Below are 57,671 nucleotides of genomic sequence, written 5' to 3' on the forward strand. Positions count from 1 at the left end.
GTCAGAAATGGATCTATCTAAGGGACATCAATATCTCTATTGATGATATTCTAGTACGTCTAGGATTGCGAGGTTATTTAGCTACACGTATCTTTGGAAATCGTAAAGCAAGGGAAGAATACGTTAGGAAAATAAAAGGGGGAACACACTTGAATGAAAAGTTCAAAAAGGAAGTAGAGAAGCATGTGAACGAACGAAAAGCCAACGTCCAAGACAAAGGACTTTATAATATAATTGAAAAAATAATAAAGCAAGATCCAGCGATGAAAAAGTGGATAGAGGAAGAGTGAAGAACGGGACATAAGAAGTATACACGTCTCATTCTTCTTTTATTTGTTGACTCTGTTAATCTTCATTGTTGATTTGGTACAATTGGATAGAGGTTATTTAGATATGAAAGAAGCACAGAAACATACATATAGTGAAGATGAAATACTGGCTAAAGCAATTGAACAAGTTAAGAAAGGCGGCACGTACGAAGAGGTTCGAAACCAATTTAATTTATCAGCTGATGATATAAATTTAATTGATTTTGTTATCAATGAGTTCTAATTTCCGTATTAAAATCAAACTAAACGATAACAAAGCCAATTTATAAAGTAATAGAAATGGTTATCTTTAAAATGTATTTTGTGAAAATTATGGAGGTTTCAGTAGAATTAATTCTGAGTGAACAGAACTATTATGTTTCTTATGTGGAGGTTGACTATGGAAAAGCATACACGTAGTAAAGTGAAAGCCTCGTTACTTACTGCGGGAGATACTGGTAACCCGAAATTTAAAGAAGATAAACTTTACTACAAACCAAGTGAAGTTTCTGAAAAACTAGGTGTAAGTGAGGAAATTATTCGAAGAATGTTTGAAAAGGATAAATTTAAAGGAGCACGTAAAACGGATGGAGAGCATTTGAGAATCTCTAAGGATGCCTTCATCACTACAACTGAATTAGATACTAAAGCAAAAGAAATATTAGTTCGTATTGATCTGAAAAGCCAGAAAGCGGGTGATGTCGATGAATTTAATTTATAGTCTCCAAGTAGTAACGCAGTGGATCTATTACTGACACTTCATGCTAACCATTGTGAGGCGGTTTGTTAGGATTGAATTTGGGATGGAATAATCGTTGATTTTCAACGAACATTTAATGGAAATTAATGGACTGTCTCCTTGTGTATGGTCCAATATATATGCTAGATTGCGAAATAGACGGATACTACGCAGCAAAGACTGCTATAATTATGGGAAATAATAACAAATGTTTGCTATCTTCTGGTATTATTTTAATAAGAGATTCGTGAATATAATACGGAGGATTTTATTATGACTAACATTAGACGTAATGACCCTTGCATTTGTGGGAGTGGACTTAAATATAAAAAATGCTGTTTTTTCCACGAAGGTCATTATACTGTATTTGTTGACGAGGCGGGAAACAGTGGATCCAACTACTTGGATTTAGATCAGCCGTTCTACGTTGTAGGAGGATGGATAGTTCCGAATGCGCGATTGAGGGACACAACGCTAATAGCAAATGTAGCTCAGACCTTGAAAGTTGAAGGGGAATTGAAAGGTACTAATCTAACTGGAAATAAACGCAATCAAGCTTATTTCAGTAACTTCTTTAATCAATTGTGGGAGATTGGTTGCAGACAAACTGTAGTTGTTGCAGAAAAGAAATATTGCATCGCGGCAAAAATTATTGAGACTTTTCTTGACCCACTATATAACAAAAAAGTGAATAACCGCTATACTTACGACAACCTTTTGAAAAAAAGACTTGCTGAAAAGGTGTACAGGCTCCCTTTTGGAGTCTTAGAAGAATTTGCGAAAAGCTTACCGAATATTAGAGCCAGAACAGATGGAGGGCTCCTTGAAATCTATTTGTGAGGCTTTACGGGATGCGAGGGAAACTGACTTGGCGGATAAATTATCAGGAGCATTGAGCACAATTGAGGATAACACTTCTTCCGAAAAAAGCAGTCACACCTTCTTGCCCAACAATGCAGGAGCAAGTTTAAATGTACCAGCATTTATCTCTTTTATTACGATTTTGGAGAAATACGCAAGTGCAAAAAAACATCGCCTTTCGATTATACACGATAAAACTAAGGCTTATGAAAGAGGGTATGCAGAGCTGTATAGATTATATTCACAGCCTGACCGCTTTGAATTTCCACTGACAGATGGTTCAAGCCTTCTTATGGGTTTTAGTCACTTAAAGAATATATGTTTTAAGGAATCGAAGGAAAGTCCTTGGATTCAATCTGCAGATGTCCTTATCAGTGGATTAAACAGATTTTTAAAAGCAGTTTATAAAGATGAATTTGTTAATCCTGAATTATTAGAGCTTGGAAAGTATGTCAGCCCAGCAATATTTGATAATATCTTTAAGAGAGGCGACTCTGTTTGCTCCAATGAAATCCGAAAGAAAATTAGAGATGTAATTCAAGAAACTAATATGTATAGGTAATAAGTAGCGAGACGTTTGGCTTTTGTATGGCTAAAATCTGAATAAATTATTCAAATAACGGAAGCTTACAAGGATGAAACGTACCCATTCACAGCTATGAAGCCCCATTTACTTATGAGGTAGCCATAAGGGCATTTTATATGTAATACCCGACACATATCTATGAGATTTGCAATGAGTTCCCACAGTTGCCCTAATAAGTGGTGAAAAAAAGTATTTATTTAGTATAATGAAAATGTGGTTATTATCCCCAGATACATTACTGACGGAGGAGATCTATATTACTGATCCAACTAACTACCTACAATTAAAACTAAATCAAGTGGCTTCAAGACACCTATCAGATAAAGTGGCTCTTTTCCGAGGATTCTACGATAATATTGCTAATGAAAGGCTTAAAGAGTTGTTTGCAATATTTCATATGCAGTTTAATGATCTGTTTGCATTTATGAACCAGAAACGCTACGCAAGCGGCGGAGGACATTATAATGCAGATGCAAGTCGAGATCTCATTGATTTAATTGAACAGGAAAGAGTAATACAAGCTACACTTAAAGGTGACTTTGCTTTTGAGATTAATGGCTACTATGAAGAAATTATGAGCAAATGTAGATCTTTTTTATCTACTAGTGGAGGAAGTCCTATCCCTGAGGATTTCCCACCAATAGATATCATAGAGGACAAGCCTATTTTCACTTTAGTTGATACCATGACAATTCCAGGCACAATACCAAGTGCCATTGCAAAATTGAAATTTATTGGCAAGGGTTCATACGCAAAGGTATTAAAGTATAAAGATCCACATTATAATTCTTACTTCGCCGTTAAGCGAGCGGAAGATGATTTGCGACCTGATGAGCTGGAGCGATTTAAGAATGAATTTAACGATCTTCGAACCTTGGATAGTCCGTTTGTCATCAAAGCTTATTCCTATGAAGATGAGAATAATGAGTATGTTATGGAATATGCAGATGAGACATTATCTAAATACATAAACCGGAGCAATTCTACACTGATGTTTAGTAAAAGAAGAGTTTATGTAGAACAATTAATTCGAGCTTTCGACTATATTCATTCAACAGGAATACTCCATAGGGATATCAGTTACACGAATATTTTAGTGAAGCATTATGGCGATGGGGCTTCCTTCTTAAAGGTCTCCGATTTTGGCTTGGTAAAACGACCTAATAGCACTTTGACTAGACAGGGAACAGAAATCAAAGGAGCTATTAATGATTACACTGACTTGACTGCAGTTGGTTTCGAGAATTATGAAATGAGACACGAGACTTATGCACTTGGAAAAGTAATTTATTTTATACTTACTGGTCGAACGACCGGGTATCATCGTGAAACCAATGAAGCATTGAAGGAATTTATTTCAAGAGCAATTTCTCCAGATAAAAGCAAGAGGTTTACTAGTATTGAAGAAATGAAGATTGAATTGTATTCGAAGGTGTTCCCTTCACTCCGCAAAGAGTCTGCCGAGTAGGTAATTACCGTTCTTCAATCAATCATAAACAAAACCATCCTATTCCAAGGGTGGTTTTTCTGTTTCATAGTTTGGGGTAATGGTTATTAGGCTTCCGAAACTTGAAATGGGGAAGCATGATGAATTCATATATTCAAGATAGCTCCTTGCTTGAGAAATTCAATAAGGGGTAAGCGATCATGATGATTTCCTGATTAACACATACAGTAACTACATTTGGAAGTACCTTTAAAGCATAATTTGCCCAAAACAACGCGTTATGGCAGCTAGTTAGTGAAATATGCTTTAGTGGAACAAGGGTTATCACTTATATATGATCTTTGCTGTGCAGTACAACCATACTATTCAATAGTATTTAATATATCAAAAGTGGCTCAATTGCAGACCAGAAGCCTACTCCCTCGTTAAAGATATAGAGGATTAGGCTTTTAGTTAGAATCGTTGATGTTCTTCTAGTGTGGTAAATTTGTTGGCATCAAGTGGTAAATTCCGTGGCGATTTGTGGTAAAAAACATGTTGGAGATGGTACATTTTTGCGACTGTTACTGTGTTGGAACAAGGGGACAGGAATATTGTGCACACATTCGTTAACAGAAATGTCAAAAAATGTGTGGGCGACTTTCCTGTCCCCCTGTTCCACCTGATGAGCAGCTTGTAAGGCGGCTGGTTGAAAAATTATTGTTCATCCTGAAAAGTTGGAGATGGAATTCAAGTCTGAAATGACTGTTGAAATTGAGTTATAAATTAATTAAATGAGCTTGTGAAAGTGTGATATACTTTTGCAGGCTTTTTTTGTGCTTTCGATTAAGAATTGACTGAGAATTATTTGAGCTATAAAATGGATAATAATTAGGTTGTGGTGCAAGGGAAATTCGTTATAAAAAGATGCTTTACTTGTGGATCACTTGAAATAGAAGGATTATACTAGATTCTTATATTACCTTCTAATTATAAATGTGTATAGGAAATAGTAATGATTATATGGATTTTATATGGAAAAGGAAAATATGAAGTTTTACTGTAAGTAGTATTTAGTACAAGTATATATGCAAAGAAGGTATCGGAATGAATTTAATCAATAGATTTCATAAAACAATAACAGAAATGGGAATGCCTATTCTTGAAAATCCTATTTTTTATACAGCTCCTGTAGGGATCCGTTTTGGAATTGGCGGAGAAGAGGATGTATATATTAAAAAAGGTATAAGGAGAAAAGAGCATCCAAATCCGGTCTATGTGAATAGGGCTGTTGAACGAGCATTCACAATATTTCATGCTTTACCGAAAAAAGACTGGCTATTAAGAATTGATTTATACGATGAGAAGGAAATAAAAGAAACAATAAAGCGACTTCAAATTGTAGATCCCCAGGAAAAAGTATTAAACGAGTATGAGTTAGATGGAGAAAAAATAAGTCATTATGAATTATACTGGTCACTAAATGATATTGATTGGCCAGAAGAAACAATCATTCGTGAAATTATCTTAGCCGATATTGGTGGTATAAATTGTCTAGCCTCAGCAGTATATTTATTACATCCAAATGAAAAAATACTTTATCATTTATACGATGATCGCGGATTAGATGTTGTTGCTAAAGATCAAAGAAAGTTATATCCACTATATGAAACATTTAATGCTTGGATTTTAGATTATGATAGAGAACAAATTGATAAAACATTTAAATATAAACAGGAGACACTTTAGCTTGGAAACTTATTAAGCTTCTTAAATAAACTAGAAGATAAAAACATTTATTATAAGTTAAATAAAATCAGAAAAGAAGCAATTATGATTGAAATAGTCGTTCCTGGTCAAAGGTGGGAAGTTGAATTTTTAGGTGATGGTACTATTGATGTAGAGAAATTTATAAGTGACGAAGGCTATTATGATGAAAGTGAGCTGAACGTATTGTTTAGAGAGTTTAGAGATTGAAAAAAAGAATTAAAATAGGAGTAGCTTGATGAAGTAGAACCTAGCATTGATGGAAACATACATATTAAATATTCAATCACCATTTGATTCACTAGAATTTGTATCAATTACAAATCAAAAAACGGTACAATTTGCGAATAATACACTTCTTGAAAATGAAGGTGACTATTTAGAAGGTTCAGTTGAGCTTTCGTATAATGGAGAGTCCATATTTTCAAAAATATGGACACCACAGACTTGCTCTTGACGTGGCAAACATTAATGGAACCGCTATATTTTCCAGAAAACAAACAGTATGAAATTGAATTTCTAGATTCAATATTTGACGTGAAAATACAAGTGTCTGGCGAAGATTATATTATTTTCATTTCAACTTATCATAACGAGAATGAGACCAAACGAAAAAAATTCCGAAACTAATTTATAGAAAAGCAATCTACGAGGGATTTATACAATTTGCGACATTTATCGTAGACAACCAATTTACTTTTACAAATGAAAGTTCATACGATTCTTTTATGAAAGATTATGCACAAATAAAAATACAAACTTAAATATGCGAGGTTTAATTTTTGATTGTTATCAGCTCTCCTACATCAAGAGCAAGTTGCTTTGGATCAGTTAACTCTTTTAAATAAATTGATTTTTTCTTGTCAATCGTACAATCTTCAATGTTTGAATTTAAATAGTTAGCAATTTGAACAGTGCTTGTCGGAAAATGTTCAAAATGGTATTTAATGCACAAAAATAAAGGGAATAATTCTTTTTCCTTTTCTAGGCTAAACATTTCAAGTTGAATTGGGACATCGAACCCATCAATATAATCTTCTATATCACGATCTACTTGCCAGGCATCAAGCTGTCCTTCAGAAAATTTAAAAGGTCGATCAGCTGCAATATAATAATAATATGTCATAAGTACTTCTCCTTAATTTTTATAAAAAATTATATAATTAAAAAGGGGAAAAGCCAAGTTTTTTAAAAAAACATATATTAGAATCAATTTCATAATCCATTATTTTAAAGAAACACAGACCCACAGAATGTTAGCTACTTAAATTTTTTTAGTTGATGCCTGTTGAATAGGTGTTGATTTCCACTACAGGCGGACGCTTTCCGCGGGCGGTCCGTGAGCCTCCTCATCGCTTCGCTCTTGCGGGGTCTCACCTGGCCACGCTTTTCCCGCAGGAGTCGCCGCCTTCCGCTCCAATCAACTGGTTTGGAAATTAAGAATGGTACTTTAGGCAGCTAGTTGTTGATTTATCATGGCATTTATTCGATCAGCAGCCAATTTTGAAGCATTGTAAACTAAGGTAACTAGGTCAAAGTGAACTTTAGCGCGTTTTCCAGTCCGATAACGTACATTGTTTAGTTGAAAATATAATTTAAGATAAGCATTTACACGTTCCACCGCAGTTCGCTGTTTAAAGATGGTTTTCCAAGCTTTTGACCCTCGTGCTGGTGCGGTATATTTTCTTAAATCCGTTGTGATTTTCACTTTATAGATCTTTTGACAAAGACCTTCATTGGCTAAGGGACAGTCTTTACATTCCTTTGGTCGTGTATATTTGAGTGTTTCGTATTTCGGATCGAAACTATCATAACGGTACGAGTGTTCTCGGAAACATGTGGGTGCGAAATGTTTATCAAAACCTTCTGGCTCAGGCTCATTACGCTTATTATAGGCAATTACTGATTGTAGACCCATTCGGTGAATCTGTGTATAAATCGCTTCGTAATCATATCCAGCATCCAAGGTGTTGTAACGTATAGTGGAAAGTGGGACACGTTCTTGAATTCCTTTTAATAAAGGTATCGCTGCTTTTCCGTCATTCAAATTGCCAGAAGAAATCAGGGATTGAAGAATGTATTGGCTTTTTGTGCCAACAGCTAAATGCGCTTTATAGCCATACCAAAAAACGTTCTTTCCTTCACTATTTTTCTTCACTCCCCATTCTGGATTCTGGGGAATTTCAGCACGAAGTTGTTCTAATGGAACGTCCAATTGTTCTTCAATTTTCTTTTCAAAGAGGCTTCACGCTCAGTTTTTTCAATCAACCATTGTTCCCTTTCTTCCTTTGATTTGCGCCCACGTTTCTTAGGTTCTATTTTTGGTTTTTCTTCTTTTGGAGGTGCTTGATCTTTGGCCTCAAAGTGTGTCGCATCAATCGCTATTGTATCATCAGTAATAAAGCCTTCTGAGATAGCCTGATGAAGGATCATTTCTTTCACTTCTTCTAGCACGTTTGATTCGCTAATGATGGTCACCATTCTTGAGTAAGCTGCTTCTGAAGGTACTGTATCAGATACCAAAAATCCACAGTCTAGACGCCTATTACTACCAACGTAAAAAGCAATTATTTGTTTAAACAACATTATTAGCACCATACATGCAGACATATCCACACCTCTAGATTCAGAAAAGTTATATGTGAATCATTTTAGCTTATTTAAACAGATTGAAACAAATAGGAGCATTGTTTCAACAACCCATATACTAAAACCAGTAGTAAGGTCAAATCCCGCATCGCATATTTATGTCTGCGGATTTGAGAGTACCGTTAAAAATATTGATAGCATTATTTTTTGTATATAAGGGATTTTGAATTAACTAAGATGATTTCTGCTTTTAAGAAGATAGAGCCTTAAATAATTTAAATAAGACCATGTGTGTTTTTTAATCCCTTTTATAGTATCTAATAAAAAATCCTATATTAAGAATTTTAATATAAGTTTAAACATCTAAATTTCGGTTTTTTGTTAACCTAAATAAACAAGAATACAAAATGATAAAAATACACTTCTAGTTCAATGTAATATCTTCTACTATCATCTCACCATTAGAAATTTTGTAAAAAAAATTATTGTCCTTACTATAAGTAATAGCCTCCCCGTTTAAAAAAACATTACTTACTTCTTTTTCGTCATTTACCTTTCCGTATAAAACATTTATTGAACTTTTTGTTGCAATATCAAAAGAATAATCAGATGTAATTTCATACTCCCTAAAATCACTTATAACATCCCATTCAAATGTGTTGTTTTTATTTTTCTCTAATAATAAAAAGCTAATGGCCTCTTCTTGTATTATTGGATAAATAGTGTATTCTTCTATTTTCTCCTCTGCTAAGAAAATCACATTCTCATAATCCTTTGTTGACTTTACAAAATCAACAAATTCCTCTTCAGAAGCAAATTGTTGGTTTGAACATCCAATGAGTAAAATAAAAAACCCGAAAAACATTATTCTTTTCATAAAAATGGAACACTCTCCTTTTTTTTTAGATTTTTTTGGAAAAGTGTAACTATTCAGAATAATTTTATAGTACAATCAGAACAATGCCAATAAAAATTTGGAAGTGGAGGAAAGAAAATGAAAAAATTATCTCTTATTATTGTCTTACTACTTTGTTTAATCCCAACTAACACTTTTGCAAACACCCAAAATGTTGAACAGTTATCCGGTGATTTATATCAAACAGCAGACGGTAAATAATTATATGCAGATGCTGAACTCACTAAACAAATCACTGAAACATTTGTATTGGACGAAGAAGATAATCTAGTTTCTTTACCTCTAGAAGAATATATTCGTATGGTAGAAGAAATTGAAAATTCAACAGAGACAATAACTCCAACACAAATTCAAAAACCTATAATTTATGACCCGAGTAACATCGAAGGAGACATAGGAATCAACACGATCATAGGTGGTGGAGAAACTTATCGTTATATAGAGTCTTCAAACACTCTCAGTAAATGGAACGAGGGGACAGAAAATCCTTCATACAGATATTGGAAAACAATTGAGGGTCAAGGTTAAAAAATCTACTTGAAAATCAATTGTTCTTTGTGGTTCACAATATTTTTACTCTTGGGAGTGTAATCCTAATAGTTTGCTCTTAGTATATAGTGATGATAGTTTTTAAGCTATATCCTAGTAAATTGAACTTGTAAAATGAACGATGCTATCCAAATAAATAATGTTTCCTTAAAAAAATGTCTGATTTTATTTACTCTTGAAAATTTTATAATAAATGTTTTGGTTAGGATATTTCCAATAAATGTGTGAACGACTTTCCTAGTATAGTAAATAGGTAAACTACGATAAAAAACCACCGTTTTCATTGTAAAATAGAAGTACCTATCACAGAACTTCCAAACTACATTCCCGACCAAAGGAGATGAAAACGATGGTATATTCAACATTAAATCATATTCAAGGTAAGATTGGAAGTCGATGGGCGCAATTTGTGAGAGAGACTGGAGTAGAGAATGTTTTAATTGTTGCGATTGATGCAGCTAAATATACTCCCAAAGCTATGATTGCTTCGTTTTATGGAGAAATATTAGAAAAACCATTTGATATAGATGCATCTATGTCTGGTTTTACTAAGTTAAAAACTCTTATTGGAAGACATAAAGTAAGAGCTAATACGCGAGTGGTGGTCGGCATTGAAACTACTGGACATTACTATGAACATTTAGTCTTTAAATGTCACCTTGAGGGGTATCATGTACGAGTGGAACAAGGGGACAGGAATATTGTGCACGCATTTGTTAACATAAATGTCAAAAAATGTGTGGACGGCTTTCCTGTCCCCCTGTTTCAAGGAGTTTCTCCAGTCGTTAAGCACAATTGCATTACTACTATTGGGTAGTCAAAGGTCTTCTCGTTAGGGTTATTTTTTTAAGATAAAGCCAATAAGTAATATATATACAAAAATAGAAATAGGTGCAGTAACCAAAAATATTGCCCTTAAAATTAAAGGTGGTATACCAAAAGACTCAGAAATCCCTCGACACACCCCAAAAATCATCTTATCAGTCGTGGGTTTTTGTAACATTTAAATTCCCCCTTTAAGTAAAATTATATTAACATTAGGTACAGACATTTCTTTCAATAAATCTTTCAATAAATAAATTCATTATAGCATATTTTTAACCTCATTCTATCGATTATTAAAGCAACCGAAAACCTTTTAACGGAACTATTTTTTATTCATCTTTAATTCCTCTTACATAAGCTGCAATCAAAATGAATTTACCAGATAGAGATATTAAACTCGTCAGTATCTTATTTTCTAGCTGTATCATCGACAACAATATTCTTTGCTCTTTGATTAATGTGCTCCTATTTGACTTGTGTAAATGAACTTAATCCCCTGACTGCAAAACTAGATCTTTTTTTTGCAATATATATTATGTTTTCAACTAAACTTGCAACCTAATTAATATACTAATAATATAAAACTATCAGAATTTTTATACTTTTTCTACTCTTTATCTTACATTTTATGGTTGATTGTGGTATTGTAGAAGAGAATAAAATGTCAAAGGAGTAGTGTAAATGAAAAAAATTATTAGTACATCTAATCCATTTGAGTCTTCAACTCTAAAATTTTTTACATCTTCGAAAGCCTCATCTACAAATTCTTTAAATAATTCACTTACTCCATCTACCTTTTCTTCAGCTGCTGCAGGTAATGATAATAAAAGCATAAAACTTAGGAAAACTAATGAACAGTGATATATACATAGAACAAATTAAAGATTTACATAGTAAAGGGGATTATCAAAGTCTACAAAAACTTTTCATGGGAGATAACTCGATTTCATTTGTAATTGAAAAAGATGTAGCAGTTAAAGAAACAGGGCTACTTGAAAAACATGAGATGTCCACATCTAATTTTACTACTATGGACATAAGAGGTAAGAGTGTTTCTAGACTTTTTTCTCGTGAGGCAACAGAGTCCTCCGGTAGATTTACCAAGGAATGGATTACTAGGCTTTCTGGTTATTATTCATATGATGCTAGGACAAATAGAGTAACGAATGTTCAATCCCCTACGTTAAGGTTAGATACAGCTACCTTTGGATCTGCTTTTACACCATACATAGATAGTGTTTCTACAACTGGAACGAATTTAGGAACTTCTGCAAGGTTTAATGCAACCTATACAATGAAGGCGATTTACGGTATCCCACTTGGAGGCGATTTTCCACTATCTCAGACATTGAATTTTGGTTCTTTTACAGATTCTTTCATTAATGCTCCATTACAATAATAGAAGATAAATGTATAAATAATGTTTTCTCTAAAATAACAAATGAGACTATAGATTATCCAAATTCTATAGTCTCTTTGTTATTGCGCCTAATCCAAGCGTACCTAATAAAATTACTAAAATAGGTGTAGCACAACATAACAAAACCAAAAATGTACCTATATGCCCTGCAATAAAGGTCTTATTATGTTTTATGTTTCATTTCAAAATACCTTTCATTCTTCCTGACGGTACCCCATATTTATCACCTCAAGATTTTCTTAATACAAGTTTAAATCAAAAAAGCTGTATGCAAACTCAATTTCCATGAGTTTGTCTACAGTCTGACTTAAGCTTGCTTAAGTTTCTTTTGTTTATTTTTCTTTACAATTTTCTTAGAGATTATTGTTATATTCAATAAACCCTATATACATCTGGACATTCGGATTCAACAGGTGAGTAGAAGCAATGAAGTTTATATCGGCCACTGTTCCACTGATTCCACCACTGGGCAGGGCAAGTGCCATTCGGTCTAAAAAACCATAGTGCTCGTTCTGCTGGATGATGCCTTTCACCATTAATTATTCGTTCTGCTAATCTGATTTCTTTTTCTCTTGCCCTTTGATAAAAGTATGGATGGTGTACGGCTTCAAATCCTCCAGGGGACTGCCAAACCATTCGTTCTACAGAATTAATATCAACAAAATCTAAACACCTTACTCGTACTCTATTTACACAAACATTGGCGACTAATAACATTCCTTGCTCCCCTTCACCTTCTGCTTCCGCACGGATAAGTCTTGCTAGAAGTCTTTTATCATTATAACTTGCCTTTATTACAGCCATGATGCCCTCCTTTGCATAAACTAAGTCGTACTTTAATACTATTCATTAAAGCCATGATAAATACTCAGCAAGTTTTTTTATTTAACCATCCCGGTATCAATTATTTTAACGGTAACACTAGGGGTAACATTCACCCTGTCAATTGTCTTGGGCCAGTCCAAGTTTTTCCATGTTTGATAATCCATTTTTTGTTTTATATACTTTCCTAAACCGAGGTTATCTATTTGATGTTCCTTCATAGTTTCCAATATATCTCGTATTTGATTTTCAATATTTTCTTGAATGTAATTCTCTAATGCTTCTATTTCTTTTTCATTAGTGATGTCTTTATTTCCTTGGTATTCCAGTAAGAAGCCTTTAAAATCAATTGACAACTTCACATCTATTTCTTCTTTATCTCCTAGTGTAACATCTATACTTCTTTTATTCGTTAAAAAACTAAATAATACTTTTTCTTCTTCGTTTTTAATTAATAAATCACCTTCTTTAAACTCTCCAGTTAGTAAAAAAAAGATTCTTGCTTGTATGGCTGGTATGGTTGTTTTTAACTGGTCACCACTAAATAACCCGATTCCGTCCGACATTATTCCGTCTTCCGATTGTAAAATAATAGGAGCAATAGGATCAATAGCATCGTCTAGGTAATCTTTTGCAAATTTATGTATATCCATTTCAGGAATTGTATTTAACCTTGCTTCTTTTTTTAGAAGATTTTCGATTACAGTGTCAACCATTTTATATTCTGGATAGTCCTTTGATAATAATTGTTTTGGATTGCTTTTTACTATTGACAGTTTTACTGTAGGTCTTGAAACAGGGTCTCGATAAAATGTGTCAATTAAATCCCATACTCCCTTTTCTGCTAGTTTCTCTCCAATTAAAATACTTCGAATTTGCCCGGAAACTAAATTTTTATCTGTTTTTTTACTTAAAAATATTCTTGATTCCTTCGAAGTTTCAACCACCGTAGTGATTGTCTGTTGTTTTAAGGTTTCTGCTACTGGTAGAGATATTGTCACTTCAAGTTTCCCTGAATTTTCTCCTTCTTCAATTAACTCATAACCTATTGTATGAATAAACCCTAACTCTTCTACAATTTTTTGGTCCCTACATCCCGGTAGTACCAACAATATTAGAATAATTAGTAAGATTCTAGACATGTTTTCTCCTTCTTTTTAAAAATATAATTGTCAATACTAACAGTGGTAAGAAAATGGATATTAGTATTTGAACTTTTGCTAATAAAGATAACAAAGAAGTAAGTTCATTTTTGGTGACAAATGGTAATGTCACTAAGTATCCAACTACCAATAATGCAAAAGCACTACGTTGAGCACTCCACATAACAACTCTTTTAAACGTAACTAAACTAATCCATATATACATCGTTATAGTAATTATTAACTTCAAATAAAATAATATAAAAAATCCGGAGTCCAATCGTTCAATAAAGTCAAATTCTATATACTGCAATAAATTTATTACGGGATAAACTTGATAATTTAATTGTTGGAAACTATTAAACCCGTAACAAAAAATCGTTACACTCAAATATATTAATGTGGTATACAGGTGCCCCCAAAACACGTATTTAAAAACCTTTTTCTCTTTTTTTATGTAAGGAAACATGAATAGTGTTACTTCAAACCCTAGAAATGCTGTATATAACTCTATCATGCCTCCATAAAAGTCATTATGTTCATTAAAAACAAAGGTAGAAAATTGCAAAAAAGAGAAATCGGGAACAAAATAAATTAAAAGGAATATCATTGGTGCTGATAAGAAGAAAAACAATGTAGAGACGTGAGCAATTGTTACGATTCCACTTGTCACAAGGTAATACGTAAGAATTAATGTTAACAGTACAAACCATTGTATATTTGTTTGTGGAAAGTATAAAAACTTCATAACATGTACATATTGTTTTGCAACTGTAATGGAAAGAACGGACCAAAATATACTCAAACAAAGATACAAAGGTTTGGCAATAATATTCACCTTTGAAAAAGAAGTCTCGATTGTTTGAAAAATTGAACTTCCTTTATTAAAATAATAAATTCCAGCAATTAATCCAATTTGAATCATAGCAAAAACTGAAATGGGTATAATCATTAACCAACCATTATATCCAAAATAATTGGCTACCATGTTAGGTAACATAAAGAGCACTATACCCGTTTGAGTCATATAAGTAATAAAAAAGAGATAGAACGGTTTAAATTTTTCAGTTTGCATATAAGGCTCCCTCCTTAACCTATTTCTTAAAAAACTGATAAGGAGCACGAATGATAGTATCTTTTATATCCTTCAAAGATAGTGGGGATATAGGCTTTAAATAATACTCCCCTAAATTCTTTAACCTGCAGAGGTGAATCAATATAATAACAAATCCAAAAATGATCCCAAAAAAGCCCCATATGGATGCAAGAATAATAAAGAAAAATCGAGTAATTCTTAAAGATGCTGTCATTATGATATGTGGTACTACAAAAGATGATATGGCAGATATAGAAACTACAATAATTAGAACATTGCTTGTAAAACCAGCCTCTACTGCCGCGGTACCAATTACTATTCCCCCAACTATGCCAATTGTTTGTCCAATTTTAGAAGGCAGTCTTGCTCCCGCTTCTCTTAACAATTCAATAATACCTTCAATAATTAATGCCTCAATTACTGGATTAAATGGTACTTTACTTCTTGATTGAATAAACTCATGAAGTAATTTAACAGGGATAATCTCATAATGAAACATTGACACTGCTACATAAAAAGCGGAAGCGAATAATGTTATAAATAGTGCAGCAAATCTTAATAACCTAGATAAAGTACCAAGTAACCACCGTTGATTATAATCATCTGGGGATTGAAAGAATTCAAAGAAATTTGTTGGGGTTGATAATGAGTAGGGGCTGCCATCCATTAAACAAAGAACTCTGCCCTCAAGTAACTTAGATGTCGAGACATCTGGTCTCTCCGTCGTAAAATACTGCGGAAAAACAGATAACGGCTTCTTGTCTAAATACTGTATAATTTTATTTAAGTCATTAACTCCTTTTGTATCAATGTTATTGATCTTTTCTTGCAATCCTTTAACTAATATAGGAGAAGTAATCCCCTCAATATATAACAAATACATTTTCGTTTGTGTGATGGTACCTATGTTATAACTAAGAACTTTTAAATAGTCTGATTTAATCCTTCTCCTAATCATAGACAAGTTAGTTCCAATATCTTCTATAAAGGCTTCTTTGGATCCTACAATTACTGTTTCAATTTCTGCTGGAGAAACACTTCTTGTTTTAGGAACATAAATATCTACTGCATACGCAAGTGAATTTTGGTATATTATTAATGCTTTTCCTTCAAGTACTCCCTTAACCATTAAATTAATATCTTCTTCTTGTTGATATTGTTTTCTTCTTAATATAATTTTTACTTCCTCATCATTTGTATTTGAAAAAGGTTGTAAAATGTTATTTTTCAACTCTTCTTCCCCTACTAGATGACCAAAATATAATACCTCAATTTTCAACTCTGGAAATGTCCTAATTACTAAGTCATCACAATAATCTAATCGATCTTTGACATGTACAGACAAGTTTTTATTTATGTACATAATATCCTCTCAAAATGTTAGTTTACAGTTAGCATTACAAAATTATGGTATGTTATTCATAATTATTTATGTTGGTTATAGTAAACATGTTATTACAAAGATTGACCAAATAATCTTTTGTTAATTGCAAAACAAAAAAGACAAGTTATTTAACCTGTCTTTCTCTTTCGATGAATTAATTACAATTTAGGTACTATAATGATTATTTATTAGCTTATATAAAGCCTATGATCCTTATCAGATTTATAAAAAGCTTTTCTTAATATTATCTGTTAACTCAGAAATGACCTTTTTCTTTTGTTGTTCAGGTGAATGAATAGTTAAAATTATCAAATCCACCAAATCAGGACTTTCTTTAGCTAATTCCTGCATGTAGTCATACCCGAAATCTTTCATGACCAGTAGCAATTTACTCATGTTACTGGAAACTTACATCTATCTTCTTTTTTACGTCCTTCGCCACTTTTGGCATTGTTATTTCAAGTATTCCATTTTTGTACGTAGCTTTAACCCCATCATGTGAAACGGGGCTTGGAAGTGTTATCATACGTTGAAAACGACCTGTATAGCGTTCCTTTTTTAACATATTTTCTTCTTTTATTTCATTGGTACGCTTGATAGAACCACTAATGCTTAATCTGTTATTTTGTATATCAATATCTACATCTTCTTTCTTTTCAAGACCAGGTAAATCACATGTTGCCACAACCTCATTCTCAGTTTCATGAACATCTACTCGAATCCCACCTATACCATGTTCATTGTCAAACGAAATTGGTAATTCCGAAAAGAAACGATCGAATTCTCTTCTTATATTTGATAATTGTCTAAATGGATCATAAGGTACTAATGACATATTCAATCCTCCTTGGTTATTTTCAAAGATATTATTCCAATTTTGTATACGTTTATTCATAAATCCTTTACTTTACGTTCTGTACAAATGGATTCGTATCTGTACTGTGGGACGAAGGGACAGGAAACTCGTGCACACATATATTGGAAGAAGAATATAGGGCGGTAAGTGCAGGTTAAGTAAAACAAATCACCTGAATGGGACATGCCTCTATGTCAGTTGACTATATAGCTGAATTTAAAGTTTTGAATATAAGAGGCTGTCAAATGTCAGTTTAACTCACTTTTGGGACAGCCCCTTTTTTTTATCTATTAAGCAATTAAGCTCTCGGCTCGTAGCTCTCATCAATCACCAGGATTGGTTTAATTGTCTTACCGGAATTCGAGTCTTCGGCGGCTTCATTGATTTCCTCAAGTTTGTAGAATTGAGCAAGTTTGTCGAATGCGAAGTTCCTATTCTTATAGAATTCGACCATTTGGATAGTTGTGGTACGGCTTTACCCATACGTGCGCCAATGATGTTACGATTTTTCATGGCTAAGTCATTGATGGTGCTAATCGTGATTTCTTCCGCTGCTGCAAGTGGTGCAACAGAGCCACCTACTGCTAGAAGAGACGAAGGGACAGGAAACTCATCCACACAAATATTGGAAAATGACATTTTGATAGGAAATATCAATCACTATTTTAAATTTTAGCTTCCCTAGACTATGAGTTTAGGGAATTTCTTTTACTTACTCCTGTATTATTCATGGTTTTATTAGACTATGATAAAGCAGGTTACATCGAATACGATGTTTTAGTCAATAAACTGGATGAGACTCTAGAAGAAAAAATTGTATTCATAAGTTGTAACGAAGAAGTAGTTAAGGAGAAAATGGTGAGCAACCCAAAAACAATTGAGTCGTTAATTGCCAAAGATGATTCTAAAAAATTGAGTAACCCATACGATGGTTCTAGTTCGTCGAAGAAATTAGCCGCAAAAGAATTTCACGATAAAGTAGTAAACAGGAAAATCCAACTTGATAATGAGACAGTATCCAATTTTAAAACATTGTTTGAAACATTAAATATTCAGGGCTATAATCTAGCGACTGTTAGAAATTAATACAGAATTTTGACACTATAAATAAGGTTGTCTATAATAAACTATACTTGAATAAGTATGCCGCAGTTACGGGTTCGAATCCCGTACTCCTCGCCAAATCAATAAACATTGCCCTAAGTAGCAGTTATTGGATTATTGGTGTGTTTATCGCTAATACCCTCTCAATTGCTATGACGACTTCATGGGAGTCACTCTTGAAAGATAATAAGGAGATGATTGGGATGACAATGTTAACAATCTTTACCCTGCTAATAACCTTTGCGGCTTCCGAGGAGTTAGTTTAACAGGTAAAACGGTTGATATAGGAACCGAGGTTATTAGCAAACCATATTAGTAAAAAGCATAACGTTATTATAAAAGAAGTTTTATCATTTGACCCATCTCCATTCAGGAATGGGCTATTTTTTTGCTTTCGGTGGGACGAGGGGCCAGAAAACTCGTACAAACAGATATTGGAAGATAAATGAAGGTCAAAGGTTAAAAAAACTATATAAAAGCAAATTGTTCTTTGTGTTTCACCATATTTTCATTTTATGAAGCGTTATCCTAGCAATTTGCTCCTCGAGACATAGAATGAATGATGATGTTTTTTTAACTACGAAGGCGCTACCCAAATGAATAATGTTTTCTTACAGGGAAGAACAGGGGCAATGATTGTTACACGTACAAATAAGTCAGAAGTAGTAAAGGTATTAATTTAGGAAGATATGAAGAAGTAATTTATGCAATTGAGAATGCAATCAAGCATGATCCGATAAATCTTTTGTACTATTTGCATAAAGATCACTCTCTTGAATTGTTAGAAAAAACACGAAGGAGAACAAACAAATGGAAGATAGAAATATGTTCAAAGAAGAACTACATAAAAAGAATTCCTTTATGCTTTTAAATGTTCGATTAGAAAGTGGATATAAGTATGAAGATGGTCAAGTTGTCTACACTGAAACTCAAATACGTAATATCGAAATTGAGAACGGCAATATTATAAAAATACAAGATACGAATCTACCATATAGAAGAGATATAGATTGTTATGATGCGAAGGGGATGCTTCTTCTCCCTGCTTTTAAGGAAATGCATATCCATTTAGATAAAACCTATTATGGAGGTACTTGGAGGGCTGCGGCAAATCGAAAAAGTATTTTTGACATGATTGAATTGGAAGAAAAGCTACTACCAGAATTGCTTCCAACAACACAAGAACGTGCGGAAAAATTAATTGAACTAATCCTGAGCTACGGTTCAACAAATGTTCGAAGTCATTGTAATATCGACCAGACTGTCGGGCTAAATAATCTTGAAAAATTAAATGCAGCCTTACAGAATTATTCAGAAAAAATATCACATGAAATCGTAGCTTTTCCTCAACATGGATTGCTTCGTTCAAATGTAAAAGGACTATTACGAGAGGCTATGGACCTTGGAGTAACACATGTTGGAGGTCTTGATCCAACCGTAGTGGACGGAAATATGGAGAAGTCTTTGGAAACAATGGTACAAATCGCAGTAGACTATAACGTAGGCATTGATATTCATCTTCATGAGGGTGGGGAATCGGGCATAAAAGCCATTAGTAGGTTGGCAGATTTTACGGAAGAGGCAGGACTAGAGGGAAAAGTAACAATCAGCCATGCGTTCTCACTTGCATCGTTATCGGAAGAATCAGGTATTAAGCTTGCAAACCGGCTTGCTTCATTAGGTATTTCAATTGCCTCATCTGTTCCAATTGGTAAAACTGTCATGCCAATACCTCTCCTTCAAGAGCAAGGAGTAGAAGTCCTTCTTGGAAATGATAGTATAACAGATCATTGGTCACCGTTTGGGGTGGGAGATATTCTTCAGAAAGCACATCTTGCAGCACAATTATATGGTTGGAGCAATGAGTATGATTTATCGCGTGCCTTATCACTTGCTACAAGAGGCATTACACCTTTAGATAAAGAAGGAAATCAAATCTGGCCAAAGGTTGGAGATGAAGCCACTGCTGTCCTTGTACCTGCGAGTTGTTCTGCAGAAGCTGTAGCACGTTTGTCAAAGCGCGTTGCTGTACTACATAAAGGTGTCTTTTCTTCAGGTTCGTTAGAAAAAAAGTAGTTTTTTCACAAAGGTTCCATTTCTGATGGAGACGATCCTTTTAAGCCTAAAAGCCTTACCTAAGGCTCTTGTATTAATAAAGTTTAACTAGCCGAGTTGAGTTTGCGCTTCAAAATGATAAGAACCTTAAGAAATATAGAACGCCCCTCCCAATTCGAAACATGGAGGGGCGTTCTTTTTTTTGCAAGAGTAAGTTTTTCAACGCTTATCGACAAGTAACTGACACTATTTAATTTCCTTTCATGACACCCTTCGATATTTATTGCCAGGGAAATTGTAGAATCTCTGACTGGTCGACATTATAATGTTGTAAATATTCTTCATTTTTCGACTGTAATATACTACTATTGTACTGGTATGATTATACTATAGTTATGGCAGTATATTTCTAGCTAATACTCTATTAATTTTTTCTTTATAATAGATAGCATAAAAGTAATGGTAAATTTTTCATGGGCTAGAATCATGTAAAGTGATTCTTATATGAACGAAAGGTGTCTGAGTAAAATGGAGGAAGGGAAAATCATTAAATTCCCAAACATAAAAATAGTTGACGATGATTTCGAGGTCGAATTTGAGGTTGAGCATGGGACTGTAATAACAGAAGGTAAATCAGATAATATGGATGAAAAAGAAAGACATATTAAAGCTGGTCTTGATGAAGTGAACGGAATCTTGTCATCTAATAAAGAGAAGTTAGATAAGTTAAACGAGGGAATAGATAGACTTACGAATCATTCAGATGGAATGGATTATATGGTTGCTGTTGGCAGTGGTGTGCTTGCGGGAATAATTGATTCATTTTGGGTTGGTGCTTTTAGCTTAGATCGTGGGAAAGAATGGAGCAATGATAAGGTTAATCAATTTGTTGTTAAGGTTGCGCAGTCTCAAGGTTACGAAGGGGATGATCTTCAAGGTGCAATTAGGTATCTTGAAAGTGGGGCAAAGCATAATGATCTTGATATAAAAGGATTTGGCACACCAAGTGATAGTGTCACTGATAAATTTGGAGGTGGTAAACAGCATCACTTAAGGGATTTTGCTCATCATCCCACACCTGTAGGTCTTATTTTTTCGATGCTCACACAGTTTAGTGGGAAAGCATATGGCACTGATAAAAACGGTTTTTTTATAATTGTCGATGTGGAGGATAAGACTTTTATTGGTAAGGATGTTCCGCAAAAGCTCTTGTTTGGTACTGTTTTTTGGTTTTTTCATATGATTAGCGATATGGCAGGATCAAGTTCTAACCATGGTGCTGGAACTGGTTTGCCTGGACCATTGCTTTCTCTTTTAAAAGAAATGTCTTCATTGCCAATCTTTAACTCTATAAAAAATAAAGACGGAGTCAAAGAATTTTCATTATGGATTTCTAAGCTGTTCAATGGCACTTTACTTGCCAAACGAGATTCAAATGGCAAAATTACTGAGCCGGTAAGGTTCGATCTGAGGGCTGAATTAGGAGTGGTATATGAACTCGGGCGTCAGGCAATCCCTGTTATTATAAACGAATGTATAGTACGAGCATTTTACTTCATTCGTAGGCTTGCTATGGTAATAAAAGAAAAAAATATAAGACAGGTAAGGCAATTAGCTCAAGTAGACTGGAATAAAACGTTGCCTTGGAGGAATCGCACCATTGTACGAATGCTCACAATAGCCACAGGCACATTTACTCTAATTGACTTAGGTGATGCAGCCATCCGCGGAGCAATCAAATCAGGTGGAAATCTAGCGATGTTTACAAAAGAATTTCTTTTGCGAGTAAACTTTGTTGGGGTCGGAAGGTTTGCTATTGCAGTTGGAACTGATTTCACTATGGGGTTAAAACAAAATAAACTCCGTAATGAACGAATGGCCATTCTTAGTGAACAGTTACACTTAATGAATGCTAAAATATACTATTTGCAAGCGGATGTATGGATAGCCGCAGAAAGTGCTGAAAAAACAATTAATGAAGCTCTTGGAATGATGGAAGAAACGACAAAGACTTTCATAGAGGCTCAGGAAGCAAACAGGCAATCGATGCAAAACATCGGCGAATATAGACAGGGTATTAAAAAACATAATTCAGGGTTGATTGAAGAAATTAGCGATATTTTAAAATGGGGGTAATGAAACTTGAGTAATGAATTAGTTGTTTTGGAGGCAGATGATATATTACGATCTGGTATATCAGGTTTTAACGAAGAAGATTTACCTCTACAAATTCAAGGTCAAATAAGTAAACTCAACGAGCTTGACAAGAGTGTTAAAGAAGCGATGGAAGCTGCAACGTTAGCAAAAGATTCCGCAATTAATGCAGGAAATAGATCAGCTGGCTTTGGAAAGAAAAAAGTTGCTATTGAAGAATTGCAATCGGCAGGACTAGATCTAGCAAAGGCTGTTCAGTCAGGAGCGGAAGCACAAAAAATTTCGTTTGAATTTCAAACGAAATTGGCTGAAATATCTAAATACCTCTTCGGACTTGGAGTCAGTAATATAGCTAGTAACCGGTTTGTTGTTCGTGAACTAGAAATGAGGTTAAAGGGTGCTTCTCGAGAAGAATTATCTGAATTCGCTCGACAAGAGTTAATGTCGGTTGTAAAGCAATTAAAGGAACAAGAAGATATACTTAGAAAAATAGAAAATCTCTCTGAAACTACAAAAAATCATGATAAGACATTGAAAGACCAATCCCAAATAAACCAATCTATTGATGAACAGTTACGAGCCCAGGTAAAGAACGATATGTCGCACAGTGAACAGTTGAAGGTCTATGCAAAGACAAATAAAAGACTGGAAGAACAATTGAAGGCCCAAGCCGAACTAGACAGGATCCACAGTGAACAGATACAGGCTCAAGTAGAGATTAGTAAGCTACACGAAAAACAACTGAAAATTCAAGCAGAAACCGACATAAAACTTGAAGAGCAATTGCAAGCGCATGCGGAGATTGATAACCAACATAGTGAGCAGTTAAAGGTACTAGCTGAAAATATAGACAAGCAGGAAGAACAATTAGGTAATTTTCATGAAAGGAATAATGAATTAAATGAACAAATTAGAAATAATTTAGAAACTATTGAAGCACAGGAAAAAAAGATAAATTCTCTTAATAAAGAGATACTCAACTTGAAAACTTTATTAGATTCTAAAGCAAATAATACATTATCAAAAATTACATTGTCTATTGCTATTATAGCTTTCATAGTATCTTTTGTTCATTTTCTTTTTTGACCGAGGAACAGGAATGTCGTTCTACTCATTGTACAGGGCAAAATCTGAGCGAGATAAAGTAATTGAAGATACATTAATGAATAATTGGAAAAGTATAAATTACGGGTAACGGGATGGGACGAGGTGACAGGAATTGGCGTCCTACTCTGTTTATTGAATTTGAGGAATAAGAAATTTGCCATTCTTTAATGAAAAGTAGACTAAATACTGTACAAGAAACTACTACACATAGTTAAAATTATTAGGCAATCTTCTGCGCCTATTTTGTTATTTTCTGGTATTATTTAAGTAAGGAAAATGAGAGTTTTGTTACGATGCAGAAGAGTGCAATAAGAATTGTGAATTATTATGACAAGGATATATTGGATTACATTGCAATATTGAGGTGACTTAATGATAGAAGTTCGCACTTTTATTAGCAAAAACAACATATGGTTTAATGAAAAGCTTAGTAAATCAGAAATTGAGAGACAATTTATAAATTTTGAAGATAAGGATAAAGAATCAGAAATTAAGTTAGCATTAAGATACCTGAACGATTATATAGATTTTTCTCCAAGAGGATTTATTAAAATAAAATTAAATCAACAAGAATTATTAGGAGAAGAAGAATTTGGTTATCTTAATGAATTGTGGAATAAGTATATTTCATTAATTACTTCTTATCTACTCGATGGTCATGCAATAGAATACTTAGATTACTATCATAAAAAAATTACTCTAGAGACATACGACGATACAAGCATACAATTACAAATCACAATGGTTCCAGAAGAAGAAGCTGAAAACCTCTCAATTAATAAATATAAAGGTTTCATCTTACCTAAAGACGCATTTATATTAGCACTTTTGAGAAGTGCATATAACTATTATAAAAGGCTTTATAGTTATGCAGATAATGAAAAACTTATAATCAAAATGAAAGAACTTAGCAAATTATATAAGGACTATACTGGAAAAGATTTATGAGATTATATTATTTAAACTAACAGAATTATGTTGAATAAGACCTGTGCAATAGAATGTAAGAAACTAACTAGGTTGAAGATAAATAGCTATCCAATAAGGTCAAATCATATCTGAGAGAGGTATCCAAAATAATTATTGGATACCTCTTTGTTATTTTTGTTGAAGAAATTTTCTAATTTGTGTCGAATTTTTCTGTAAGAGAATTTGTAAAGTCTAGATTGATGTAACCATTTACAGTGTCAAAATGCAATCCAATTTTTGACAATATCCTCTACATAAATTACAAGTGAATCCTTTACAGTAATATCTAGCGTCCTGCGTAATTCAATTCGCAATCTACTTTTCGGACAATTCCTGTCGACTTCATTTAATTATCTCCTCAATGCATATATGGAAAAATGTTATCACCTTTATATTCCACGCTAGTCAATACATCGGATTGGATGCTAAAAAATAGAGCAACTGAAATTCTTTTAAAGGTAAGAGGATTGTCCGCTCTCCGATTTGAATTTCATAGATTGATTAAGTAATCGTGTTATCCAGTTCTTTCGATAGAAACAGCTTTCGCTTGGCCACCAATCTTGGCAAATACGACCCCGATGATAGTCCCAAATAGTGCAGGAACAACCCACTCTAACCCTACACTAGCTAGTGGCAATACGGAACGAACCGTTTCGATTGGCCCCAAGTTTATGCCAAAGGCGTTTAACCCACTAATCACAGCAAATACCCCTGCAAAGGAAAGTGCGCTGACATAGACATTTCTTGAACCTTTAAACTGGTGATGGAAGAATGTTAGCACAATTAACACAATGGTTAGTGGATAAGCCGTCACCAAGAATGGAACAGACACTTTTAATATTTGGCTGAGGCCCATATTAGTCAGTGTAAAACCAATCAATGTCGTCACAAGTACAACCGTTTTATAATTTGCTTTAGGAATGAGTTTCGAGAAATATTGCCCACAAGCTGATGTTAGGCCAACAACGGTTGTAAAACATGCTAGTGTAAATATTAAACCGATTAGCACCGTTCCACTATTTCCAAATAAATTGAAAGAAACGGCTGAGAGAATTTGTGTACCATCTGCAAATTCACCGTTAATCGCCATTTTTCCACCTACAATACCGAGCGAAACATAGACAGTAGCGAGTAGAGTTCCTGCAATAAGAGAAGCTTTCAGCATGTAGCCTTTTAATTGTTTTTCATCCGAGACTCCACGCTGGCGTATTGACGTTAAAATAACAATCCCAAAAGCAAGTGCAGCCAAGGCATCCATCGTGTTGTACCCTTCTAAAAATCCTTTGAAAAATGCTCCAGCTTCATATCCACCAGTTGGTGCTAGGAACTTCCCGTCCAGTTGCATGAAACTAACAATACAAAGAATAACTATTGCAACGAGTAGGATTGGTGTGATAAAACGTCCCAGATATCGTTCTAGATTAGTAGGATTTAGACTAATGAGATAAACGAGTAAGAAAAATACAAAGGAAAACAATAGTAAAACAATGGTTGTATCGGTTCCATTCATGAAAGGTAAAGGCATTAGTCCCATTTCAAAGGCAACATTTGCATTCCGTGGAATTGCTAAAAATGGACCGATAGATAAATAGACAATCACCATAAAAATAGTACTAAATACTGGATGAACTCGGTTACCGATCGCTTGAATACCTCCCTTAACACGGGCGATGGCAAATAGAACGACTAACGGCAAACCTACGGCAGTAAGAACAAATCCAATCATCGCTAACCAAAAGGCTGTTCCAGATTGTGCACCTAAAAATGGTGGGAAAATCAGATTCCCAGCTCCAAAGAACATAGAAAATAATAATAAACCGATAAAAAATGAATCAAACTTACGCATGTGTTTCTCTCCTTTTCGTTTTTTGAATACAAAAAAACCCGCCCCTTAAAATAAGGGACGAGTTTATACTCGCGTTACCACCCTAATTCCGCAGAAAATAATAAACTGCAGCGCTCAGTCAACGTACTATCATACGTGTTCCATCGTAACGGCGGACAACCCGTCAAAGCTTACTAGATTTTCAGCTTTGCATCTCAGAGATGATTTTCAGATAGGGGCTGAACACCGACTTCCACCAAACGCCGGCTCTCTTTGGATCAGATTTCCTAACTTACTGTTCTCTTCATCGATTTTTTGTATTAAAGGAAATTTATCAGAAAAAACAAAACATGTCAATAGCTTTTTTTGAGAAGGGATGTGGGGATGATTACCGTCCCACTTTATTGTAGGGACTAGGAGGACAGGAAAGCTCCACGCAGAAATTGGAAAATATGTGAAAGTTAAGGATGGGAAAGTAAATTTTTAAGCCTCTTAAACTATTACCGAATATTTTAATTTGTATATATTCAAATATTCATATATACATATATAGTAAACACAATTTAAAACAAAGAAGGGTTTTTTATGTTAAAAAAATTTAAATATTCTTCGGAGAGATTTGAAAATTATTCTTTACAAAAATTACAAAAGGATATCTTTGCGGGGGTAGTAGTGGGTGTAATAGCAATACCTTTAGGGATGGCTTTTGCTATTGCATCAGGTGTGAAACCAGAATACGGTATATATACTACCATTATTGCGGGAATTCTTATTTCCATATGTGGGGGATCAAAGTATCAAATCGGGGGGCCAACTGGTGCTTTTATTCCCATTCTATTTGGGATTGTGATAACGTACGGTTTTGAAAATTTATTGATTGCTGGATTTTTGGCAGGAATTATTTTGTTTTTAATGGGAGTCTTTAAGTTAGGCTTATTAATACAATTCATCCCAAAGCCTGTAACAATTGGATTTACAACTGGAATAGCAGTTATTATTTTTGTAGGACAAATTTCCAATTTCTTAGGTTTGGCTGGTGTTGAAAAACATGAGGCATTTATAGACAACATTCTTGAAATTTTAATAAATATCAACTCTTTAAATATTTATAGTATATTAACTGCTCTAATTTGTTTGGTAAGTGTACTACTAACTCCAAAGTTTGTTCCTAAAATACCTGGTCCGTTAATTGGATTACTATTATCAACACTAATTGCCGTGTGGTTATACCCAAATCAAGTACCAACGATTGGGTCAACATTTGGAAATATCCCAAGTGAATTACCAAAATTTCAAATGTTAGACATTACTTATGAAAGAATAATAGAATTAATTAGACCAGCTTTTGCTATTGCTATTCTTGGAGCCATTGAGTCGCTGCTTTCAGCGGTTGTAGCGGATGGTATGACGAAAAGTAAGCATAATAGCAATAGGGAATTAATGGGGCAAGGAGTAGCAAATATTGTAACACCATTTTTTGGGGGGGTTCCAGCGACAGGCGCCATTGCTCGTACAGCAACCAATATAAAAAATGGTGCGGTTTCACCTATATCCGGAGTGGTTCATGGTATTGTTGTTCTTTTTGTTTTACTTCTTTTTGCTCCGTATGCTTCTAGTATTCCATTAGCCAGTATGGCCCCAATCCTAATGGTTGTAGCCTGGAATATGAGTGAACGAAAAGAGTTTCTCCATATTTTGAAGACAAAGTCAGGAGATACTCTTGTATTATTAGTAACATTTTTATTAACTGTATTTGTGAATTTAACCGTAGCAGTTGAGTTTGGATTAATACTCGCAGTCATCTTATTTACAAAGCGTATGAGTGAAAGTGTGATTACAGAAAAGGTACTTCCTAATCCACATAGTAAGACCGATAAAGTAGACCCAACTATAGTAACAGACACTCATGATTGTCCTCAAATCAGTATTTATAATATTGAAGGACCGTTGTTTTTTGGAGCTGCTCAAACATTTGAACAAAAGATTATGAGAACAATCAATTATAAACCAAAAGTGTTAATATTAAGAATGGGAAAAGTGCCGTATATAGATACAACTGGAGAGTCGTATCTCTCTAGTATCGTAAATGACTTTTCAAAAAACGGAATCGTTTTAATTACAGGTTTAAATCAACAACCAGAAAAAATGTTAATCAAAACTGGTTTAAGTGATATTATTGGAAAGGAACATTTCTTTGAACGGACAGGGGAAGCAATAAACTATGCATTGGCACAATTAGATGTAAAAAAGTGTTCAGGGTGTAAACACTTTGCTTTTAGAGAATGTGTAAGTCTTTCAAAGTCTGACTTCAAAGAAGCTGAAGAGAAAAGGAAATTAATAACTTCTTCACCTTGATAAATAAAGAAGTTTTAGATTGGAGCGTTAGCAAAATGGAACTTGAAATGCAAAAATTTAAAGCAGAGTTTTTTAAAGCACTAGCTCACCCTTTGAGAATTCGAATTCTTGAATTATTGTCAGAAGGCGATAAAAACGTCAATGAACTCCAAAGTATCATCGGCAGCCAAGGATCTGTTGTTTCTCAACAATTAACAGTATTAAGAGCGAAAAATATTGTAGTAGGTGTTAAAGAAGGAAATCGTGTTGTCTATTCTTTAAAGGATCCTATGATTATTGAACTATTAGATGTAGCACGCCAAATCTTTAATAATCACTTAGTTGATACAATCTCAACGTTAGATAAATTAAAGGACAATGAAGGATAATGGGACGAAGGGACAGGTAGTATCCCCTCGTCCCATTCATATATTCATAGGTGGGACTAAGGGACAGGAAAGTCATCCACACAGAAATTGGAAAGTATGTGAAGGTTAAGGTGAAAATGCACCCGAAACTAATATCTCTATCTCTGTTGAACTAGTATTTTCGAAAAAGATAGTATGAAAAATAATTGTCCAATTTTATAAGGACATCGACTATATTCCAGTAGATGTCCGTAAAATTATTGGTGCATAAATATTTTTCCTGTTGTGGGATTCACTCTATATTTTTGCGTGAAATCATCATTTTTTAAAGTTACAATATAGTGCCTAGTAGGTTTGATAAAATTAAAACCATCAACATAAACAGCAGTGTTCTTTTCTACGCTTTGTACCGTTTCTCCAAGGTACTGACTTGTAACCTTTTCAACAGCACTTGAGTAGCTGTAATTCGGAATTACAAGAAGAAAAGATGCCATGAATAAAATACCGAATATAATGAGTTTTATATTTTTACTTTTAGATTTGTCAAATATAAATATAATGACGGAAATGGAAAATAAAGAAATAGTTACTTGGAAGTTAATTACACCAACATAATAAAGAAAATCTATTGTTAACATTGTAATTAATGAGATTAGTATTATAAAAAGTATAATAAAGGTAGTTTTTTTCATTTGATCCAAAATCCTTGTAAATTATTTGCGCCCGAAGTACCTATCCCTAATGTCCCTTTTAGGAGTCGATCTCTTTTATAACAAACCCTCTTGCAAAGGTATTTAATATACGTATGAGACGTTCTGTCATTTCAGCGGGTGTCACATCAAAATCCTGCACAATCCAGTCCTTAATTAATCCTGCCGTACCATGTGCCATATAACGCTTTTGGTGGTAATCATCAACAGAAGATACGTCGTATTGAATATCAAATTTATTATTCAACAATTTAAATATTGCTTCCGGCAGTTGCTGGTGAATGTTTGGCAAAGTATCTTCTAAAAGTATTAATGTAAAGTAATCACGGTGATCGTAAATATAATACAACAAATCAAATGAGGATGTTGTTAACTCTTCTACTTTTACCCGACTATCGCTTTCGTATTTACACATGCTGTAATACTGAATAGCTTCAAACATTTCATTCATTAACTCATCTACAAGCTCACATATGTTTTGATAATACACATAATAGGTTGTTCGATTATATTGCGCATGATCAACGATGTCCTTCACCGTAACAGCACTGTATCCCTTTTTATGTACCATTTCAATAAATGCCTTTTTTAAAAAATTCTTTGTCCGCAGCGCTTGTTTGGAATGGGGTTTCATCATATTACTCTCCTATTAGACAGATTTGATGAGTGTGTTGGTTTCCTCAACATTATAGCAAATTTTAAGGCTGGTTTACAGAAAGAGAAACCTAGTAAACTATAAGTGTAGGTAGAATTATTAGAGAGTTTCAAAAAATAAAATTTGAAAATTTGGAGGAGATAGTATGAGAGGTTGGTTATTTTCAGGTACAAATAAACCACTAGAATTGATAGAAAAAGAAGATCCAAAAGCGATTCCAGGTCACGTTGTTATTGACGTGAAAGCTGCTGGTCTATGCCATTCAGACGTTGCAGCATTACAAGATCCAGGTTGGATGCCACTTTTCCCAAATGGTCCTGTTATTTTAGGGCATGAGTTTGCTGGGGTTGTTATTGAAGTGGGTGAAGGTGTTGAAGGGATTAAAGTTGGAGACCGAGTTGGGGCTAACCCAATGGATCGCGCAACGAAAATAACTGCTGGGTACAACTATGACGGGGGCTATGCAGAAAAAGTTCGAGTTCCTGCTCACCAATGTGTAATCATTCCTGAAAACGTTTCCTTTATAGAAGGGGCAGCTTCAACAGATGCAGGAATCACAGCGTATCGCGCTCTTTTCAGTATTGGACAAGCAAAAGAAGGTACAAAGTTAGGAATTATCGGTATCGGTGGACTTGGTCAATTTGCTCTACAAATGGCATTGATTAAAGGTTGCGAAGTGTACGCTACAGATGTTTCTCCAGAAGCTCGTAAGCTTGCAGAAGAGCTAGGTGCTCATAAAGTGTACGACACAATCCTAGATATGAAAGAAGCAGAATGTGACGTTATCGTTGACTTTGCTGGATTTGGACAAACAACTTCTGATGCACTAGAAGCTGTAAAAGTACAAGGAACAGTTGTCATTGTTGGTATGGGTAAATTAGAATCAAATATCAACACGTATTTAATGATTACAAAAGAAATTAAGCTATTTGGAAGTAATGGTGGGTCAGTAGAAGACTTAAAAGGTGTATATGATTGTTTCGCTACTGGAAAAATGAGCCCGAATTTAGTTACAATCCCATTCGAAGAAGTCGACAAAGGTATTGAAAAACTGAAAAATCATGAAGTAAAAGGACGTTTAGTTGCTGTATTTGAATAAATGTAGAACAATCCTTTAAAAATGAAAAAGAAAAGGCCTGTGAAATTTCATCGTAAAATTTCATAGGCTTTTATACTTTTAGCACAATCAATGTTCGAAGTGCGGAAAGTGGAATTAGACATCTCTTTCTTGTGGAACTACCTTAACGAAATATAAAAGCACCCTCGAAAGGATGCTCTAACCTCTTATTTTTCTAGAGATTCTACATAATCAATACCGTGTACTGTAGGTTTAATTTGTATATAGTTACCCATTTGAGTACAGGTTATTAAACCTTTTTCTTGTAAATATTGATAAGCTAAATCTTTTTCTTTATCGGCTCGTAATTCTTCCTTAGTCTGAGTAAATGGTGCTCCATTTTTTTTAAAGTAGTTTTCATATACTTCTTCCAAAAGATTCTTTCTCAAGTCTTTTCTTTGATTGATACTTAAAGGCATTTGTGCCACCCCCTCTCTCGACAATTATGAATAAAAAAACTATGTGGACGATTCCTATCGGTTGTCAAATAATGAGATTACTTACTTCTTATTGCACGCTTCGCCCTTTAGAAATTATAAGAGTAGACCAAGCCAAAGATATTCCTATAATGAATTTTTATTAGACAAAAAACAATGTCCCCTCGTCCTATCAAAAGCTGAAATAACAGTTCTTCCCATTGTTTTAATCTATAAAAATAGTATTCAACTTCTTCTGTTAAATGTGGATAACATGTTATTAACGCATAGTCATCAATTGCCCCACTTATTCTAGTCAAAGAAACTATCTAATCTATAACCTGTAACTGATCTTGAGGGTAGCACTTCTTCAATTGTACCATTCACAATGATTTTGGACTCTGTTATCTGCTCATCCGGTGTTCTAAACTTTTCTGATCCTTCTAATACACCACCACGCCTTTTCACATATTTTCTAAAATGGTAAATTTTGATAATATGAATTTAACATAAGTTTAATTGTTTTTTTATAAATTGGGAAAGGTGGAAGTTTAGTGAGGTTTGTAATTTGTTAATTTATATTGATAACATATGTTAGAGGAGGTATTTTATGAGAAAAGGTATTTGGATTGAGATTAGTATTATATTAATTGTTGTAATAGGTATTTGGGGTTATCAATCTTACAGCAAAAATAAGACGACAACTATGCAAAAAGAATACGCTAGTTTGTGGAAAGAAGAAAACATCATCCCGCAAATAGAAATTCGTACAAATGAAGAAACAATGTTATTAACAGATGAAAAAGAAATAAAATCATTAATAGATACATTGGAAAAACTGACATTAAAGAAGAATGATGAAATACCACTATCAGCAGAAGAGTATAGAGTTGATATTCGTATAACCACACCTCACAAAAAACTTGAAGATGTTTCAGAAACTTCAAAAATTTTTCTTCCATTAGGTGAAGACTTTGTAGGTAGATTTGATGTAATAGAAGAAAATTACTTATATGAACACATTAAAAGCCTTTTAGATACTAGTGATAATTGAAACTAGTGGAGCGGTAAAATAACGTGCCATGTGAAAAGCAAGATGGTTCTATGCGGTCGACCGAATAAGGGAAGTGTCTAATGTGCTAGTTTCTATAACAGAACTAGCCAAACACGCTTGCTGATGAAGTGAAGAAAGTACCACAATCCGTCACATCACCGACAAAAAACGGTCCCTCGGTTTCACCTTCAAAATGAAAACGGGAGAACCGCTTTTTGTAAGTAATGTAATAGTACGATTAGCGCTTATATTTAAGACTTCAAAATAGCACTATGCTCTTTCTTCACTTGCTGCTTAAGAATCTTCCCACTTGCATTACGCGGGAGCTGCTCGACAAAAGCGTATTGGCGTGGGCATTTGTAGTCGGCAAGGTATGCGCTTACAAATTCACGCAATTCTTCTTCTGTTACGTCGCCTTTTGGAACGACAATTGCTTTTACGGTTTCGCCCCATTCTTCGTGTGGCACGCCGATGACGCAGGATTCTAGTACACTATCATGCTTGGCTAATACTTCGTCGACTTCACGCGGATAAATGTTTACGCCACCAGAAATGATAATGTCTTTCTTTCGGTCTACGATGTACATGTATCCGTCTTCGTCTTTGTAGGCGATATCCCCCGTGTACACCCAGCCGTCACGGATTACCGCTTTTGTTTCTGCCTCGTTATGGTCGTATCCTAACATGAGGCTGTCTCCTGTTAAAAGAACTTCTCCATATTCATTCGGAGCTGTATCTTCGCCTTGCTCATTTACAATTCGGATTTCCATATTCACGGTAGGATATTTTCCGATACTACCAGCTTTCGTTAAATGCTCCTCAGGTTTTAATAAAATACCGTTAGGACCAACTTCCGTTAATCCGTATACTTGGTAGAAGTTTTCGTTTTGGAACGCTTTTTTCACATGATGGTAGCTTGCTAGTGCTAGCGGTCCGCCGCCATAAGCGAATACACGCATACTAGATAAATCGTACGTTGCTAAGTCTGGATCTTTGGAAGCGAAAAGGTATGCAACAGGTGCTGCGAATGAGAATGTCGTTTTTTCTTCTTGAATGTAAGATAAAAATGCTTTCGGAGTAAAGTCGTCAATTACGTGTGCGGTGCCACTATATAATCCGCTTAAGAAAAAGGTGTTTAACGGTGCGGAGTGAGATAGTGGCATTAAATTTAACATTTTGTCGTTGTTGGAAAGGTTAAATGTTTGAGAAATAGCTGTTGCAATCGCAAGCAAGCGTTCATGGTTAAAAAGTACACCTTTAGGAATACCTGTCGTTCCAGATGTAAATAAAATTTCGCAAACGTCACGAGAATCGATTGGTATATTTAAGTTTGTTTTTTCAAACGAAGCAGCACTATTCAATAGCTCTTGAATCGGTAAAAGGAGGTGGTCAAGTTGAGATGCAAGAGGTATGGAGCTAACCGTTTCCTGTAATTCACTTTCATACATAACGCCAATCGCTTTACAGTTTGTAAGAATCGCATGGAGCTCGGATGCAGTTAGCCGAATGTTAAGTGGCATTGGGATAGCGCCAATTTTCATAAGTGAGAAAAAAGCATAAAAGAAATGTTCGTTGTTCCGTGACATAATGGCAATACGGTCCCCGCGTTTAACCCCATTTTGGAGTAAATTTCTCGCAAGTTGGTTCGTGATGCTATTCATTTCCTCGTATGTAAGCCGAGTGTTGGCGGTAATAAAAGCCTCTTTCTTACTGTACTTTCTTGCATTTCTTTCTAACAATCCGTGAATAGTAACTCCCATTATTTCATCTCCTTTTCATCCGTTTCTAATAAATAGCTTTGTTTATGGGCTTCAATCTCGTCTTTCAACACTTGAAGCTCAAGAATTTGCTCTTCCAGTTCAATTAGCTTTTTATCTGCATACGCTAGTATTCTATTTTTTTCATCAGCTCCTTTCGGGTTATGTTCGTAAAGGTCCACCATGTCTTTAATTTCTTGAAGGCTAAACCCTAGTTTTTTTCCACGAAGAATTAATTTCAGTCTTCTTCTCTGCTGGTTGGAAAATTGTCGTTGCTTTGTTGCGCTATCTCGTTCTTTCGATACAAGCATGCCGATCTCTTCATAATATCTGATTGTTCTCGAGCTTATATCGAAAAGGGAAGCTAATTCTTGTATGGAAAAAAACTTTTGCTCTGTCATTTCTTTCATCCTCCTAGTTGACGTTAACGTAAACTTAACTTTATAATAAAAGTAATTAACAGAATTGTCAATAAATTTTAAGTCAAAAGTGGGCCAAGGGGACAGGTTTCCAATAAATGAACTAAGGGGTGATTGTGATGAAGGTAGTTCAACAAGATGAGAAGGCTAGAGGAGAAAACAGGTATTCATTTAAAAATTTTGTAGAGGCGCGGGATAATTCCGATTGGTATGCAGATGATCCGTTTGTGCAAAAAGTGTTGAAAAAATATGCGGGGGCGCAGTTTGAAACGGTAGAGAAAGCGGTCAAAAGTTTTTCACCAGTTGTCTCCAAAAACTGGAATAAGCTTGCGGAGAAAAATGCACGTCCAGAAGCACGTCCGTACATGTTGCATTACGATGCGTTTAACAACCGGATTGACCGAATTGTCCGCCCGCACGAATTGTTACAACTAGAAAAAGGTTTATTCGGGGAAGGTTTATTTTCAAGTAGAATGCCAGCGTGGGAAAGTTTTACGAAGCGATTGCTCATCCATCAACTAGGGGAGGCTGGAGTGACTTGTCCGATGACGTGTACACATGGATTAATTGCGTTGCTAGAACAGTTTCCTAATGAAGACCATCCTGAGTTGCAAGAAATACTAGAGCATGCAAAAGAAGGATTGAATGGTGAGTTTGCGATTGGCGCACAGTTTATGACGGAAATACAAGGTGGTTCTGATTTACCGAAAAATGTTGTAGAGGCTGTTCCTGATGGGAAGAACTATCGTATTTATGGGAATAAGTTTTTCTGCTCCGTTGCTCATGCCGACTATGCGGTGATCACCGCGCGTTTTAGCGGTACAGACAAAATCGGGACGTTTATCGTTCCAGCATGGTTGCCAGGGGATAAAGCAAAAGAGATTCGGAATGGCTACAAGATTAATAGAATTAAGTGGAAGTTAGGGACAGCAGAAGTTCCGACAGGAGAAATCGATTATGATGGGGCACTTGCTTATCCTGTTGGTCCACAAGATCGCGGCATTGCAGTGGCGGTTGGCATTGTGTTGACGTTATCGCGCTTAGAGATTGGTATTGCATGTGCTGGGTTTATGCTGAGGGCAGCGAGAGAAGCGAATTTATATGGAGACTTCCGCACTGTTTTTGGGAAGAAAGTGAAGGATTATCCATTATCGGCCGCTACGTTAAAAAGAATAGAAGAGGCAGCACATCGAACGACTGCTGGCGCGTTTAAAGTGTACGATTTATTTTTAAAGCTAGAAAAACCGTTGAATCCAGGAATTAAAAGTGACCAGCCGTTAGAAGTTCAAAAGCAATTGTTCAATTTCCGTGAGCTTGTGTTGCTGCAAAAAATTTGTACGACGAATGAAGGAGCGGAAGTGTTGCGTGAGGCGATTTCAGTGTTCGGTGGGCACGGGGTAATGGAAGAGTTTTCGTCATTGCCACGTATTTTCAGAGATGTCGTCGTGAACGAACAGTGGGAAGGACCTCGTAATTTATTATTAACGCAAATCTATAGAGATTTGAAGCGAGTGCAAGAGTGGTATCCAGCAAGGGAGTTTGTTGCGAGTGTATTAAATGGTGCATCGGTGGAAGAGGTAGAAGAATTCGGTGCAAGGTTGGAAGACTTACTGGCGCGACCGGTGATCGGGGAAGTAACAGAAGCCTCTATGGAAGCTGCTGTTGAGTGGGACGTATTTTGTAACGAGTTTTTTAAAGCGTTTCAGCGAGTTGCGGTTGCGGAGATTGGATAAAAACACATAAGTTACATTCCCCCCCTCACAACTACTGGAGTTATGAGGGTTTTTTTTAGTTAAGGCTATTAATTAAGTGGACGAGGGACCATTATAACTTTTTCCTAATGTTTACAAAGACTTTTGTTCTAACTACAATAAAGCAAAGGGGTGAATTTTTTATGAGCGAAACAATTAGTAAAAAAATATACAAGCAAATTGATGAAGAACGAATTATAGATGCATTGGAAGATGGAAATTGGGATGATGCCTTTGTATTATTCAAATATTCGGTTCTTACTAAAGAAGAATTTAGCGAGTTACAGCAATTAAACACTAACTACGGTGCATTTGAAAAACAAATGAAGGATTATGTAAAGAAAACAGAAATGGAAAAACTAGAGAAAGCATTTAGGGACGGCAAAGACAAGGAAGCAGAAGTTCTATTTTATTTTTCAGACCATTTGACTGTGAAGGACTTCACTGAGATTAAGCGAAAATGGAGAGTTCCTAATAAGGAAGAAATGGAGCTTACAGAGGAGCAAGTCGATGATAATTGGAAGAAAATATTAGAGGGAATAAAGGCTGAAATATCTAAGCCTTCATTTGATACTTGGTTTAGACAGACAAAAGGTGAATTGGTGGATGGAGTTTTAGTTATTGGTTGTGCGAACGAATTTCAATTGGATTGGTTGGAGACAAGATACAGTGACCTAATATTAGAGGTTGCGGAAAAAATATTTGGCACTAAATATAACCTTCGATTCGTGAATAGAGAGTAGTAAAAAGTTAGATGTATTGAGCTAAAAAAATATAATGATTAATAGTTTTGTTTAGGTTACTTTCAAAAATGTGTGGACGACCAGTCCCCTTTACTGAATAAAAGTAAGAGGTAAACCTAAAAAAACTTGGGCGTAACCTCTCATCGAAGAATTATCAATTTGCTTTTGCTTAATACTAACTTAAACTTCTATAAGTTAAAGAGAAAAATAATATCAGTAGCAACACGTAGTAAGTAAGTTTCTCTGCTTTCTTTTGAGGCCGTTTTTCAATTAATGTGTAAAGAAGTAATACAATTACCACAGATAAAATTATAGAGGGGGCAAGGTGTTCCAAATAAAGTTCCTCCAGTCAGTTACATTTTCCCTAATATGCATGAGTCTTTCAGTGCAAAGGTAGCTACAGCTCCTTGTAGTTGTTAAAGCCTACTATAGTCCACCAATACTTATAGCAAACAACAACTGAGCAGTAAAATAAGTGCTCATTACAAAATAGTCTGCTAGTCTAAAATTAACCTTAAATTTATTTACAGCTAATATAGCATCTGAAATGAAAAATAAGAAAGCAGCTGCAATAAGTATTTTTGTACTAGTCATAATCGCTAAACTTACCATTGTTGTGATTATAATGATATAAAAGGCAACAGCGAAAAGAAGCTTTTTGCCTCCTTTTTTCCGTACATTTTCATATAAGTAAAAATACAAAATAACTGCCATTATAAACCGTTTATATAAAGAACGGTCTCCTTCAATGAATAATAAGTCTTTCCTCACTTCTCAACAAAAAACATCGAAATCGCACCTAAGCCAACATGGGTACCAACCGATACTCCCATTTGCATAATATAGATGTCTCCCGAGAAATCGGTGTCCAATTGAATTTTCGTTTTAAGGTTTTCGGCTACTTTAATATCTGATGTATAACCAATGATGATAAAGTCCGTCATTTCTTTGTTATTTCTTTTTACAAACTCCTCTGTGTAATGCTTAAGAACTCTTTTCAGTCCTCTTTCTTTTCCAACTATGGCTCCTTTTCCATCCTTCATCGACATAATTGGCTTTAGCATTAAGATCTTCCCTATTATCGCACTTGCATTAGTGAGTCGGCCACTTTTTATTAAATGATCTAAATCAGCTACAGATAGATAATGTTTTACCTTTTTCTTATAATTTTCATTAAAAGCAACTAATTCTTCAAATGAAGCTCCCTGCTCTCTCATCTTCGCACTTTTCAACACGAGCCAACCGCTTCCATGGCTCATACATTTTGAATCCACTATATGTATCTTAACGTTTGATTCCGGGTTTTCCTCGAAAAAATAATCTTTCGCTAGTACAGCTGATTGATAGGAACCGCTTGTCCCACTAGACATGCATATACATAATATTTCCTTATTACCAGCCTCAACAGCCTTTTTAATTATTTTTAGAAACTCCTCTGGGCTCGGCATTCCTGTTGTCGGAAACTCTGGTAGTGCCTCTAGCATTCCATAAAATTCATCTGGTTGAATATCTATCCTGTCTTTATATACTTTTCCTTCTATATTTATAGTTAAAGGTGCCATGCTGATATCGTACTTTGCCAGTACTTCATCAGATAAATCACATGTTGAATCAGCCATAATTTTTATCAATTTGTATGCCTCCAATATAAAAATCAGCTATCCCTTTTTTTAACATGCCCTTAAAATCATTCTTATATAGATAAAAATCTGTAAGGTGAAAGCAGGAATAAAAGTCAACAAGTTGAATTGTTTTAGATAGGTTAGTGCACCGAGGTGAATCCATGAAAAAAGAGAGGAACCAATCCTATGAGAAAAACGATATACATTCTAATATTTCTTGTTCTAGTAGTATTATCTGCATGTAATAATCAAAGCGGAGAACCACAAAAAAACGCTGAAATTAACGTAAAGGGCTTGAAAAATGTTGATGTTCTGAATAGTCATGGAAGTATTAAAGGGCTAGAAAAAATGAGTAACTTTCATGACAGTGTACAAAAAGGAATATCCTCTAAATTGCGAATTGTGCACTACACGACGGAAGGAGACCCGATCGTAACAGACTTAGATTATAATGGAGAATTTCTTGAAGTGAAAAATGATTCGACCCGTGACAAATTTGGAAGTGGGACAATAACAAGTACTAAATGTGACAATTTGATCGAGGAAGTTAATCCTACGAACACCACCTATATAGCGGTTGATTGTGCTGGTGGTTTTCATGGAATGATAGATATTTTGCAAATTAACTATAACGTGAGCCAACAGGATTTTTTTGAGTTCGAACTGAAATACACGAGTAATGGAAGTGAAACACAAATAAATAGTGACTTTAATATCACAATGGATGTAAAGCAAGAGGTATACAAAAGATTAGTTTATGCAAATTACGTAGACGAAAAAGATTTCATGAAAACTTGTGACAATGAGGATGCGGTGAGTTATTTCTTAAAAGTATATATTAATAACAGTGAGCGCGAATTTGAATGGAGTGCGTGTGATCAAACTATGGATGGCGAGAAGTTTACTAGCATTGCAAATTACATAATGGAACAAGCTGAAAACAAACAAAATATACAAACCGAGGAGACTATTCAAGGGTACGTGTTAGAAATAAGAGACAACGAACTGTTAATTGGGGAAGGGTTAACTATGCTAGATTATGAATGGCTTAAGGATGAATTACCTGAGATAGATTTCAATAACTATATTTTCGACTTTACTATTGTAACAGAAGTAAATACAAAAGATTTTAACCCTGGTGATAAAATCTTAGCAACCATAGAAGGAAGCAAAAGTAATACAGTACCTGGAAGAGCAAAAGTGAAGGGCATTAAGAAAATAGGATTACACTAGTAATTGAAAAGTACTTTACGTTGACTTAAGAAAAAAATCCTATTCTCTCTGTCTCGTACTTCAGATGATAGTTTAACGTTAATCAAAAAATGAAATGGATTGATGTAACAAAATGGTGAAATATTTGAGATGTTTACTTTATTTAGTGGTAGCCAGTACAGTAGGTTATTATATTTCTCAATATATAACGCATGATAAAAGTTTAGTAAGTATGATAAAAGGTTTCGTTGTAATGTCCATCGTTATTCTACTATTGTTATCCCTGGAAGTTTTAAAGTTTCGAAAAACACAATAGACAACAATTATAAGTTGTTTCGTTTTTGTTGAAACCTTGTTAATAGCATATGAATTAACAACCAGTTTCGGTGGCATTCCGTGCAAGAGTGAGAGTTGGTAGAAGGTCATTAGAAAATTATTGAGAGGGATAAAGAAATGGATATTTATATTAGAAACGCCAAGCAAAACGATTATGATTCACTGCTGCCTTTATTTAGACAGATTCATGAATACCACGTATTTGTAAGACCAGATTTGTATAAAGAGAATGACACTCCAGTCGAGAAAGAGTTTTTTGAAAGCCAATTAATTGATGAGAAACAGCATATTTTTGTGGGCAGCATAGACAATGATATAGTTGGCGTTGTAGTTACAAAGGAAGAGGAAGTAACGGAAAATACTTTCGTTAATGCGAGGAAAGTATTATTTATACAGAGTTTATGCGTTGCTGATACACATAGGAAGAAAGGTATCGGAAAAAAACTAACTCAATATGTTTTTGATTTTGGAAGAAGCCTCAAAGTTGACAGTATCGAATTGGGAGTATCCGAGGAAAATACAGCTGCCATCGAATTTTATAGGTCAATTGGGATGACAACGAAAAGTAGGAAAATGGAGATTGTATTTAAATAACGGAGAGTTTTAATTGAACAAGAACTGTATATTAAAGGATAAGAGTTTGGGATGTTTCCCAAGCTTTTTTTGCTATTAATACTGTTAATTTACGTGTTATTTATGATTCTGCATAATCGGAACTACTTAGCTATTTTCGAAAAGGAAAAGGGCTCCTTCTTATTTGTAGTAAAAAAGTTTCTATAGATACTTCAGCCTCACATGAAGGAGTTATTCAGTGAATTGTTGAATGACTATTTATATTGAATGGAATGCGAAGCTTTGAACGATAGATTGTAGAGAAATACATTATAAAAGGGGTATGGTCATGTTACAAAGCTATCTTGACAGGGATTTGAGTTTATCTGTGGAGAAGTGGATGGTTTCTCAACCTGTTACTGTTGGGGTGAATGATACAGTAAAAAAAGCGGCATTAAAGGTAAATAGTTTGGATTTGGAATGTGTGCCTGTTGTCGGGGAGTTGGGGAATCCAGTAGGAATATTAACGTCAAAGATTTTGCTAAAGGCTATGTTGGATGAAGCGGAAGAGGATCCGATTTTACATTATATGTCCAAGGAGGATTTTTATATCATTCGAGTAGGTGACTCCATTCTTGATTTACATAAGCTTCCCTATACGTATTTCTTCGTTATGGACGAGAAACATAAATTAATAGGGGTACTGACTCAATCCGAAATGTTGAAAGGGATTTCGCAATACTTCGAGGACTTAAATCATTCCTTTCATACAGCTGAAATTGTCGAAACAATCCTTGATAGCGCCTATGAAGGGGTTGCCGTCGTCGATAAAGATGGGATTATTGTGGAGTTTAATAAGGCGTACAGTCGCTTTACCGGTGTGGAAAAAAAGGACGCCATCGGAAGACCAGTACAAGAGGTGATTGAAAATACGAACCTTCACCAAACAGTGAAAACAGGTCTGCCTGAACGAGGGGAAATCCAGTATATTCAAGGGCAACCAATGGTGGTGCATCGAATTCCACTGTGGCGAAATGGGGAACTAGTTGGGGCAATCGGAATGCTCATTTTTGAAGGTGTTACGGAACTGTACCAAATATATGACCGTTTCCGGGAAAAAACGCAGGAGATTTCGTCAGGTCAAAAGCAAACAGAAGGTTTACCAAATAAGCTGCCAAGCACAATGTCGCTTGAACAGATTATCGGTCAAAGTGAGGAGATAATGAAGCTTAAACGGATGACGAGAAAAGTGGCAAAAACGGATGCAACCGTCATGATTACTGGTGAAAGTGGAACCGGAAAAGAGATGTTTGCTAAAAGTATTCATGACTTAAGTGAATATAGAGAAGGTCTGTTTATCAGTGTAAATTGCGGAGCGATACCGGAGCAGCTATTTGAATCAGAGTTATTTGGCTATGAAGAAGGGGCTTTTACTGGTGCGAAAAAAGGTGGTAAATCCGGAAAGCTTGAATTGGCTGAAGGTGGAACATTATTTTTAGATGAAATCGGTGAGATGCCCCTAGTTATGCAAACGAAATTACTTCGAGTATTGCAGGAAAAAGAGTTTGAACGATTAGGTAGTATCCGGAAACAGCCGTTAAAAACAAGAATAGTGACAGCCACTAATCGAAATTTAAAGGAGATGGTGGTGGATGGAGCATTTCGGGAGGATTTATATTATCGAATCAACGTCATTGAATTATCCATCCCACCATTAAGGGAACGGAAAAAGGATATTCCATTATTAATTTCTCACTATTTAACGTCTATATGTACAAAGTATCAAATACCGAAAAAAGAAGTAACAGCAGCTGCATTAGAAGTGTTAATAAGTTATTCGTGGTATGGAAATATACGCGAATTAGTAAATATGATTGAAAAACTAGTTATTTTAACAGAAGGAAAAACGATTGATTTTCGTCATCTTCCTAATTATATGAAAAAACTTGAGTTTACGAATGTACAGGCTTCTCCGATTCACAGGGTAAGACAAGAGGAAGATGCGAAGGAAAGAGAAGTCATCCAAATGATTTTAGAAGAGTCAGGAGGCAATAAATCATTGGCAGCAAAAAGGCTTGGAATTCACCGGACAACGCTTTACCAAAAGCTTAAAAAATATGGATTGTAGCCTAGTGTAGTCATAACGCTACACCTTCACTACATAATTGTAGCGGAAAATCTACAACCACTTCGATAAACGCTTATATGATCAATGCTGGAAGGTTGGCACACTTTTTGCTTAATAAGTAATGAGTCCAAATTGGGAGGGGAAGAAATGGAGGATTACGCCGTTTTTAGGACACCAGGAACGATTCATTATGGTCGAAAAGCATTTGAAAAAGTGGGGAAAGAAACAGCTGCTCGTGGAAAAAAAGCATTGATTATTAGTGATAAAGTGATACAGAGTCTCGGGTTTATAAGTGAATGCGAAAACTTTTTACAGAAAGAGAAAATGGAAAGCGTTGTCTACTTAGGGGTTGAGTCCGAACCAACAGATAAATATGTGGATGAAGCTCTAGAGCTTTTTGAAAAAGAACAATGTGATACGATCATTTCACTTGGTGGGGGAAGTTGTATTGATACTGCTAAAGCAGTTGCCGTTGTGCAGACGAATGGTGGTTATATAGGAGATTACATGGGTGGGAAGAAACTGGCGGAAAAAAGCCCCGTTCCACATATTTCGATTCCAACAACAGCTGGAACTGGTTCAGAGGCGACAGATGCAACGATTATTACGAATACGACTAATAATGTCAAAATGATGATTAAGCAACCAGCATTTATGCCAGATGTAGCGATTGTAGATCCGTATTTAACGGTCTCGTCCCCTCCATCGGTAACCGCTGCAACAGGGGTCGATGCATTAAGTCATGCGATTGAGGCATATGTATCGAGACGTGCTCAACCAATGACAGATATGTTGGCATTATCAGCAATGGAGAAGATTGTTGGAAGCATAAAGGCCGCCTATGAAGATGGAAACAATATTAGTGCAAGGGAGGCGATGGCATTAGGATCGTTACAAGCGGGAATGGCCTTTACGAATGCTTCCGTATGTCTTGTACATGGCATGTCGAGACCAATTGGGGCACTGTTCCATGTTCCGCACGGATTTTCCAATGCGATGTTGTTACCAGCAGTTCTTGAGTTTAGTAAAGAGGCCTCTATCAGTCGTTTAGCAGATTTAGGAAGGTTTTTTCAACCTAATACTAGCAATCTATCAGATGAGAAAGCGGCCGATATTGCAGTGGAAGCTGTAAAAAATCTCTGTCTAGAATTAAAGATTCCAAATCTAAAAGGTTGGGGAATTGACCAAGCTGCGTTCGAAACGGCGATTAGTAAAATGGCGGGAGATGCTTTAGCTAGTGGCAGCCCACAAAATAATCCAAAGGTTCCGTCCAAACAGGAAATTGAAGAACTTTATTTAAAGTGTTATGACTACAAATTCACTTCAGAAAATGTAGTTGGATCATAAACAGTAGAAACTAGGAGGATTTATATGACACAAACAACTGTTAAAACATTGAAAAACTATATCGGCGGAGAATGGGTGGATGCAAAAACAGATAAAACGGAAAAAGTTTTTAACCCTGCGACCGGGGAAGTAATTGCACATGTACCAATTTCTACACAAGAAGATGTCGACTACGCCGTACAAGTTGCCGCGGAAGCTTTCGAAACTTGGCAAGAAGTTGCTGTTCCTAAGCGTGCTCGTATTTTATTCAAATACCAACAATTATTGATAGATAACTGGGATGAACTTGCTAGATTAATAACATTAGAAAATGGTAAAAACTATACCGAGGCCTATGGAGAAGTACAGCGTGGTATTGAAAATGTAGAGTTTGCTGCGGGTGCTCCTTCCTTAATGATGGGTGAACAACTTCCATCGATTGCAACAGATTTAGAATCTGGCGTTTATCGTTACCCTATTGGCGTTATTGGTGGAATTACACCATTTAATTTTCCGATGATGGTCCCTTGCTGGATGTTCCCGATAGCTGTCGCAACAGGAAATACGTTTGTGTTGAAACCGTCTGAACGTACGCCACTATTAGCTAACCGTTTAGCAGAACTATTTGAGGAAGCAGGATTGCCGAAGGGTGTTTTCAATATCGTTCATGGCGCGCATGATGTGGTTAATGGGTTATTGGATCATAAGAAAGTTGCCGCTATTTCCTTTGTCGGTTCTCAGCCTGTTGCTGAATATGTATACAAACGCGGAACAGACAATTTAAAACGAGTACAAGCGCTTGCTGGGGCGAAAAACCATTCTATCGTGTTACGTGACGCAAATATGGACAATGCTACGACACAAATTATGAATGCTGCATTCGGCTCAGCCGGAGAACGTTGTATGGCTGCTTCTGTTGTCGCAGTGGAAGAGTCTATTGCGGATGAGTTTGTGGAACTATTAACGCAGAAAGCAAATGAAATCACAATAGGAAACGGGCTCGATGAAGGAGTATTCCTTGGACCAGTTATCCGTGATCAGCATAAAGAACGTACGTTGAGTTATATTGAATCTGGGGAAAAAGAAGGAGCAAAACTAATTCGTGACGGTCGTGTAGATGAAGCAGCGAAACAAGAAGGTTATTTTGTAGGACCAACAATTTTTGACCATGTTACGTCAGAAATGAAAATATGGCAGGATGAGATTTTCGCACCAGTGCTATCCATTGTCCGTGTAAAGGATCTCGACGCAGCAATTAAATTGACGAATCAATCCCGATTCGCAAATGGTGCTTGCATTTTCACGAAAGATGGTGGAAGTGTTCGTCAGTTCCGTGAAAAGATTGATGCGGGGATGCTAGGTGTAAATATTGGCGTACCAGCTCCGATGGCATTTTTCCCATTCTCCGGATGGAAAGACTCCTTCTATGGTGATCTACATGCGAATGGAAAAGACGGACTACAATTCTTTACTCGTAAAAAGGTTATCACAACTAAATGGGTATAGTGTGGACATTTCCTGTTCCCTCGTCCTAATCTTAAAAAATAGCTATTTGTTACTAAAAGAGCCCTTAATTTTAAGGGTTTTTTTATTGTTTTCTAAAATAAATCTCAACTATAGTACCTCATGCTCGAATTGGCGATTATTTCTTTAAATAATGTTATGATAGATAGAATTATGCCTTAAGGAGAAGAAAGTCTATGATAATCTCAATATTATTGGAAGATAATCATCTGCTTTTGGTAGAAAAACCAATTAATATTCCTGTACAAGCAGATAGTAGTGGAGACGCTGATTTATTAACAATGTTAAAAGAGGATCTAAAAATACGTTATTCAAAGCCAGGTAAAGTTTATTTGGGACTTGTCCACCGCCTAGACCGTCCAGTTGGTGGAGTGATGGTGTTTGCTAAAACATCAAAGGCTGCTTCAAGATTAGCAGATATGTTTCGTAGACATGTGATCGAACGGAACTACTTAGCGGTTGTTCATGGAAAGCCAAACAAGAAAAGGGGACAACTTGTACATTATCTTCATAAAGATAATCGGAAGAATAAAGTATCTGTTGTTTCTCCTAATTATCCTAAAGCTAAAAAAGCAGTGCTAGATTACGAGGTGCTGGACTCGAAAAAAGGATTTAGTTTGCTTTCGGTGAATCTTCACACAGGTAGACCTCACCAAATTCGAGTTCAGCTGTCAGCAATGGGAAACCCGATCTTTGGGGACCAAAAATATGGAGAACAACTTAATAAAACTGGGCAACAACTTGCACTTTGGGCCCATTCCATTTCTTTCGAGCATCCAGTTAAGAAGGAACCATTAACAGTGTGTTCTTTTCCACCTTATAATTATCCTTGGGATTTAATGAAGGATCCTTACTTAAAAGAACCGGTCATTACTTAACAAGTTTCGAAATTTACTTAACAACTTTTCAGATTTACTTAACAAGTTTCGAAATTTACTTAACAACTTTTCAGATTTACTTAACAACTTTCGAAATTTACTTAACAAGAACCCAAAATTACTTAACAACTTTTCAAAATTCCTTAACAGCAAACAAATCAAACTGTAAAACTTACATATAATATGGTTGAAACGTCTACGTTATTGGAGGCATTTAAATGAAAAATAGAAAGCTACTTTTACTAATACTTATAATGGTAATGATCATCGCCGGAGTACTTGACCTTATATTCGAAGGGCTATTTTATCAAATGCTTCCTGAATCAGTGCAATCGATGATATCGAATAGTTTTAATAGATAAATTTATATGGAACGAAAAATAGAGTAGGTAGCCCCTCAACTAAAACAAAAATATATTATCTGTTTAGGTTAAGAAGTGGTATTCACAAAGGATGGACAAGCTGACAGTGATCTGTATCCTTTAAAAGCCGACTAAAGAGATGATTTCTGTTTTCTGCAGGAGTCATCTTTTTAAATTCCAATAATATCTTTCTTATTAGGCCCTTAACCCAACAGTTTCCTCATCGCGACAACGGTTGTGACCTAATCCTACATTTTTTAATTTTTTTGAAGAAAAAGTTATTGACGATTTAAATTAATCTATGATATTATAGAAATTTTGATAAAAAATAACAACTGTGTTAAGCTTAAGAAGGTTGCAAAACATGGAGGTGGATTACTTGTTTCAAATTGGTGATAACATTGTTTATCCGATGCATGGAGTAGGTATCATTAAAGCTATTGAAGAAAAGGAAATTTCAGGAGAAAAACAACAGTATTATGTTATAACAATGTTAATTAATAATATGCAAGTTATGATTCCGAAGGGTAAAATATTGAGTTCAAGTATACGCCCGGTTACGGACATAATCGCATTAAAACACATCATACACATTTTTCAGCATGGTGAATCAGATAGATTAATGCCTTGGAAGGAAAGGTATAAAGTGAACACGGATAAATTAAGAACAGGTAACATACTAGAAGGTGCTGAAGTTGTCCGTGATTTAATGCGCATGAAAAAAGAGAAAATACTTAATTCTAGCGAAAAGAAAATGTTGAATAACGCACATGAATTTTTAATTAGTGAACTAAGATTAATGAAAGGAATTACTGAAAATCAAATAAAAAGTTTCTTTTAAGGTTACAGAACTCTCTGGAATATCCTGAATTTTCAAGAAATTATTGTTATTAAAAGTTAATCATTTTAAAGAAATTCAACTTCTTCAGCTCAAAATTAGAGCTTAAACCTCTTTTGTCATTTCTGAAATTTAATCCATTATGATTATTTATATTTCTTTTAAGAACGTTTGAAGATCACTATAATTTGTAACCTGATTCACACTGGCACGGACAAGGAGCCGTAAGGATGAAAGAGAGGTAGGGCTTTCATTGTTTTAGGTATACAAAATATGAACAAAGTTATTATTTTTCAAAGATACGGAGTACTTCTTTTTCACTTTTTCCATATCACACCGGTAATGAAATGGTTATATATGCGGCTAGCCTTTGTTCATAAATAATATTAAATGGAAATAATAAAATTTCTATTTTACCTCAGGATAAAATATGTTGTCAATAAGAAATTTGTATTTTTTTAAGAAAAGTGTTACAATAGTCTTACAAAGGTTTTTTCAGTCGTATTCCGAATTCTTCTGTAATTTTTTACAGGCAGAGTGATGGATGCGTTTTTTTAATATCTTTTTAAACCGATGAAAAATTCAAACAGTTGTCTGAGCTTTAAAGGTAAGTTAGTTAAATAAAATGATTAATTTTCTAACTAATAGTAACCGAGTTTTTATTTTACAAGGAGGACTAGAATATTGAATTTAATCAATAAGAAAGTTACACACAAGCGTTTTGGCACAGGGAGTATAGTTGAACATAATGATTCTATTATTGAAATACATTTCGCATCGGAGAGTAAAAAGTTTGTGTACCCGGATGTGTTTGGAGAGCACTTAAAAATACATGATCAAAGTGTTGCTCATTCACTTGAAGAAATTATACAAAAAAGGGAAATGGCGCGACAGGAAGAAGAGTGGAAGAAGGAAGAGGAAAAAAAGCTTCAACGAAAAAAACACGAACTTCGCCTAGAACATGAAAAGCTTATGAAGAACCATAAACTTCATCCCGAATCACAAATGGTATTTTGGTGTGACACCGAAGAACAGAATAGTTCTTTAACAGAGTGGAAAGTTTTTTCAGGCGAAATAAAAAGTGGTAATAACAAAGGAAAGCCAAACAAACCGATCCGTTTACACCAAAATAGTGCGGTCCTGTTAACATCAATAGATTCCGGGATGCCAGAAAAAGAGAGACGGATTTTAGGAGTCTATATGGTGAATGAAGAGTTTATCGGTAAGCTATGTGAAGATGGAAATATTCCTGCTCATTCAAAATACAAGCTTCAACTTACAGAACAAGAATCTGATCAGTTGCTTTTCTGGCAATATTACGTAAATGAAAAATCCCCCGAAAAAATGACATGGAATACCGGTAAATACCGTTATTTTGATAATATGTGGATGGCTCAAATTCTGCGTGATATCGCTTCGTTTAAAAGTGACCAGGAGCAAGAGCTGGCACAACAATTTTTCGAACATTTTTGTAGAATGAATCAAATAATACCTCAAGAATTACAAAAGCCTAACGGTGCATTAATGCGTAATTTGGCTTAAGCCCTTTTATGGGGGAGTAACTTTTTAAAAACTGCTTAAAAAGCAAGCTAAAAATGTTAGTATGAATAAAAACGATTGTTACTCTAAAGTGACAGTCGTTTTTTTTATTTACCCTCTTATGTATGATAGTATCAGAGATTTTTAAATGAAGCTTGATTTCGAGCTTTTTTCTTTTTATAAAATATTTTGAAAAAAGTGAAATAATCTCACCATTAATACGACTAATTAATGAATGAAAACATTGGGGGAGAAATGGATGGACAGTGATAAAATTTCCGAATGGTTCTATCAATACAGCAAAGATATATACCATTTCTTGTTATATTATGTCGGGTCAGGAGATATAGATGACTTAGTTCAAGAAGTGTTCATTCGTGCTATTAAAAGCTTCGATACATATCAATCAAAGTCTAGCGAAAACGTGGTTATTCTCGATTGCACGAAATGTAGGCATCGATGAGATTAGAAGAAGAAAACGGGCGAGAATGAAAACGGTGCTGGGGCTCAAGAGTTTTGAACAAAAAGAAGAGCCAACGCCAGAACTAATGCTTAAATGGAGTGAAAATAATCGCGATTTATATAAAGTAATTAATTCGTTGAAGTCTAACTATCGAGACGTCATTATTCTCCGAGCGCTTAAAGAATTATCTGTTCCAGAAACAGCAGACATTTTAAACTGGAATGAAAATAAGGTGCGTATTACGCATCATCGGGCGTTAAAAGCTTTAAAGGATAAGAGGGAGGACATTAAATATGAAAGATAATGAATGGAAAAATCCATTAATTGATGAGCTGAAGTCTCTTCCTAAACCAGACTATGAACACGAGTTTGATGAACAGAAACAAGATCAAATACACGAAACTTTGATGAAATTCTCCAATAGCTATAAAAAAAAGAAAAAGAGCAGGGAAAGATGGAAAAGGATATCCGTTGGTTTTGCAAGCATTGCCGCATTAATACTCTTTATTGTCGTTTTTATTCCATTTCATAATGAATCAAACAATGCAAACGTTGCTGATATAGAATCATTTGAACAATTTTTTCACCAAAAAATGAAGGAAATGAATAAGGAAGAAAAAGACTTTTCGTATTCTCTTATTCATACACAATTGAATGCAGTTCATTTTAATGACGCTATTGCTATTTTTACAGAAAATAAAAATAGTAGTGAAACGATTTATATTGCCTACTTTGAAAAACAGAGTAATCAATGGGAGTGGATTCAAACAAGAGGTGCTCAGTGGGATTCTCCTGTAAATTGGTCAAGCATGAACTCAATACCATATATTTATTCAGGACTAATAAATGACCTTTCTATTCTAGAAGTGTATGCTGGCGACGTACAAGCAAAAATAATTACAATAGAAGGAGACAAAAGGTTTTGGTATGCTGTTAGCCCGATAGAAGAAGTAGAAGTGATGTTCGTGACGGAGGATGGAAAGGAGAAAATACCTCATACGGAACTAGAAGGATTACAAGATTCTCCGGAATATTTAGCTGAGGATTCTAGGGAATTATCAATGCAAGATTCTGAGACTGCTTATGAAATGGTTGTGAATGCACTAACCGATTATTATCGTGCGATTTGGAGCGGCTCGGATATCGAATTGAGTGCTTTTATGGAAAATGAAAATCTTATCCAGTACACGGAAAAGAAAATTCAATCCGAACGTAAAGTGTACATTACCGAAGAGGTCAATGTGGAGGTTGGAGCTTGGGAAGTGGACTATGTGGATGACGAGCATGGAGGCTTTCTCTATTTTAAAATACCTGCAGAAATTTTTAAAGATATAGGTAGTTACGCGGAAGTTACTGAGTTTCTTGTTCGTAATGTAAACGGAAAGTTAGTAATCGTTGATTGGTACACTGGTGCAAAAGATAGTTATGATTTTCTAGTGCGTGGAGAAAACGAAACGATTGATAAGCCTAATATTTGGGATGATTCAGAATGGGTACAGCAGGTAGTTAGGAAACAAAATGAATAGTAGGCTCAAGCGCAATTCTTTTTTATTACAGGGTAGATAAATACTGAGAAGAAAAACACCATTTGAGAACTTATTATAGTACAAATTTAAAAGACGACTACTATTCATTTTGAATGAAAGTCGTCTTTTTAGGTTGGTTTCGTATAGTTCGCAGTGATGCTTGTCGCACTTTAATAGGCGGCTATAGTTGATAATCGTGAAAAATGTGAACAAATCGTGAAGGGGTATTTACGTGTTTTCCATTTGGAACTGTTGAAAAACCTTGATATTACTGGTGTCATGGCAATTTATATTTTTTTACAGCTGTGATTCGAATCACTACACTGATAATAATTCCCAATTATGATTGAAGTATGAAAACAAAAGGGGGGGTCCTTAATGAAAGCCTCAAATTTAAAGGCTCAAGAAGAAGTGAATCTGGAAAAGGAACATGTTAGCAAGCAAGCTTCAACTAGGATTGGAACATGGATTTCAGTAGGAGTAGTTTTTGCAGTTATATTGGTTACTTATTTTATTATATACGGACTATATATGGATCGATTATAAGGAGGGGAAAAGCATGCATCTTGATGAAAAGATATGGCTTACATTAAGTTTTGGAATGATTATGGTTTTTATGTTACTAACAGGTTATCAAACATTTGCTTTAGGAATGGGGCCGCCAAGTCATAATGAAACAATTGACCCTCAGAAAGTGGATGAAATAGCTCCTTTTAATGAACCAGGGCTTAAGCAAATTGGTGAAAACGAATATGAACTTGTCATGACGTTGCAATTATTCAGTTTTACTCCGATGGAAGTTGAAATTCCAGCAGGTGCAACCGTGCATTTCACTTTAACATCAAAGGATGTCGTTCATGGATTTCAAATTGCCGATACAAACGTTAACGCAATGGTTATGCCAGGCCATATCCAAAAAATATCACAAACATTTGATGAGCCAGGTGAGTATTTAGTTATATGTAACGAATATTGCGGTGTAGGTCACCAATTTATGAGTACGACTATAACAGTGAAATAAGGAGGGAAGTTCCGTGGGAGCAGTTGCAGAAAAAAGAAATAGTACAGCATTTAGGGATAGTGCCAATAAAGCTCTTGGTTTAAATCCACAGGATGCTAATATATCAAAAGCCTATTTATTAGTTGGTTTTATCGCATTACTTCTAGGTGGGTTAATGGGAGTAATACAAGGTTTAAACAGAGCCGGTGTCCTTGAACTACCAACATGGCTTAATTATTATCAAATCTTAACAGCACATGGATTGCTTTTAGTTGTCGTCATGTCATCCTTCATCACGATTGGTTACTTTTACGCAGGTTTTTCACATACGTTAGGAGGACTTCTTCCAAAGGTTAGAAAGATGGCATGGATAGGGTTCGGGTTGAAGATTTTTGGGTTTGTGTTAGTTGTCATCCCTGTGTTAATGAATGAAGCATCTGTTATGTACACATTTTATCCACCAATGGCTGCACACCCTATGTTTTATTTTGGGCTCGTATTTATTGTGTTAGGTGTTTGGATGCTTGCAGCTGGAGCATTTGTTAATGTGGCAAATTGGAGAAAAAATAACAAAGGACAGCATCTTCCTATTCTTGCTTTCTTTGGGACGGGTGTATTTGTTCTGTTAGTAGGAGCAACAGCTATTGTTGCAGTGGAAGTTATCTTTATGATTATTCCTTGGACACTAGGATGGGTAGATGGCATAAACGTCATGGTTTCTCGTACACTCTTCTGGGCTTTTGGACATACAGCAGTTAACATTTGGTATTTAACAGCCGTTTCTGCATGGTATGTTATTATACCGAAGATTATTGGCGGAACACGCTTTAATGACTATTTAACACGCGTTGTCGTAATAGCTTTAGTTATCATGAATATTACTGGTGGATTCCACCATCAAATTATTGACCCTGGTATTTCGTTGTCCATTAAATACATGCACGTTTTTATGAGTTTAGCAATCGGATTCCCATCTTTAATGACTGCTTATGCAATGTTTAGAGTATTCGAACGTACTGGTAGAAGAAAAGGTGGAAAAGGAGCACTCGGTTGGTTGAGAAAATTACCTTGGGGTGATGTGCGTTTCTTAGCTCCATTTATTGCAATGGCTGCCTTTATTCCAGCTGGAGCAGGTGGTATTGTTCAAAGCACGAACCAATTAAACCAAGTTGCACATAATACGATGTGGGTTGTAGGGCATTTCCATTTAACACTAGGAATGACAGTCGTAATGACATTCTTCGGTATTAGTTACTGGTTAGTTCCGCTTGTATTTAAGAGAGTATTAACTCCAGCGATGAATAAAGTTGGTGTTATTCAAACCATTCTTTGGACGATTGGTATGACGATCATGGCATTCTCTATGCATGCTGTTGGATTATTTGGTTCTCCAAGAAGAACTTCTTTTACAACATATGGTGATTTCTCCTCCACGTTAGGTTGGGATCCATATATGGCAGCAATTGGTGTGGGCGCTGTTATGTTAGCAATTGCAGGTGTTCTTCAAATTTATGCTGTATTTAATATGATGTTTTTTGCGCCAAAAGGTAAAACAGAATTCCCAATTGCGGATGTAGAGCCAGACGAAGCTCCAACTCCATATTTTACAGAGCGTTGGGGAGTATGGGTAGTGCTCATGTTAATCGTAGTGGCAATGGCATATGTCCCACCACTTATCGATATGATTGTCAATGCACCGCCAGGCTCACCGCCATTCAAAACTTGGTAAAGTTATTTTTTAAAAAAAGAGATAGCTCGGATGACTGGGCTATCTCTTTGTGCTTATGGTAATCATTCAATCTATCATGTGAGAGGTGGTCTCAATGTTTAAAAACAGGGAAAATACAATCTCTCTACTAATCGTTTTATTGTTTGGTTGTATTTTGTTTTTTATAGGGACGGATGGGTTTACAGCATATACGGCTGAGACGGCTAGAGTTAATCAGCTGCTTAAGGAAAAACCTACTTTTCCTGATGTCATTTTAGAGGATAGTAAAGGGAGAGAGTATTCTTTTACAGAGTTTGAGAATAAGTATGTTTTTATTACGTTCATCTATACAGATTGTGCAACGGTTTGTCCGCAGTTAGAATTTAATATGGGGCAAGTGTATAAATTACTTCCGAAAAAATATATTGGAGAAGATATCGTATTTTTAAGTATAAGTTTTGATCCAGAGCGTGATGACCCGGCTACGTTAGAAAGGTATCAGAACGCTTTTGGTGCCGATGGAGAAACTTGGAGAATGGCAAGAATTCTTGACCCGCTAGAGCTAAACACATTACTAGAAAATTTCGGTGTTATTGTCATCCCGGATGGATTAGGGAACTTTACTCATAATTCAGCCTTTTACTTAGTTGATAAAAAAGGAAAATTAGTAGAAGTGATGGACTTTACAGAAGTCGAGGCAGCAGCAGAAAAAGTGGAAAGTATTCTTGATAGCGAGCAGGTGAGGGAATGAGGACGCAATTTATTTATGGTTTGTTATTATATTTATTTTTATTGCTTCCACCCGTTGCTTATCTATTAGAGTCCATCATGATTACCCATATGCATATGCAAATGCCGTTGCTCGTTATTTCAGGTTTTTTAATGGGAGGTATTCTTCTAAAGCGGTTCCCACGTTTTTTTGAAAAGTGGAATAACAATGGGATACCAGGAATTACGTTATTCTTGATTATTATTATTTATTGGACGATCCCTCGAACAATGGACGAGGCGTTGACCTTACAAAGTATACAAGCTTGGAAATTTATTAGTTTACCATTTTTAGCAGGGATTCCGCTTAGAGATAGCTGGAAAAAACTAAGTAAGGCTGGGAAAAATATTATTATCGTTATTTTTACGGTTAAGTATTTTGGGATGGGAGCTTTATATATATGGGCAGAAGATCAGTTATGCAACAACTATCTCATCATAGAACAATTAACACTCGGCTGGGGCTTCATTACGACAGCTATCTGTTTAGTCATTTATTTAATTTATGTTTTTACAGTAGATCCAACCAAATATGAATAGATAGGAGGTGTTTTCATATGATGGCATCTCAAGAAAAGACAGGAAAAGTACTGGACGTACAACATGTTACGAATCTTGTCACTGATGTAAAATCTCTTTTTAAAGGATTAGTTCTACTATCCAATGTTTTGCCTGTGTTTACTGGTCTATGGTTGGCGTTGTATTTCACGAATGCTTCCTTCCTTGATCATTTAGGTGTTGTTCTACTAACGCTAATTGGCAGTACATTGGTGATGGGTGGTGCCCTAGTCCTTAACAACTGGTACGATGCTGATATTGATTCTGTGATGGAAAGGACGAAAAATCGTCCGACTGTTACTGGTACGATGTCGTTAAAGTTTGTGCTGTTGTTAGGAATTGCCTTATCTGTAGTCGGGATTGTCTTGTTGTTATTTACAACGATGGAAGCTGTCATTTATACCTTCATTGGCTGGTTCACTTATGTTTTCTTGTATACGATGTGGGCGAAGCGAAGATATGCTTTTAATACCGTCGTCGGAAGTGTTTCCGGGGCAGTTACACCGTTAATTGGTTGGTCAGCGTTAGATTCTAGCTTTCATTTAGTACCTATCATTCTATTTCTCATTCTATTTATTTGGCAAATGCCACATACGTTTGCGATTGCTATTAAGAAATTAGATGAGTATAAAGCAGCAGGTGTAGCGATACTTCCTGTTGTGCGAGGAATTAATCATACAAAGTGGCAGAATCTTTTTTATATCGTTTGTTTGTTGCCACTACCATTTTACTTAAATTCACTTGGTCCGACTTTTATTACTATTGCCACACTGTTAAATATTTTTTGGCTATTTTTTAGTGTGTATGGTTTTTTTATGAAAGACACCGTGAAATGGGCCCGGATTAATTTTATTTACTCAGTCAATTATATTGCTATTTTATATACCTTAATGATTGTAGTAACATTTTTTTGATTGGACGGTAGGGACAGCGTTCACTGTCCCACCATTTTTTACATATATTACTTACATTTATCGTTTAATTTCTCCTTTTTCGATAACACCCTTCACTACATCTTCAATAGTTACATTTTCGAGAACCTTCTCCATTGCTAGTTGTGCACTGAAAAAGAGAGGTTCAATCGCACCTTGAATATTTCTTCCAACGGCACAATCAGGATTTACATTTTCGTGAATACTAAATAGTTCGTTGTCCTTAACAACATTAACTGCTTTATAAACGTCAAGTAATGTGATCTCCGATAAATTTTTTGCGAGTTCTGCCCCTGCAATACCAGGTTGTACTTTAACTAATCCTGCTTTTTTTAGCATCCCGATAATTTTCCTGATGACAGCTGGGTTCGTGTTTACGCTTCGTGCTATAAATTCAGAGGAATTAACTCCATCTTTATTTATTTCCATTAGAGTTAATATATGAATACCGACGGAAAATCTACTACTAATAGACATTTTCAGTCACCCACCTTACTTTTTTTTACGAGATACATTCATCATGTAATTCAATTGGTTACAAGTCTATTATAACTTAAAAGGGTAAAAAAAATAAA

63 protein-coding genes, 1 pseudogene and 1 other annotated feature are annotated in these 57,671 nt (G+C 35.2%); of the genes and pseudogenes, 44 read left to right on the forward strand and 20 right to left on the reverse strand.

The genetic code is table 11. From position 1 onward, the window contains the following. Window positions 1-149: 149 nt before the first annotated feature. The 9 genes from BC6307_RS24650 (at window position 150) to BC6307_RS01685 (ending at window position 6,144) form a co-directional block, all read left to right on the forward strand. Window positions 150-290 carry a hypothetical protein gene (locus tag BC6307_RS24650; RefSeq protein ID WP_157076613.1) on the forward strand — a complete coding sequence of 47 codons (141 nt, stop codon included), beginning with the start codon at window positions 150-152 and terminating at the stop codon, window positions 288-290. A gap of 103 nt (window positions 291-393) precedes the next feature. After that, entirely contained in the window at window positions 394-552 is a 159-nt protein-coding gene (locus BC6307_RS24655; protein ID WP_157076612.1) for a hypothetical protein, read from the forward strand. 156 nt (window positions 553-708) lie between these two features. Continuing rightward, entirely contained in the window at window positions 709-1,029 is a 321-nt protein-coding gene (locus BC6307_RS01655) for a helix-turn-helix domain-containing protein (protein ID WP_066413782.1), read from the forward strand. A 291-nt stretch (window positions 1,030-1,320) separates the two neighbouring features. Beyond that, window positions 1,321-1,887 carry an SEC-C metal-binding domain-containing protein gene (locus tag BC6307_RS01660; protein WP_066413781.1) on the forward strand — a complete coding sequence of 189 codons (567 nt, stop codon included), beginning with the start codon at window positions 1,321-1,323 and terminating at the stop codon, window positions 1,885-1,887. Continuing rightward, on the forward strand, window positions 1,871-2,470 hold the full coding sequence (locus BC6307_RS01665) for a DUF3800 domain-containing protein (RefSeq protein ID WP_066413779.1): 600 nt from the start codon (window positions 1,871-1,873) through the stop codon (window positions 2,468-2,470). Before BC6307_RS01660 ends, BC6307_RS01665 begins: the two co-directional genes overlap by 17 nt. Window positions 2,471-2,699: 229 nt before the next feature. Beyond that, window positions 2,700-3,962 carry a protein kinase domain-containing protein gene (locus BC6307_RS01670; protein WP_003321934.1) on the forward strand — a complete coding sequence of 421 codons (1,263 nt, stop codon included), beginning with the start codon at window positions 2,700-2,702 and terminating at the stop codon, window positions 3,960-3,962. 1,065 nt (window positions 3,963-5,027) lie between these two features. Continuing rightward, window positions 5,028-5,669 carry a DUF3885 domain-containing protein gene (locus BC6307_RS01675; RefSeq protein WP_066413777.1) on the forward strand — a complete coding sequence of 214 codons (642 nt, stop codon included), beginning with the start codon at window positions 5,028-5,030 and terminating at the stop codon, window positions 5,667-5,669. An 84-nt stretch (window positions 5,670-5,753) separates the two neighbouring features. Beyond that, window positions 5,754-5,897 carry a hypothetical protein gene (locus BC6307_RS01680; protein ID WP_235858086.1) on the forward strand — a complete coding sequence of 48 codons (144 nt, stop codon included), beginning with the start codon at window positions 5,754-5,756 and terminating at the stop codon, window positions 5,895-5,897. 46 nt (window positions 5,898-5,943) lie between these two features. After that, window positions 5,944-6,144: a hypothetical protein gene (locus BC6307_RS01685; RefSeq protein ID WP_157076611.1), complete on the forward strand. Its 201-nt coding sequence runs from the start codon at window positions 5,944-5,946 to the stop codon at window positions 6,142-6,144. A gap of 318 nt (window positions 6,145-6,462) precedes the next feature. Here the strand turns inward: BC6307_RS01685 and BC6307_RS01690 are convergent, their stop codons facing one another. The 3 genes and pseudogenes from BC6307_RS01690 to BC6307_RS01700 form a co-directional block, all read right to left on the reverse strand. Next, window positions 6,463-6,813: a hypothetical protein gene (locus BC6307_RS01690; RefSeq protein WP_066413768.1), complete on the reverse strand. Its 351-nt coding sequence runs from the start codon at window positions 6,811-6,813 to the stop codon at window positions 6,463-6,465. A gap of 324 nt (window positions 6,814-7,137) precedes the next feature. Next, window positions 7,138-8,228, reverse strand: a pseudogene (locus tag BC6307_RS01695) (transposase); the annotation flags it as partial. Window positions 8,229-8,700: 472 nt separating this feature from the next. Further along, entirely contained in the window at window positions 8,701-9,153 is a 453-nt protein-coding gene (locus tag BC6307_RS01700) for a hypothetical protein (RefSeq protein WP_066413765.1), read from the reverse strand. Between the two features lie 117 nt (window positions 9,154-9,270). Here BC6307_RS01700 and BC6307_RS25425 point away from each other — a divergent pair, with 117 nt between their 5' ends. The 3 genes from BC6307_RS25425 to BC6307_RS01710 all read left to right on the forward strand — a co-directional run bounded on the left by BC6307_RS25425 (window position 9,271) and on the right by BC6307_RS01710 (window position 10,558). Next, window positions 9,271-9,393 carry a hypothetical protein gene (locus tag BC6307_RS25425; RefSeq protein WP_268874261.1) on the forward strand — a complete coding sequence of 41 codons (123 nt, stop codon included), beginning with the start codon at window positions 9,271-9,273 and terminating at the stop codon, window positions 9,391-9,393. A 48-nt stretch (window positions 9,394-9,441) separates the two neighbouring features. Further along, window positions 9,442-9,720 carry a hypothetical protein gene (locus BC6307_RS01705; protein WP_157076610.1) on the forward strand — a complete coding sequence of 93 codons (279 nt, stop codon included), beginning with the start codon at window positions 9,442-9,444 and terminating at the stop codon, window positions 9,718-9,720. 370 nt (window positions 9,721-10,090) lie between these two features. Further along, window positions 10,091-10,558, forward strand: a complete 468-nt coding sequence (locus BC6307_RS01710) for a hypothetical protein (protein ID WP_094366029.1) — start codon at window positions 10,091-10,093, stop codon at window positions 10,556-10,558. 21 nt (window positions 10,559-10,579) lie between these two features. Here the strand turns inward: BC6307_RS01710 and BC6307_RS01715 are convergent, their stop codons facing one another. Then, a complete protein-coding gene (locus BC6307_RS01715; RefSeq protein ID WP_084380469.1) occupies window positions 10,580-10,744 on the reverse strand; it encodes a PspC domain-containing protein in 165 nt (54 codons plus the stop codon). 503 nt (window positions 10,745-11,247) lie between these two features. On the opposite strand from BC6307_RS01715, the gene BC6307_RS01720 reads away from it, so the two are divergent. Beyond that, entirely contained in the window at window positions 11,248-11,427 is a 180-nt protein-coding gene (locus BC6307_RS01720; RefSeq protein WP_066416986.1) for a hypothetical protein, read from the forward strand. Then, window positions 11,417-11,965: a hypothetical protein gene (locus tag BC6307_RS01725; protein ID WP_066416989.1), complete on the forward strand. Its 549-nt coding sequence runs from the start codon at window positions 11,417-11,419 to the stop codon at window positions 11,963-11,965. Before BC6307_RS01720 ends, BC6307_RS01725 begins: the two co-directional genes overlap by 11 nt. Before the next feature lie 66 nt (window positions 11,966-12,031). Here BC6307_RS01725 and BC6307_RS25430 read toward each other — a convergent pair whose 3' ends face one another. The 7 genes from BC6307_RS25430 to BC6307_RS01755 all read right to left on the reverse strand — a co-directional run bounded on the left by BC6307_RS25430 (window position 12,032) and on the right by BC6307_RS01755 (window position 17,265). After that, a complete protein-coding gene (locus tag BC6307_RS25430) occupies window positions 12,032-12,115 on the reverse strand; it encodes a mercury resistance system transport protein MerF (protein WP_342351663.1) in 84 nt (27 codons plus the stop codon). Window positions 12,116-12,358: 243 nt separating this feature from the next. Continuing rightward, on the reverse strand, window positions 12,359-12,790 hold the full coding sequence (locus BC6307_RS01735) for a cell wall hydrolase (RefSeq protein WP_066154487.1): 432 nt from the start codon (window positions 12,788-12,790) through the stop codon (window positions 12,359-12,361). Between the two features lie 77 nt (window positions 12,791-12,867). Next, window positions 12,868-13,950, reverse strand: coding sequence for a Ger(x)C family spore germination protein (locus tag BC6307_RS01740; RefSeq protein WP_066416992.1), 1,083 nt, complete (start codon window positions 13,948-13,950; stop codon window positions 12,868-12,870). Further along, window positions 13,943-15,025, reverse strand: a complete 1,083-nt coding sequence (locus BC6307_RS01745; protein ID WP_066416995.1) for a GerAB/ArcD/ProY family transporter — start codon at window positions 15,023-15,025, stop codon at window positions 13,943-13,945. The genes BC6307_RS01740 and BC6307_RS01745 overlap by 8 nt, the downstream gene beginning before the upstream one ends. Window positions 15,026-15,044: 19 nt before the next feature. Further along, window positions 15,045-16,409: a spore germination protein gene (locus BC6307_RS01750; RefSeq protein ID WP_066416997.1), complete on the reverse strand. Its 1,365-nt coding sequence runs from the start codon at window positions 16,407-16,409 to the stop codon at window positions 15,045-15,047. Window positions 16,410-16,652: 243 nt separating this feature from the next. Next, a complete protein-coding gene (locus tag BC6307_RS25435) occupies window positions 16,653-16,781 on the reverse strand; it encodes a hypothetical protein (protein ID WP_255452039.1) in 129 nt (42 codons plus the stop codon). 46 nt (window positions 16,782-16,827) lie between these two features. Next, complete coding sequence (locus BC6307_RS01755; RefSeq protein WP_066416999.1) at window positions 16,828-17,265, reverse strand: Hsp20/alpha crystallin family protein; 438 nt, start codon at window positions 17,263-17,265, stop codon at window positions 16,828-16,830. Window positions 17,266-17,797: 532 nt separating this feature from the next. Between BC6307_RS01755 and BC6307_RS24660 the strand changes: the two genes are divergently transcribed. The 6 genes from BC6307_RS24660 (at window position 17,798) to BC6307_RS01780 (ending at window position 24,654) form a co-directional block, all read left to right on the forward strand. Then, window positions 17,798-17,962: a hypothetical protein gene (locus tag BC6307_RS24660; protein ID WP_157729269.1), complete on the forward strand. Its 165-nt coding sequence runs from the start codon at window positions 17,798-17,800 to the stop codon at window positions 17,960-17,962. A 182-nt stretch (window positions 17,963-18,144) separates the two neighbouring features. Beyond that, window positions 18,145-18,372 (forward strand): hypothetical protein, encoded by a 228-nt coding sequence (locus BC6307_RS24665; protein WP_157076661.1) that lies wholly within the window; start codon window positions 18,145-18,147, stop codon window positions 18,370-18,372. A gap of 828 nt (window positions 18,373-19,200) precedes the next feature. Then, window positions 19,201-20,466, forward strand: a complete 1,266-nt coding sequence (locus BC6307_RS01765) for an amidohydrolase (protein ID WP_094366031.1) — start codon at window positions 19,201-19,203, stop codon at window positions 20,464-20,466. 507 nt (window positions 20,467-20,973) lie between these two features. Next, window positions 20,974-22,581, forward strand: a complete 1,608-nt coding sequence (locus tag BC6307_RS01770) for a hypothetical protein (protein ID WP_084380471.1) — start codon at window positions 20,974-20,976, stop codon at window positions 22,579-22,581. Between the two features lie 6 nt (window positions 22,582-22,587). Beyond that, on the forward strand, window positions 22,588-23,685 hold the full coding sequence (locus BC6307_RS01775) for a hypothetical protein (protein WP_066417005.1): 1,098 nt from the start codon (window positions 22,588-22,590) through the stop codon (window positions 23,683-23,685). Window positions 23,686-24,078: 393 nt separating this feature from the next. Continuing rightward, window positions 24,079-24,654, forward strand: coding sequence for a hypothetical protein (locus BC6307_RS01780; RefSeq protein WP_066417006.1), 576 nt, complete (start codon window positions 24,079-24,081; stop codon window positions 24,652-24,654). A gap of 535 nt (window positions 24,655-25,189) precedes the next feature. Here BC6307_RS01780 and brnQ read toward each other — a convergent pair. Then, on the reverse strand, window positions 25,190-26,521 hold the full coding sequence (brnQ, locus tag BC6307_RS01785) for a branched-chain amino acid transport system II carrier protein (protein ID WP_066417008.1): 1,332 nt from the start codon (window positions 26,519-26,521) through the stop codon (window positions 25,190-25,192). A gap of 50 nt (window positions 26,522-26,571) precedes the next feature. Continuing rightward, window positions 26,572-26,817, reverse strand: a binding site (T-box leader). A gap of 268 nt (window positions 26,818-27,085) precedes the next feature. Between brnQ and BC6307_RS01790 the strand changes: the two genes are divergently transcribed. Both BC6307_RS01790 and BC6307_RS01795 read left to right on the forward strand, forming a co-directional pair. Continuing rightward, on the forward strand, window positions 27,086-28,855 hold the full coding sequence (locus tag BC6307_RS01790; RefSeq protein WP_066417011.1) for a SulP family inorganic anion transporter: 1,770 nt from the start codon (window positions 27,086-27,088) through the stop codon (window positions 28,853-28,855). 35 nt (window positions 28,856-28,890) lie between these two features. Next, on the forward strand, window positions 28,891-29,223 hold the full coding sequence (locus BC6307_RS01795; protein ID WP_066417013.1) for an ArsR/SmtB family transcription factor: 333 nt from the start codon (window positions 28,891-28,893) through the stop codon (window positions 29,221-29,223). 236 nt (window positions 29,224-29,459) lie between these two features. Here BC6307_RS01795 and BC6307_RS01800 read toward each other — a convergent pair whose 3' ends face one another. Next, window positions 29,460-29,894 (reverse strand): hypothetical protein, encoded by a 435-nt coding sequence (locus tag BC6307_RS01800; protein ID WP_066417015.1) that lies wholly within the window; start codon window positions 29,892-29,894, stop codon window positions 29,460-29,462. A 58-nt stretch (window positions 29,895-29,952) separates the two neighbouring features. After that, entirely contained in the window at window positions 29,953-30,549 is a 597-nt protein-coding gene (locus BC6307_RS01805) for a TetR/AcrR family transcriptional regulator (RefSeq protein WP_084380473.1), read from the reverse strand. Window positions 30,550-30,712: 163 nt separating this feature from the next. On the opposite strand from BC6307_RS01805, the gene BC6307_RS01810 reads away from it, so the two are divergent. Then, window positions 30,713-31,666 carry a zinc-binding dehydrogenase gene (locus BC6307_RS01810; RefSeq protein ID WP_066417019.1) on the forward strand — a complete coding sequence of 318 codons (954 nt, stop codon included), beginning with the start codon at window positions 30,713-30,715 and terminating at the stop codon, window positions 31,664-31,666. A gap of 185 nt (window positions 31,667-31,851) precedes the next feature. Here the strand turns inward: BC6307_RS01810 and BC6307_RS01815 are convergent, their stop codons facing one another. Continuing rightward, a complete protein-coding gene (locus tag BC6307_RS01815; protein ID WP_066417020.1) occupies window positions 31,852-32,103 on the reverse strand; it encodes a hypothetical protein in 252 nt (83 codons plus the stop codon). A 607-nt stretch (window positions 32,104-32,710) separates the two neighbouring features. Here BC6307_RS01815 and BC6307_RS01820 point away from each other — a divergent pair. Further along, a complete protein-coding gene (locus BC6307_RS01820; RefSeq protein WP_066417022.1) occupies window positions 32,711-33,154 on the forward strand; it encodes a hypothetical protein in 444 nt (147 codons plus the stop codon). A 251-nt stretch (window positions 33,155-33,405) separates the two neighbouring features. Here BC6307_RS01820 and BC6307_RS01825 read toward each other — a convergent pair whose 3' ends face one another. Both BC6307_RS01825 and BC6307_RS01830 read right to left on the reverse strand, forming a co-directional pair. After that, window positions 33,406-34,914 carry a class I adenylate-forming enzyme family protein gene (locus BC6307_RS01825; RefSeq protein ID WP_066417024.1) on the reverse strand — a complete coding sequence of 503 codons (1,509 nt, stop codon included), beginning with the start codon at window positions 34,912-34,914 and terminating at the stop codon, window positions 33,406-33,408. Further along, window positions 34,914-35,312, reverse strand: a complete 399-nt coding sequence (locus BC6307_RS01830; protein WP_066417025.1) for a MerR family DNA-binding protein — start codon at window positions 35,310-35,312, stop codon at window positions 34,914-34,916. The genes BC6307_RS01825 and BC6307_RS01830 overlap by 1 nt, the downstream gene beginning before the upstream one ends. Window positions 35,313-35,449: 137 nt before the next feature. On the opposite strand from BC6307_RS01830, the gene BC6307_RS01835 reads away from it, so the two are divergent. After that, window positions 35,450-37,063: an acyl-CoA dehydrogenase family protein gene (locus tag BC6307_RS01835; protein ID WP_066417027.1), complete on the forward strand. Its 1,614-nt coding sequence runs from the start codon at window positions 35,450-35,452 to the stop codon at window positions 37,061-37,063. A gap of 161 nt (window positions 37,064-37,224) precedes the next feature. Then, a complete protein-coding gene (locus BC6307_RS01840) occupies window positions 37,225-37,824 on the forward strand; it encodes a DnaA N-terminal domain-containing protein (RefSeq protein ID WP_066417029.1) in 600 nt (199 codons plus the stop codon). 426 nt (window positions 37,825-38,250) lie between these two features. On the opposite strand, the gene BC6307_RS01845 is transcribed toward BC6307_RS01840, so the two are convergent. Further along, window positions 38,251-38,595, reverse strand: coding sequence for a lysoplasmalogenase family protein (locus tag BC6307_RS01845; protein WP_157076662.1), 345 nt, complete (start codon window positions 38,593-38,595; stop codon window positions 38,251-38,253). Then, the gene (locus BC6307_RS01850) at window positions 38,592-39,455 is read right to left on the reverse strand and encodes a DegV family protein (protein ID WP_066417033.1); all 864 of its coding nucleotides are present in this window, start codon (window positions 39,453-39,455) and stop codon (window positions 38,592-38,594) included. Before BC6307_RS01850 ends, BC6307_RS01845 begins: the two co-directional genes overlap by 4 nt. Before the next feature lie 177 nt (window positions 39,456-39,632). Between BC6307_RS01850 and BC6307_RS01855 the strand changes: the two genes are divergently transcribed. The 18 genes from BC6307_RS01855 (at window position 39,633) to cyoE (ending at window position 57,078) form a co-directional block, all read left to right on the forward strand. Continuing rightward, window positions 39,633-40,679 (forward strand): DUF4362 domain-containing protein, encoded by a 1,047-nt coding sequence (locus tag BC6307_RS01855; RefSeq protein WP_066417037.1) that lies wholly within the window; start codon window positions 39,633-39,635, stop codon window positions 40,677-40,679. 432 nt (window positions 40,680-41,111) lie between these two features. Beyond that, entirely contained in the window at window positions 41,112-41,588 is a 477-nt protein-coding gene (locus BC6307_RS01860) for a GNAT family N-acetyltransferase (protein ID WP_066417038.1), read from the forward strand. A 307-nt stretch (window positions 41,589-41,895) separates the two neighbouring features. Then, the gene (locus BC6307_RS01865) at window positions 41,896-43,674 is read left to right on the forward strand and encodes a sigma-54-dependent Fis family transcriptional regulator (RefSeq protein WP_066417040.1); all 1,779 of its coding nucleotides are present in this window, start codon (window positions 41,896-41,898) and stop codon (window positions 43,672-43,674) included. 147 nt (window positions 43,675-43,821) lie between these two features. Continuing rightward, entirely contained in the window at window positions 43,822-45,021 is a 1,200-nt protein-coding gene (locus BC6307_RS01870; RefSeq protein ID WP_066417042.1) for an iron-containing alcohol dehydrogenase, read from the forward strand. Window positions 45,022-45,045: 24 nt separating this feature from the next. Then, entirely contained in the window at window positions 45,046-46,506 is a 1,461-nt protein-coding gene (locus BC6307_RS01875) for a CoA-acylating methylmalonate-semialdehyde dehydrogenase (RefSeq protein ID WP_066417043.1), read from the forward strand. Between the two features lie 194 nt (window positions 46,507-46,700). Next, window positions 46,701-47,402, forward strand: coding sequence for an RluA family pseudouridine synthase (locus BC6307_RS01880; protein WP_066417046.1), 702 nt, complete (start codon window positions 46,701-46,703; stop codon window positions 47,400-47,402). Window positions 47,403-47,620: 218 nt separating this feature from the next. Next, on the forward strand, window positions 47,621-47,764 hold the full coding sequence (locus tag BC6307_RS24975) for a hypothetical protein (protein WP_169714864.1): 144 nt from the start codon (window positions 47,621-47,623) through the stop codon (window positions 47,762-47,764). 364 nt (window positions 47,765-48,128) lie between these two features. Next, complete coding sequence (locus tag BC6307_RS01885) at window positions 48,129-48,605, forward strand: CarD family transcriptional regulator (RefSeq protein ID WP_066416293.1); 477 nt, start codon at window positions 48,129-48,131, stop codon at window positions 48,603-48,605. A 681-nt stretch (window positions 48,606-49,286) separates the two neighbouring features. After that, on the forward strand, window positions 49,287-50,144 hold the full coding sequence (locus BC6307_RS01890; RefSeq protein ID WP_066416294.1) for a malate synthase: 858 nt from the start codon (window positions 49,287-49,289) through the stop codon (window positions 50,142-50,144). Window positions 50,145-50,400: 256 nt separating this feature from the next. Then, window positions 50,401-50,604 carry an RNA polymerase sigma factor gene (locus BC6307_RS25625; RefSeq protein ID WP_342351651.1) on the forward strand — a complete coding sequence of 68 codons (204 nt, stop codon included), beginning with the start codon at window positions 50,401-50,403 and terminating at the stop codon, window positions 50,602-50,604. After that, on the forward strand, window positions 50,519-50,908 hold the full coding sequence (locus tag BC6307_RS01895; protein ID WP_342351652.1) for a sigma-70 family RNA polymerase sigma factor: 390 nt from the start codon (window positions 50,519-50,521) through the stop codon (window positions 50,906-50,908). Before BC6307_RS25625 ends, BC6307_RS01895 begins: the two co-directional genes overlap by 86 nt. Further along, the gene (locus BC6307_RS01900) at window positions 50,898-52,130 is read left to right on the forward strand and encodes a hypothetical protein (RefSeq protein WP_066416296.1); all 1,233 of its coding nucleotides are present in this window, start codon (window positions 50,898-50,900) and stop codon (window positions 52,128-52,130) included. The genes BC6307_RS01895 and BC6307_RS01900 overlap by 11 nt, the downstream gene beginning before the upstream one ends. A 378-nt stretch (window positions 52,131-52,508) precedes the next feature. Continuing rightward, window positions 52,509-52,676, forward strand: coding sequence for a hypothetical protein (locus BC6307_RS24675; protein ID WP_157076652.1), 168 nt, complete (start codon window positions 52,509-52,511; stop codon window positions 52,674-52,676). Between the two features lie 13 nt (window positions 52,677-52,689). Continuing rightward, a complete protein-coding gene (locus tag BC6307_RS01905) occupies window positions 52,690-53,151 on the forward strand; it encodes a cytochrome c oxidase subunit II (RefSeq protein WP_066416297.1) in 462 nt (153 codons plus the stop codon). 13 nt (window positions 53,152-53,164) lie between these two features. Next, window positions 53,165-54,859, forward strand: coding sequence for a cbb3-type cytochrome c oxidase subunit I (locus BC6307_RS01910; RefSeq protein WP_066416298.1), 1,695 nt, complete (start codon window positions 53,165-53,167; stop codon window positions 54,857-54,859). Window positions 54,860-54,953: 94 nt separating this feature from the next. Beyond that, the gene (locus BC6307_RS01915) at window positions 54,954-55,589 is read left to right on the forward strand and encodes an SCO family protein (RefSeq protein ID WP_066416299.1); all 636 of its coding nucleotides are present in this window, start codon (window positions 54,954-54,956) and stop codon (window positions 55,587-55,589) included. Further along, the gene (locus tag BC6307_RS01920; RefSeq protein WP_066416301.1) at window positions 55,586-56,146 is read left to right on the forward strand and encodes a hypothetical protein; all 561 of its coding nucleotides are present in this window, start codon (window positions 55,586-55,588) and stop codon (window positions 56,144-56,146) included. Before BC6307_RS01915 ends, BC6307_RS01920 begins: the two co-directional genes overlap by 4 nt. A gap of 20 nt (window positions 56,147-56,166) precedes the next feature. Next, window positions 56,167-57,078, forward strand: a complete 912-nt coding sequence (cyoE, locus tag BC6307_RS01925; protein ID WP_235858130.1) for a heme o synthase — start codon at window positions 56,167-56,169, stop codon at window positions 57,076-57,078. Window positions 57,079-57,135: 57 nt separating this feature from the next. Here the strand turns inward: cyoE and BC6307_RS01930 are convergent, their stop codons facing one another. Beyond that, window positions 57,136-57,573: an Rrf2 family transcriptional regulator gene (locus BC6307_RS01930; protein WP_066416304.1), complete on the reverse strand. Its 438-nt coding sequence runs from the start codon at window positions 57,571-57,573 to the stop codon at window positions 57,136-57,138. Window positions 57,574-57,671 lie beyond the last annotated feature (98 nt).

The sequence above is a fragment of the Sutcliffiella cohnii genome, assembly GCF_002250055.1.
Taxonomy (GTDB): Bacteria; Bacillota; Bacilli; order Bacillales; family Bacillaceae_I; genus Sutcliffiella; species Sutcliffiella cohnii.

Bases quoted from the DNA above. Each gene is read 5' to 3' on its own strand.
- BC6307_RS01790 (WP_066417011.1), top strand. From the start codon at position 27,086: ATGTTAAAAAAATTTAAATATTCTTCGGAGAGATTTGAAAATTATTCT.
- BC6307_RS25425 (WP_268874261.1), top strand. From the start codon at position 9,271: ATGAAAAAATTATCTCTTATTATTGTCTTACTACTTTGTTTAATCCCA.
- BC6307_RS01710 (WP_094366029.1), top strand. From the start codon at position 10,091: ATGGTATATTCAACATTAAATCATATTCAAGGTAAGATTGGAAGTCGA.
- BC6307_RS01740 (WP_066416992.1), bottom strand. From the start codon at position 13,950: ATGTCTAGAATCTTACTAATTATTCTAATATTGTTGGTACTACCGGGA.
- brnQ (WP_066417008.1), bottom strand. From the start codon at position 26,521: ATGCGTAAGTTTGATTCATTTTTTATCGGTTTATTATTATTTTCTATG.
- BC6307_RS01720 (WP_066416986.1), top strand. From the start codon at position 11,248: ATGAAAAAAATTATTAGTACATCTAATCCATTTGAGTCTTCAACTCTA.
- BC6307_RS01745 (WP_066416995.1), bottom strand. From the start codon at position 15,025: ATGCAAACTGAAAAATTTAAACCGTTCTATCTCTTTTTTATTACTTAT.
- BC6307_RS01770 (WP_084380471.1), top strand. From the start codon at position 20,974: ATGGAGGAAGGGAAAATCATTAAATTCCCAAACATAAAAATAGTTGAC.
- BC6307_RS01820 (WP_066417022.1), top strand. From the start codon at position 32,711: ATGAGAAAAGGTATTTGGATTGAGATTAGTATTATATTAATTGTTGTA.
- BC6307_RS01810 (WP_066417019.1), top strand. From the start codon at position 30,713: ATGAGAGGTTGGTTATTTTCAGGTACAAATAAACCACTAGAATTGATA.
- BC6307_RS01780 (WP_066417006.1), top strand. From the start codon at position 24,079: ATGATAGAAGTTCGCACTTTTATTAGCAAAAACAACATATGGTTTAAT.
- BC6307_RS24655 (WP_157076612.1), top strand. From the start codon at position 394: ATGAAAGAAGCACAGAAACATACATATAGTGAAGATGAAATACTGGCT.
- BC6307_RS01805 (WP_084380473.1), bottom strand. From the start codon at position 30,549: ATGATGAAACCCCATTCCAAACAAGCGCTGCGGACAAAGAATTTTTTA.
- BC6307_RS01900 (WP_066416296.1), top strand. From the start codon at position 50,898: ATGAAAGATAATGAATGGAAAAATCCATTAATTGATGAGCTGAAGTCT.
- BC6307_RS01835 (WP_066417027.1), top strand. From the start codon at position 35,450: ATGAAGGTAGTTCAACAAGATGAGAAGGCTAGAGGAGAAAACAGGTAT.
- BC6307_RS24660 (WP_157729269.1), top strand. From the start codon at position 17,798: ATGGCTAAGTCATTGATGGTGCTAATCGTGATTTCTTCCGCTGCTGCA.
- BC6307_RS01915 (WP_066416299.1), top strand. From the start codon at position 54,954: ATGTTTAAAAACAGGGAAAATACAATCTCTCTACTAATCGTTTTATTG.
- BC6307_RS01660 (WP_066413781.1), top strand. From the start codon at position 1,321: ATGACTAACATTAGACGTAATGACCCTTGCATTTGTGGGAGTGGACTT.
- BC6307_RS01725 (WP_066416989.1), top strand. From the start codon at position 11,417: ATGAACAGTGATATATACATAGAACAAATTAAAGATTTACATAGTAAA.
- BC6307_RS01840 (WP_066417029.1), top strand. From the start codon at position 37,225: ATGAGCGAAACAATTAGTAAAAAAATATACAAGCAAATTGATGAAGAA.
- BC6307_RS01885 (WP_066416293.1), top strand. From the start codon at position 48,129: ATGGAGGTGGATTACTTGTTTCAAATTGGTGATAACATTGTTTATCCG.
- BC6307_RS01825 (WP_066417024.1), bottom strand. From the start codon at position 34,914: ATGGGAGTTACTATTCACGGATTGTTAGAAAGAAATGCAAGAAAGTAC.
- BC6307_RS01875 (WP_066417043.1), top strand. From the start codon at position 45,046: ATGACACAAACAACTGTTAAAACATTGAAAAACTATATCGGCGGAGAA.
- BC6307_RS01755 (WP_066416999.1), bottom strand. From the start codon at position 17,265: ATGTCATTAGTACCTTATGATCCATTTAGACAATTATCAAATATAAGA.
- BC6307_RS01690 (WP_066413768.1), bottom strand. From the start codon at position 6,813: ATGACATATTATTATTATATTGCAGCTGATCGACCTTTTAAATTTTCT.
- BC6307_RS01860 (WP_066417038.1), top strand. From the start codon at position 41,112: ATGGATATTTATATTAGAAACGCCAAGCAAAACGATTATGATTCACTG.
- BC6307_RS01800 (WP_066417015.1), bottom strand. From the start codon at position 29,894: ATGAAAAAAACTACCTTTATTATACTTTTTATAATACTAATCTCATTA.
- BC6307_RS25625 (WP_342351651.1), top strand. From the start codon at position 50,401: ATGGACAGTGATAAAATTTCCGAATGGTTCTATCAATACAGCAAAGAT.
- BC6307_RS01680 (WP_235858086.1), top strand. From the start codon at position 5,754: ATGATTGAAATAGTCGTTCCTGGTCAAAGGTGGGAAGTTGAATTTTTA.
- BC6307_RS01675 (WP_066413777.1), top strand. From the start codon at position 5,028: ATGAATTTAATCAATAGATTTCATAAAACAATAACAGAAATGGGAATG.
- BC6307_RS01655 (WP_066413782.1), top strand. From the start codon at position 709: ATGGAAAAGCATACACGTAGTAAAGTGAAAGCCTCGTTACTTACTGCG.
- BC6307_RS01870 (WP_066417042.1), top strand. From the start codon at position 43,822: ATGGAGGATTACGCCGTTTTTAGGACACCAGGAACGATTCATTATGGT.
- BC6307_RS01905 (WP_066416297.1), top strand. From the start codon at position 52,690: ATGCATCTTGATGAAAAGATATGGCTTACATTAAGTTTTGGAATGATT.
- BC6307_RS01930 (WP_066416304.1), bottom strand. From the start codon at position 57,573: ATGTCTATTAGTAGTAGATTTTCCGTCGGTATTCATATATTAACTCTA.
- BC6307_RS25435 (WP_255452039.1), bottom strand. From the start codon at position 16,781: ATGCAGGAATTAGCTAAAGAAAGTCCTGATTTGGTGGATTTGATAATT.
- BC6307_RS01700 (WP_066413765.1), bottom strand. From the start codon at position 9,153: ATGAAAAGAATAATGTTTTTCGGGTTTTTTATTTTACTCATTGGATGT.
- BC6307_RS01735 (WP_066154487.1), bottom strand. From the start codon at position 12,790: ATGGCTGTAATAAAGGCAAGTTATAATGATAAAAGACTTCTAGCAAGA.
- BC6307_RS01865 (WP_066417040.1), top strand. From the start codon at position 41,896: ATGTTACAAAGCTATCTTGACAGGGATTTGAGTTTATCTGTGGAGAAG.
- BC6307_RS01795 (WP_066417013.1), top strand. From the start codon at position 28,891: ATGGAACTTGAAATGCAAAAATTTAAAGCAGAGTTTTTTAAAGCACTA.
- BC6307_RS01750 (WP_066416997.1), bottom strand. From the start codon at position 16,409: ATGTACATAAATAAAAACTTGTCTGTACATGTCAAAGATCGATTAGAT.
- cyoE (WP_235858130.1), top strand. From the start codon at position 56,167: ATGGCATCTCAAGAAAAGACAGGAAAAGTACTGGACGTACAACATGTT.
- BC6307_RS01855 (WP_066417037.1), top strand. From the start codon at position 39,633: ATGAGAAAAACGATATACATTCTAATATTTCTTGTTCTAGTAGTATTA.
- BC6307_RS01670 (WP_003321934.1), top strand. From the start codon at position 2,700: ATGAAAATGTGGTTATTATCCCCAGATACATTACTGACGGAGGAGATC.
- BC6307_RS24675 (WP_157076652.1), top strand. From the start codon at position 52,509: ATGAAAGCCTCAAATTTAAAGGCTCAAGAAGAAGTGAATCTGGAAAAG.
- BC6307_RS01715 (WP_084380469.1), bottom strand. From the start codon at position 10,744: ATGTTACAAAAACCCACGACTGATAAGATGATTTTTGGGGTGTGTCGA.
- BC6307_RS01815 (WP_066417020.1), bottom strand. From the start codon at position 32,103: ATGCCTTTAAGTATCAATCAAAGAAAAGACTTGAGAAAGAATCTTTTG.
- BC6307_RS01880 (WP_066417046.1), top strand. From the start codon at position 46,701: ATGATAATCTCAATATTATTGGAAGATAATCATCTGCTTTTGGTAGAA.
- BC6307_RS01830 (WP_066417025.1), bottom strand. From the start codon at position 35,312: ATGACAGAGCAAAAGTTTTTTTCCATACAAGAATTAGCTTCCCTTTTC.
- BC6307_RS01920 (WP_066416301.1), top strand. From the start codon at position 55,586: ATGAGGACGCAATTTATTTATGGTTTGTTATTATATTTATTTTTATTG.
- BC6307_RS24975 (WP_169714864.1), top strand. From the start codon at position 47,621: ATGAAAAATAGAAAGCTACTTTTACTAATACTTATAATGGTAATGATC.
- BC6307_RS01765 (WP_094366031.1), top strand. From the start codon at position 19,201: ATGGAAGATAGAAATATGTTCAAAGAAGAACTACATAAAAAGAATTCC.